Source organism: Amycolatopsis speibonae (assembly GCF_042647925.1).
Lineage (GTDB): Bacteria > Actinomycetota > Actinomycetes > Mycobacteriales > Pseudonocardiaceae > Amycolatopsis > Amycolatopsis speibonae.
Map to the genome: position 1 here is coordinate 1 of NZ_JBHRWK010000076.1, position 56659 is coordinate 56659.

49 protein-coding genes and 2 pseudogenes (1 of these 51 cut by a window edge) are annotated in these 56659 nt (G+C 68.0%); 12 read left to right on the forward strand and 39 right to left on the reverse strand.

The annotated features are described in order from the left end of the window. Window positions 1–312: 312 nt before the first annotated feature. Window positions 313–984 carry a GntR family transcriptional regulator gene (locus ACFOSH_RS36155; protein WP_378244830.1) on the reverse strand — a complete coding sequence of 224 codons (672 nt, stop codon included), beginning with the start codon at window positions 982–984 and terminating at the stop codon, window positions 313–315. 56 nt (window positions 985–1040) lie between these two features. Between ACFOSH_RS36155 and ACFOSH_RS36160 the strand changes: the two genes are divergently transcribed. Genes ACFOSH_RS36160 through ACFOSH_RS36170 form a run of 3 tightly spaced genes read left to right on the forward strand, consistent with a single transcriptional unit; the run spans window position 1041 to window position 6367 of the window. Then, complete coding sequence (locus ACFOSH_RS36160; RefSeq protein WP_378244832.1) at window positions 1041–2057, forward strand: proline racemase family protein; 1017 nt, start codon at window positions 1041–1043, stop codon at window positions 2055–2057. A 20-nt stretch (window positions 2058–2077) separates the two neighbouring features. Next, complete coding sequence (locus ACFOSH_RS36165; protein ID WP_378244834.1) at window positions 2078–3010, forward strand: ornithine cyclodeaminase family protein; 933 nt, start codon at window positions 2078–2080, stop codon at window positions 3008–3010. A 9-nt stretch (window positions 3011–3019) separates the two neighbouring features. Then, window positions 3020–6367, forward strand: a complete 3348-nt coding sequence (locus ACFOSH_RS36170) for a molybdopterin-dependent oxidoreductase (protein WP_378244836.1) — start codon at window positions 3020–3022, stop codon at window positions 6365–6367. Window positions 6368–6420: 53 nt separating this feature from the next. On the opposite strand, the gene ACFOSH_RS36175 is transcribed toward ACFOSH_RS36170, so the two are convergent. Then, window positions 6421–6906: an Lrp/AsnC family transcriptional regulator gene (locus tag ACFOSH_RS36175; RefSeq protein WP_378244838.1), complete on the reverse strand. Its 486-nt coding sequence runs from the start codon at window positions 6904–6906 to the stop codon at window positions 6421–6423. A gap of 90 nt (window positions 6907–6996) precedes the next feature. Between ACFOSH_RS36175 and ACFOSH_RS36180 the strand changes: the two genes are divergently transcribed. Continuing rightward, window positions 6997–8421 carry an amidase gene (locus ACFOSH_RS36180; RefSeq protein WP_378244840.1) on the forward strand — a complete coding sequence of 475 codons (1425 nt, stop codon included), beginning with the start codon at window positions 6997–6999 and terminating at the stop codon, window positions 8419–8421. A gap of 307 nt (window positions 8422–8728) precedes the next feature. Here the strand turns inward: ACFOSH_RS36180 and ACFOSH_RS36185 are convergent, their stop codons facing one another. After that, the gene (locus ACFOSH_RS36185) at window positions 8729–10354 is read right to left on the reverse strand and encodes a carboxylesterase/lipase family protein (protein ID WP_378244842.1); all 1626 of its coding nucleotides are present in this window, start codon (window positions 10352–10354) and stop codon (window positions 8729–8731) included. Between the two features lie 362 nt (window positions 10355–10716). Between ACFOSH_RS36185 and ACFOSH_RS36190 the strand changes: the two genes are divergently transcribed. Further along, the gene (locus ACFOSH_RS36190) at window positions 10717–11298 is read left to right on the forward strand and encodes a hypothetical protein (protein WP_378244844.1); all 582 of its coding nucleotides are present in this window, start codon (window positions 10717–10719) and stop codon (window positions 11296–11298) included. Between the two features lie 85 nt (window positions 11299–11383). On the opposite strand, the gene ACFOSH_RS36195 is transcribed toward ACFOSH_RS36190, so the two are convergent. The 4 genes from ACFOSH_RS36195 to ACFOSH_RS36210 form a co-directional block, all read right to left on the reverse strand. Continuing rightward, window positions 11384–12241: a hypothetical protein gene (locus ACFOSH_RS36195; RefSeq protein WP_378244846.1), complete on the reverse strand. Its 858-nt coding sequence runs from the start codon at window positions 12239–12241 to the stop codon at window positions 11384–11386. 306 nt (window positions 12242–12547) lie between these two features. Further along, on the reverse strand, window positions 12548–14725 hold the full coding sequence (locus tag ACFOSH_RS36200) for a xanthine dehydrogenase family protein molybdopterin-binding subunit (RefSeq protein WP_378244848.1): 2178 nt from the start codon (window positions 14723–14725) through the stop codon (window positions 12548–12550). Beyond that, window positions 14722–15684, reverse strand: coding sequence for an FAD binding domain-containing protein (locus ACFOSH_RS36205; RefSeq protein ID WP_378244850.1), 963 nt, complete (start codon window positions 15682–15684; stop codon window positions 14722–14724). Before ACFOSH_RS36205 ends, ACFOSH_RS36200 begins: the two co-directional genes overlap by 4 nt. After that, window positions 15671–16123 carry a (2Fe-2S)-binding protein gene (locus ACFOSH_RS36210; protein WP_378244852.1) on the reverse strand — a complete coding sequence of 151 codons (453 nt, stop codon included), beginning with the start codon at window positions 16121–16123 and terminating at the stop codon, window positions 15671–15673. Before ACFOSH_RS36210 ends, ACFOSH_RS36205 begins: the two co-directional genes overlap by 14 nt. A gap of 223 nt (window positions 16124–16346) precedes the next feature. On the opposite strand from ACFOSH_RS36210, the gene ACFOSH_RS36215 reads away from it, so the two are divergent. Then, entirely contained in the window at window positions 16347–16922 is a 576-nt protein-coding gene (locus ACFOSH_RS36215; protein WP_378244854.1) for a TetR/AcrR family transcriptional regulator, read from the forward strand. Between the two features lie 125 nt (window positions 16923–17047). Here ACFOSH_RS36215 and ACFOSH_RS36220 read toward each other — a convergent pair whose 3' ends face one another. The 12 genes from ACFOSH_RS36220 to ACFOSH_RS36275 all read right to left on the reverse strand — a co-directional run bounded on the left by ACFOSH_RS36220 (window position 17048) and on the right by ACFOSH_RS36275 (window position 31967). Further along, window positions 17048–18637, reverse strand: coding sequence for a carbamoyl phosphate synthase preATP-grasp domain-containing protein (locus ACFOSH_RS36220; RefSeq protein ID WP_378244856.1), 1590 nt, complete (start codon window positions 18635–18637; stop codon window positions 17048–17050). 16 nt (window positions 18638–18653) lie between these two features. Then, entirely contained in the window at window positions 18654–19982 is a 1329-nt protein-coding gene (locus tag ACFOSH_RS36225) for an MFS transporter (RefSeq protein ID WP_378244858.1), read from the reverse strand. Next, a complete protein-coding gene (locus tag ACFOSH_RS36230; protein ID WP_378244860.1) occupies window positions 19979–20797 on the reverse strand; it encodes an inositol monophosphatase family protein in 819 nt (272 codons plus the stop codon). The genes ACFOSH_RS36225 and ACFOSH_RS36230 overlap by 4 nt, the downstream gene beginning before the upstream one ends. After that, window positions 20794–21252, reverse strand: a complete 459-nt coding sequence (locus ACFOSH_RS36235; protein ID WP_378244862.1) for an NUDIX hydrolase — start codon at window positions 21250–21252, stop codon at window positions 20794–20796. The genes ACFOSH_RS36230 and ACFOSH_RS36235 overlap by 4 nt, the downstream gene beginning before the upstream one ends. After that, window positions 21249–22421: a DegT/DnrJ/EryC1/StrS family aminotransferase gene (locus ACFOSH_RS36240; RefSeq protein ID WP_378244864.1), complete on the reverse strand. Its 1173-nt coding sequence runs from the start codon at window positions 22419–22421 to the stop codon at window positions 21249–21251. The genes ACFOSH_RS36235 and ACFOSH_RS36240 overlap by 4 nt, the downstream gene beginning before the upstream one ends. A 44-nt stretch (window positions 22422–22465) precedes the next feature. Then, window positions 22466–23455, reverse strand: coding sequence for an NAD-dependent epimerase/dehydratase family protein (locus ACFOSH_RS36245; RefSeq protein WP_378244866.1), 990 nt, complete (start codon window positions 23453–23455; stop codon window positions 22466–22468). Further along, the gene (gene hypF, locus ACFOSH_RS36250; protein ID WP_378244868.1) at window positions 23452–25785 is read right to left on the reverse strand and encodes a carbamoyltransferase HypF; all 2334 of its coding nucleotides are present in this window, start codon (window positions 25783–25785) and stop codon (window positions 23452–23454) included. Before hypF ends, ACFOSH_RS36245 begins: the two co-directional genes overlap by 4 nt. A 12-nt stretch (window positions 25786–25797) precedes the next feature. After that, entirely contained in the window at window positions 25798–26823 is a 1026-nt protein-coding gene (gene hypE / locus ACFOSH_RS36255; RefSeq protein WP_378244870.1) for a hydrogenase expression/formation protein HypE, read from the reverse strand. Between the two features lie 52 nt (window positions 26824–26875). Beyond that, window positions 26876–27466: a cysteine hydrolase gene (locus tag ACFOSH_RS36260; protein WP_378244872.1), complete on the reverse strand. Its 591-nt coding sequence runs from the start codon at window positions 27464–27466 to the stop codon at window positions 26876–26878. A gap of 674 nt (window positions 27467–28140) precedes the next feature. After that, window positions 28141–28740 (reverse strand): TetR/AcrR family transcriptional regulator, encoded by a 600-nt coding sequence (locus tag ACFOSH_RS36265; RefSeq protein ID WP_378244874.1) that lies wholly within the window; start codon window positions 28738–28740, stop codon window positions 28141–28143. 398 nt (window positions 28741–29138) lie between these two features. Next, the gene (locus ACFOSH_RS36270) at window positions 29139–31292 is read right to left on the reverse strand and encodes a DUF6461 domain-containing protein (protein WP_378244876.1); all 2154 of its coding nucleotides are present in this window, start codon (window positions 31290–31292) and stop codon (window positions 29139–29141) included. A gap of 84 nt (window positions 31293–31376) precedes the next feature. After that, window positions 31377–31967: a cysteine hydrolase family protein gene (locus ACFOSH_RS36275; RefSeq protein ID WP_378244878.1), complete on the reverse strand. Its 591-nt coding sequence runs from the start codon at window positions 31965–31967 to the stop codon at window positions 31377–31379. 120 nt (window positions 31968–32087) lie between these two features. On the opposite strand from ACFOSH_RS36275, the gene ACFOSH_RS36280 reads away from it, so the two are divergent. Continuing rightward, complete coding sequence (locus ACFOSH_RS36280) at window positions 32088–33053, forward strand: GlxA family transcriptional regulator (protein WP_378244880.1); 966 nt, start codon at window positions 32088–32090, stop codon at window positions 33051–33053. Window positions 33054–33260: 207 nt separating this feature from the next. Next, window positions 33261–33425, forward strand: a complete 165-nt coding sequence (locus ACFOSH_RS36285; RefSeq protein ID WP_378244882.1) for a hypothetical protein — start codon at window positions 33261–33263, stop codon at window positions 33423–33425. A 55-nt stretch (window positions 33426–33480) separates the two neighbouring features. On the opposite strand, the gene ACFOSH_RS36290 is transcribed toward ACFOSH_RS36285, so the two are convergent. Beyond that, window positions 33481–33846, reverse strand: coding sequence for an ArsR/SmtB family transcription factor (locus tag ACFOSH_RS36290; protein WP_378244884.1), 366 nt, complete (start codon window positions 33844–33846; stop codon window positions 33481–33483). A 280-nt stretch (window positions 33847–34126) separates the two neighbouring features. Between ACFOSH_RS36290 and ACFOSH_RS36295 the strand changes: the two genes are divergently transcribed. Then, a complete protein-coding gene (locus ACFOSH_RS36295; protein WP_378244885.1) occupies window positions 34127–34807 on the forward strand; it encodes a hypothetical protein in 681 nt (226 codons plus the stop codon). A gap of 16 nt (window positions 34808–34823) precedes the next feature. Here ACFOSH_RS36295 and ACFOSH_RS36300 read toward each other — a convergent pair whose 3' ends face one another. The 9 genes and pseudogenes from ACFOSH_RS36300 to ACFOSH_RS36340 all read right to left on the reverse strand — a co-directional run. After that, window positions 34824–34973 carry a hypothetical protein gene (locus ACFOSH_RS36300; protein WP_378244887.1) on the reverse strand — a complete coding sequence of 50 codons (150 nt, stop codon included), beginning with the start codon at window positions 34971–34973 and terminating at the stop codon, window positions 34824–34826. Between the two features lie 206 nt (window positions 34974–35179). Beyond that, window positions 35180–35530: a beta/gamma crystallin domain-containing protein gene (locus ACFOSH_RS36305; RefSeq protein ID WP_378244889.1), complete on the reverse strand. Its 351-nt coding sequence runs from the start codon at window positions 35528–35530 to the stop codon at window positions 35180–35182. 182 nt (window positions 35531–35712) lie between these two features. Continuing rightward, the gene (gene map, locus ACFOSH_RS36310) at window positions 35713–36534 is read right to left on the reverse strand and encodes a type I methionyl aminopeptidase (RefSeq protein WP_378244891.1); all 822 of its coding nucleotides are present in this window, start codon (window positions 36532–36534) and stop codon (window positions 35713–35715) included. Between the two features lie 88 nt (window positions 36535–36622). Then, window positions 36623–37987: an aspartate aminotransferase family protein gene (locus ACFOSH_RS36315; RefSeq protein WP_378244893.1), complete on the reverse strand. Its 1365-nt coding sequence runs from the start codon at window positions 37985–37987 to the stop codon at window positions 36623–36625. Beyond that, window positions 37984–42048 carry a Pls/PosA family non-ribosomal peptide synthetase gene (locus ACFOSH_RS36320; RefSeq protein WP_378244895.1) on the reverse strand — a complete coding sequence of 1355 codons (4065 nt, stop codon included), beginning with the start codon at window positions 42046–42048 and terminating at the stop codon, window positions 37984–37986. The genes ACFOSH_RS36315 and ACFOSH_RS36320 overlap by 4 nt, the downstream gene beginning before the upstream one ends. After that, on the reverse strand, window positions 42045–43313 hold the full coding sequence (locus ACFOSH_RS36325) for an aspartate kinase (protein WP_378244897.1): 1269 nt from the start codon (window positions 43311–43313) through the stop codon (window positions 42045–42047). Before ACFOSH_RS36325 ends, ACFOSH_RS36320 begins: the two co-directional genes overlap by 4 nt. A 1332-nt stretch (window positions 43314–44645) precedes the next feature. Beyond that, a complete protein-coding gene (locus ACFOSH_RS36330) occupies window positions 44646–44861 on the reverse strand; it encodes a hypothetical protein (RefSeq protein WP_378244899.1) in 216 nt (71 codons plus the stop codon). A 21-nt stretch (window positions 44862–44882) separates the two neighbouring features. Further along, window positions 44883–45320 carry a lanthionine synthetase LanC family protein gene (locus tag ACFOSH_RS36335; RefSeq protein WP_378244901.1) on the reverse strand — a complete coding sequence of 146 codons (438 nt, stop codon included), beginning with the start codon at window positions 45318–45320 and terminating at the stop codon, window positions 44883–44885. Between the two features lie 157 nt (window positions 45321–45477). Then, a pseudogene (locus tag ACFOSH_RS36340) lies at window positions 45478–46731 on the reverse strand (protein kinase domain-containing protein); the annotation flags it as partial. 167 nt (window positions 46732–46898) lie between these two features. On the opposite strand from ACFOSH_RS36340, the gene ACFOSH_RS36345 reads away from it, so the two are divergent. Continuing rightward, on the forward strand, window positions 46899–47411 hold the full coding sequence (locus tag ACFOSH_RS36345; protein ID WP_378244903.1) for a helix-turn-helix transcriptional regulator: 513 nt from the start codon (window positions 46899–46901) through the stop codon (window positions 47409–47411). On the opposite strand, the gene ACFOSH_RS36350 is transcribed toward ACFOSH_RS36345, so the two are convergent. The 3 genes from ACFOSH_RS36350 to ACFOSH_RS36360 form a co-directional block, all read right to left on the reverse strand. Continuing rightward, window positions 47392–48213, reverse strand: coding sequence for a ribosome hibernation promotion factor (locus ACFOSH_RS36350; protein WP_378244905.1), 822 nt, complete (start codon window positions 48211–48213; stop codon window positions 47392–47394). The two genes, ACFOSH_RS36345 and ACFOSH_RS36350, sit on opposite strands and share 20 nt — an antisense overlap. 81 nt (window positions 48214–48294) lie before the next feature. Next, entirely contained in the window at window positions 48295–49200 is a 906-nt protein-coding gene (locus ACFOSH_RS36355) for a universal stress protein (RefSeq protein WP_378244907.1), read from the reverse strand. A gap of 81 nt (window positions 49201–49281) precedes the next feature. Continuing rightward, window positions 49282–49521: a hypothetical protein gene (locus ACFOSH_RS36360; RefSeq protein ID WP_378244909.1), complete on the reverse strand. Its 240-nt coding sequence runs from the start codon at window positions 49519–49521 to the stop codon at window positions 49282–49284. Window positions 49522–49686: 165 nt separating this feature from the next. On the opposite strand from ACFOSH_RS36360, the gene ACFOSH_RS36365 reads away from it, so the two are divergent. Next, window positions 49687–49920: an SHOCT domain-containing protein gene (locus ACFOSH_RS36365; RefSeq protein ID WP_378244911.1), complete on the forward strand. Its 234-nt coding sequence runs from the start codon at window positions 49687–49689 to the stop codon at window positions 49918–49920. A 17-nt stretch (window positions 49921–49937) separates the two neighbouring features. On the opposite strand, the gene ACFOSH_RS36370 is transcribed toward ACFOSH_RS36365, so the two are convergent. Then, window positions 49938–50924, reverse strand: a complete 987-nt coding sequence (locus tag ACFOSH_RS36370; RefSeq protein WP_378244913.1) for an Acg family FMN-binding oxidoreductase — start codon at window positions 50922–50924, stop codon at window positions 49938–49940. Between the two features lie 211 nt (window positions 50925–51135). Between ACFOSH_RS36370 and ACFOSH_RS36375 the strand changes: the two genes are divergently transcribed. Continuing rightward, entirely contained in the window at window positions 51136–51798 is a 663-nt protein-coding gene (locus tag ACFOSH_RS36375) for a response regulator transcription factor (RefSeq protein WP_378244915.1), read from the forward strand. Window positions 51799–51810: 12 nt separating this feature from the next. On the opposite strand, the gene ACFOSH_RS36380 is transcribed toward ACFOSH_RS36375, so the two are convergent. From ACFOSH_RS36380 to ACFOSH_RS36405, 6 genes and pseudogenes are all read right to left on the reverse strand, one after another. Continuing rightward, on the reverse strand, window positions 51811–53544 hold the full coding sequence (locus ACFOSH_RS36380) for a sensor histidine kinase (RefSeq protein ID WP_378244917.1): 1734 nt from the start codon (window positions 53542–53544) through the stop codon (window positions 51811–51813). Between the two features lie 152 nt (window positions 53545–53696). Continuing rightward, window positions 53697–54566, reverse strand: coding sequence for a nitroreductase (locus tag ACFOSH_RS36385; RefSeq protein WP_378244919.1), 870 nt, complete (start codon window positions 54564–54566; stop codon window positions 53697–53699). Window positions 54567–54777: 211 nt separating this feature from the next. Beyond that, window positions 54778–55551, reverse strand: coding sequence for a hypothetical protein (locus ACFOSH_RS36390; protein WP_378244921.1), 774 nt, complete (start codon window positions 55549–55551; stop codon window positions 54778–54780). After that, the gene (locus ACFOSH_RS36395) at window positions 55548–55670 is read right to left on the reverse strand and encodes a hypothetical protein (protein ID WP_378244923.1); all 123 of its coding nucleotides are present in this window, start codon (window positions 55668–55670) and stop codon (window positions 55548–55550) included. Before ACFOSH_RS36395 ends, ACFOSH_RS36390 begins: the two co-directional genes overlap by 4 nt. Window positions 55671–55813: 143 nt before the next feature. Beyond that, window positions 55814–55978: pseudogene (locus tag ACFOSH_RS45165) on the reverse strand (Acg family FMN-binding oxidoreductase); the annotation flags it as partial. A gap of 183 nt (window positions 55979–56161) precedes the next feature. Then, on the reverse strand, window positions 56162–56659 hold the 3' portion of the coding sequence (locus ACFOSH_RS36405; RefSeq protein WP_378244927.1) for a universal stress protein. It continues 402 nt past the right edge of the window; the window shows 498 of its 900 coding nt (coding positions 403–900); its start codon lies off the right edge, out of view; its stop codon occupies window positions 56162–56164.

Below are 56659 nucleotides of genomic sequence, written 5' to 3' on the forward strand. Positions count from 1 at the left end.
GGTTACAAGACCCCACACGAGGTCCACGCCGAGTATCTGAACCGACAGCTCGCAGCGTAAAATTAGCAACTAAGCAGCTGTCCGGAAAACACTGGGCCCCCCAAGGGAAGCGCCGACGGTGGTGACGCCGACAGCCGCCGCGGCCGCGAGTTTCCGCATCTTCATGAGTGCTCTCCTTTTCGAATCACGCTGGTGACAAGGGGGACGGCGACGCTTCCGGTCCGTCCACACAAGATCACTACCCGCGTCGAAAACCCCCGAATCAGCACCTGCCTCTCCGGCCAAGGGGGCATGGTCGAGCAGGCAGGATCGTCACTCGGCGGCCCAGATTCCCCGGACGTGTCCGATATGATGGCGCATCAAGTCTTCGGCGCCATCGGCGTCCTGGGCTTCGATCAAGTCGACGAGTTCCGAGTGCTCGCGCGCCGAGGGGATCAGTTGCCCGCGTTCGGCCAAGTCCTTGAGGCCGTAGATCCGTGATCGGGCGCGCAGCGTCCGCACGGCTTCGACGAGGTGCGCGTTACCGGACAGGTCGAGCAGCGTGAGATGGAATTCCATGTCCACGGTGACGTGGCCGATGAGGTCATGTTCGGCAGCAGCCCGCTCTATCCCGGCCGCGAGCTCGCGGAGCCGTTTCACGGTGTTCGCGCCGACGCCCGCCTCGGCGATGCGGCGCACGGTGGGTACCTCGATCAGGGCGCGCAGCTCGGTGAAGTTGTCGAGTTCTTGGTCGGTGGGCTCGGTCACTCGGAAACCTTTGTTGCGCACGGTCTCCATGAGCCCTTCCTTGACCAGATCGAGCATCGCCTCCCGCACCGGTGTCGCGGAGACGCCGAACTGCCCGGCCAAGGTGGGCGCGGAGTACACGACGCCCGGACGCATCTCGCCCGAGATCACGGCGCCACGGAGGGTTTCGATGACCTCGTCGCGCAAGTTGCGACGGCCACCGACCGGGGGAAGTCCCTTGAGCGAGTCCTCGGTCATCGAAATCCCTCCGTCGCGACTGTACAATGTCACATGTTACTTGAGCGGAGGTCGGTATGACGAGCGCTGGGCACTTCGCGGTGGACTACCACTGCGGTGGCGAACCGTTCAGGATCGTCACCCGGATACCGGAACCGGCCGCGCCGTCGGTCGCGGAAAAGCGGATCGCGGCAGCGACCGACCCCGAGGTCGACGGACTGCGTCAGCTGCTCTGTTCCGAGCCACGCGGGCACGCGGACATGTACGGCGGTTTCATCGTGGCGCCCGACGATCCAGGCGCCCACTTCGGCGTTCTCTTCTGGCACAAGGACGGCTTCTCCACCGCGTGCGGCCACGGCACGATGTGCCTCGGTACCTGGGCGGTGCAGACCGGCCTGGTGCCCGCCGACCCCAGCGGCGTCACCGACGTGGTGATCGACGTGCCGTCCGGGCGGGTGACCGCACGGGTCACCACCGTCGGATCCAAGGTCACCTCGGCGGACTTCCTCAGCGTCGCCAGCTATCTCCTTCACGACGAGGTCGTCGTGAAGACGTCGCGCGGCGACGCCCCTTGTGTGATCGCGTTCGGCGGGGCGATGTACGCCCAGGTGCCCGCGGCGGCCTTCGGTCTCGCCGTGGACAAGGCCTCACTGCCCGAACTGATCGGGCTGGGGCGGGAGATCAAGAAGCAGCTCAACGCCGGCTCGTACGCCGAGCACCCGCTCGACGCGAGACTCAGCGGAATCTACGGCGTGATCTTCTTCGACGAACTCGGCGACGAGGAAGACGGGAACGTCCACCAGCGCAACGTGACCGTTTTCGCCGATGGGCAGGTGGACCGCTCACCCTGCGGTTCGGGGACCGCTTCCCGTGTCGCGGCGCTGCACGCGTCCGGACGGCTGGCGACGCACAGCACGCTCGTCCATTCGTCGATCGTCGGTTCGACCTGGCACGCCCGGATTGCGAGCACGGCCGAGGTCTCCGGACGGGACGCGGTCCACCCCGTCGTGACGGGACGGGCGTTCCGCACCGGCTATCACCGGTTCGTGGTCGACCCCGACGACGACCTGGTGCCGGGCTTCGTACTGCGCTGACGAGAAAACAGGAGGTACTCATGGAGGTCGTCACCGTCGGCCCGGAGGAGATCCGTGCCGCCGTGCCCATGGCCGACGCGATCGACGCGGTGCGAAACGGGTTCCTCGCACTCCGGCGCGGCGAGTTCGAAATGCCGACGCGAACCGTGTTGCGCGATGGCGCGTTCCTCGTGATGTCGACGCACCACCGCCCGACCGCGTCGGCGATGATCAAGACCTTGAGCCTCAACTTCACCGACCGCGTACCGGCCATCGTCGGGACCGTCGTCTGGAGCGAACTCGGTCACGGACGTCATCTCGTCGCCGACGCCGCCGAGGTGACCCGCATCCGGACCGGCGCGATCGTCGGCGTCGCGACCGGCCTGCTCGCTCCGGCCGAGGCGAAGACCTGCACCCTCATCGGCGCCGGCGGGCAGGCGCCCGATCAGGTCCGCGCCGTGCATTCCGTGCGGCCGCTGACCGAGCTCAGGGTCGTCGACCACAGCCTCGGGCGCGCGGACGCGCTCGCGAAGTCCCTGGGCGCGGAGCTGGGTATCGACACCGTCGTCGCCGTCGCGGACGCGGACGAGGCGGTCCGTGGGGTGGACATCGTCTGCTGCGCGACCACGTCCACCACGCCGTTGTTCTCCCCCGCGTCGCTGACCGAACACGCCCACGTCAACGCCATCGGCGCCTTCCGCCCGACCATGCGGGAGCTCCCCGACGAACTGCTCGCCGAGGCGACCGTCGTGATCGACGAACGAGAAGCTGTCCTCGAAGAGTCCGGAGAAATCATCCACGCCATCGAGGCGGGAGCAATCACCGAGGACGACCTCATCGAACTCGGTGCGGCGCTGGCAGAGGGAACGGGAGAACGAGCCGGGCGGACAGTCTTCAAGAGCGTCGGGGTGGCCATGCAGGACTGGGCCATCGCCAGCCTGCTCGCTCAAAGCTGTCTCGACCAGGCGAAGTGAGGGGTAGCCATGGCGGACGTTCGAGGCTATTGCACCTTGTGCCGCTCACGATGCGGCGCGATCTACACCGTCGAGAACGGGATGATGACGGGCGTTCGCCCGGATCCCGCCCATCCGACAGGCGCCGCGATGTGCCCCAAGGGACGCGCCGCTCCCGAGCTGGTCCACTCCCCCGAGCGGTTGACGCGGCCACTGCGGCGGACAACCCCGAAGTCGGCCTCCGATCCACAATGGAAGGAGATCAGCTGGGAAGAGGCGCTCGCGGAGATCGCCGACAGGCTGGGCACCATCCGGGCCGAAAGCGGCGCCGAGTCCGTCGCGTTCTCCGTGACCTCACCGAGCGCGACGCCGATGTCCGACTCGATCGACTGGGTGGAGCGGTTCATCCGGCTGTTCGGCAGTCCGAACACGCTGTACAGCACCGAGATCTGCAACTGGCACAAGGATTTCGCCCACGCCTTCACCTTCGGCAGCAGCCTTCCGGGGCCCGACTACGCCAGGACCGACCTGGCGATCCTGTGGGGACACAATCCGGCGAAGTCATGGCTCGCGCAGTCCGCCGCGCTGGCCGAGGCCAAAGCGCGCGGCGCACGGCTCGTCGTCATCGATCCACGCCGGTCCACCGGCGCACTGCAGGCGGACGTCTGGCTGCGGGTCCGGCCAGGCACGGACGACGCCCTCGCCCTCGGTATCGCTCATCAGCTGTTGACCCGGCGAGGCCACGACGAGCGGTTCGTCCGGCGGTGGACCAACGGCCCGCTCCTGGTCCGCCAAGACACCGGCCGGTTCCTGCGGGCCGCTGACCTCGAACCGGATCTCGCGGGTTTCGTGGCGTGGAACGAGGCGACGGGCGCGGCCGAACCCGTCGACACGACCGCCCTGACCTCGCGGGCCGGCCAGTTCGCCCTGCACGGGACCAGGCGGATACCGACGAGCGATGGCATCGTCGAGTGCGTCCCGGCCTTCGCGCTGTACGCAAAAGCGTGCGCCGACTGGCCGCTCGACCGCACGGCCTCCGTCACGACGATCGATCCTGGCTCCCTTTCCGCGTTCGTCGAAGAACTCGTCAAGGCGGAGAGCGTTTCCTACGCCGCGTGGACCGGCATCGGGCAGCACGCGAACGCCACGCAGACCGAGCGGGCGATCGCCACGCTGTACGCCCTCACCGGCAGCTTCGACGCTCCTGGTGGCAACGTCGTGATCCCCAAGCAGCCGACGAACCCGGTCTCGTCACCGGACCGGCTCGATCCACGCCAACGAGCCAAAGCGCTGGGTCTGGACAACTTCCCGATCGGTCCGCCGTCGCAGGGCTGGATCAACGCACGCGACTTCTGCCAGGCCGCGATCAGCGGTGATCCGTACCGCGTCCGGGCTCTGGTCTCCTTCGGCGGCAACCTTCTTCTGTCCCAGCCCGATCCCAAGCGGACCGCGGCGGCGTTGCGCGAACTCGACTTCTCCGTTCACCTCGACCTCTTCGAGAACCCGACCTCCCGATTCGCCGACCTCCTGCTGCCCGTCAACACCCCGTGGGAGCACGAAGCCATCAGGGCGGGCTTCGAGATCACGCCGTCGGCGCAGGAACGGGTCCAGCTTCGGCCGCGCATGATCGAGCCGGTGGGCGAGTCCCGTTCGGACACCGAGTTCGTCTTCGACCTCGCGGCGCGCCTCGGTATGGCCGAAGAGTTCTTCGGCGGGCGGATCGAGGACGCCTGGAACCACCAGCTCGCACCGCTGGGGCTCACCGCGGGGCGGCTGCGCGACGAGGCGGGCGGGATCGATGTCCCCCTGCCTTCCGGATATCGGAAGTACGCCGAAGAACTCGACAGTGGCGTCACCGGTTTCGCCACCCCGACAGGTCTCGTCGAGCTGTACTCCGAACGTCTCGCCGAGCACGGGCAGTCGCCGGTCCCGGTCGCCCGCACACCGGAGGTGGACACGCGATACCCCCTGGTGCTGACCTGCGCGAAGAACGGCTACTTCTGTCACAGCCAGCACCACGGGATCTCGTCACTGCGGCGTCGGTCTCCTGAGCCGACCGTCGACGTCAGCGCCGAACTCGCGGACGAGCGCGGCATCGTCACCGGCCAAGAGGTCGAGATCGTGACGCAGGCGGCGAAAGTCACGATGCGCGCACGCATCGACCCCGCGCTGCATCCCGAGGTCGTCGTGGCCGAATACGGCTGGTGGCAACCGGCACCCGACCTCGCGCTGCCGGGTTCGAACCCGCTCGACGACGGCGGGGCGAACTACAACCTGCTGATCGGCGACGACATCCGGGACCCGATCAGCGGCTCGATCGCGCTCCGCTCCACAGCCTGCGACGTCCGGCCGGTCGGGCCGCCGCCGTGGAACACCGCGCGTGAGTTCCTTGTGGACAGTGCGGCTCTCGAAACGGACGAGATCCTCACGCTGCGTCTGCGCCCTGCCGACGACGGCGAACTGCCGGACTTCCGTCCCGGTCAGCACATCACGCTGGCCTCGGCGGACGAACCGCAAGTGACGCGAAGCTACTCTCTGACGACCGCCGCCCGCGACACCGGTCGCGCCGCCTACAGCGTCGCCATCCGGCGGCTGTCAGGCGGTCGGTTCTCCTCGACCGTCCACGAAGGCTTCCGGGCGGGGACCCGGGTGCTGGTGACGCCGCCGTCCGGTTCGTTTGCCGTACCGTCGGACCACCGGCAGCCGCTGGTGCTGATCGCCGCCGGCATCGGGATCACGCCGTTCCTCGGCCTCCTGGAGACACTCGCGAACGGCCCTGATCCGGCCCCGGAGATCGTCCTCCACTACGGGAACCGGAACGCCGGGAGCCACGCCTTCCGTGAACGGATCGCCAACCTGGCGAAGCGCCTTCGCACGGTGCAGGTCGTCAACCACTACAGCCGACCGGCCGAAGGCGACACCTACGACGTCCGGGGGCGGGTGTCGTCCGACAGCGTCGATGCGTCACTCATCCGTCGACGAGCGCGGTTCTACCTCTGTGGTCCCGAAGCCATGCTCGACGAGCTGACCTCCGGTCTGCTGGCCCGCCGCGTGCCTCGCGCGGACATCTTCACCGAGAAGTTCCACGCCGCGGCGGCGCCGGTCACCATCGCCGACGACGCGACGGCGACCGTGCGGTTCGCCCGATCCGGCCGCGAGGAGACTTGGCGCAAGGCCGACGGAACCCTTCTCCAGTTCGCGGAGAAGATCGGGCTGTCCCTCCCCAGCGGCTGCCGACTCGGCCAGTGCGAAAGCTGCGCGGTTTCCGTTCTCGAAGGCACTACCGCCCATCTCGTCACGCCGCCGGACGGCCTGCCCGACGATCAATGCCTCACCTGCCAGGCGGTCCCGACCTCCGATGTCACGCTCGACGCGTAGGGCTCGGTCCCGCAGTTCGGAGGTCAGCACGCTGCTACGTTTCAAGCCCTTCGTCACCAACCCGGTGTGCACCGAAACCGCGAGCCGTGACCACGGCGAATCGACGACGAACCGGTGCAGCGCCTCGATCGGCAGGCCGCGAGCGACGCCGGTTCGACCACCGCACGGATGTACATCGCCCCGCTTCGGCGCAGCGACTCCACCCGGCGCCGCGCTGTCGACTCCGAAACCCCGGCCAGCCTGGCGAGTTCCTCGTGGGTCCGCCTGCCGTCCTCGCGCAGCGCCCGCACCAGTGCTCGCTCGTCCGGGGTGAGCTCGTCCGGGGTGAGCTCGTCGCCGTCCGGCTGCCGAGACTGTGGCGTCAGCTGGGGAAGTTCGGCCAGCTCGGCCTGTCCGGTCAGCAGGTAGCAGAAGCTGGTCTCCGGACGGCGTGCCAAAGCGGTACCGGCCGTCCTGGCGAGCCCGGGTCGGCACCTGGCGCGCACCAGCCTCGGCACGCCGTACGGTGTCACCGCCATCACGGTGTCGAGTGGATCCATCCGCCAATAATGTGGCATTCCGTCAGATGTCGAGCAAATCTTGTCGACCACGGTCATCAGGGGTGAGGATTCGGCCATTCTCACGAGATATTGGAGGACGTGATCGAAGGCGAACTCTGCCGTCTTCCCGCACGGGAACTGGCGAAGCTGCTGCGCACCCGCGAGGTCAGCGCGAGGGAGGTGGTGACAGCCCATCTCGAGCGCGTCGAACGGGTCAATCGGGCTATCAACGCGATCGTCACGCTGACCGCCGACCAGGCCCTCGCCGACGCGGCGACGGCCGACGAGCGACTGGCCCGTGGCGAAGAAGTCGGTGCCCTGCACGGGATCCCGGTGGCGCACAAGGACAACCACGACGTTGCGGGCGTGCGCACCACCTACGGTTCGCCGCTGCTCGCGGACAACGTACCGGTCCACCATTCGCCCATCGTCGAACGGATGCGCGCCGCGGGCGCGATCACCCTCGGCAAGACGAACATCCCCGAATTCGGCGCGGGCTCGCACACGATGAACCCCGTCTTCGGCGCGACCCGGAATCCGTACCGGCCCACGCTGTCCGCGGGCGGCAGCAGCGGCGGTGCGGCCGCGGCACTCGCCGCGAGGCTGCATCCGCTCGCCGACGGCAACCACATGGGCGGCTCGCTGCGCAATCCCGCATCGTTCTGCAACGTGGTGGGGCTGCGCCCCTCCCCCGGCCGAGTCCCCGACGGGCCCGGCGGACTCCCCGCGTCCTGGCTCGCCGTGCACGGACCGATGGCCCGCACCGTCGGCGATGTCGCGCTCCTGCTGTCGGTGATCGCCGGTTACGACCCCGGCAGCCCGTTCAGCCTCCGGGAGCCGTCCGCCCCGTTCGCCGGACGGTTGGACACCGACCTCACCGGGCTGCGGGTGGCGTGGTCGCCCGATCTCGGCGGCCTCCCGGTCGATCCCGCGGTCAGCCGGGTGCTCGAACCGGCGGTGAAGGTGTTCCTCGACCTCGGCTGTGACGTCGAGGAAGCCACTCCGGACCTCTCGGGCGCCGACGAGGTCTTCCGGACCCTGCGCGCCCGGATCTTCCACCTGAACCTCGGCGCCCTGGCCGAATCCCATCCAGGGCGGATCAAGAAGACCCTCGCCGACGAGATCGCGTTCGGCGGCACGCTGACCGGCGCACGGGTGGCGGAGGCCAACGTCCGGCAGTCCCGGCTCGTGGCCTCGACGAGGGAGTTCTTCTCACGGTACGACCTCCTGCTGGCCCCGGTCAGCCAGCTCCCGCCGTTCCCGGTCGAGTGGGAGTACCCGCAGTACGTCGCCGGCCACGAGATGCGCGACTACATCGACTGGATGCGGTCGTCCTCGTGCATTTCGGTGACCCGGTGCCCGGCGATCTCCGTACCCGCGGGCTTCACTCCCGACGGCAGTCCGGTGGGCCTTCAACTCGTCGGCCCGCACCGCGGCGAGCTGAACCTGCTGCGGGCGGCCCACATGTTCGAGCAGGCCACCCGTTACGGGGAACGGCTTCCCGAACTCTCGTGAGTGGTACGGACGGTTCTAACCGTCCGTACCACTCACGAGGCCTGGACCTGCTCGGTTCCGGGTCCCTTGCCCGCTTGAGGTACGTGAAGGACTCCTTCACGTACTTGGGGAAGGCGTGAAGGTCGAGTTTCCTCGGCTGAGCCGAGGGAAGGGGTCCTTCACGCGCGGCCTGGGATCAGCCATGGCGGAATCCAGTAGGTATCTAAGACATCTTTGGTTCTATTAGGCCGAAAGGCAAAGTTGTCCTGGCAGGAGACATGCCACATTTGCCTTAGACCCAAAACCGTCCTTACCACTCACGACGCTTTCACGGGGTGCCGGCACTGAGCTGTTCCCAGAATTCGTCGCAGTGGTGCTGTCGAGGGATTTCCGTGGTGAGCTGACTGTCACCTGCGGCTTGGAGCGACATGATGACGGGATTGTCCTCGGTGTAGGGCTCCCAAAGGGGTGTGCCGTCCACAGTGGGATCGCCGGTTCGGGCGAACCCTGTCCACTGCGACACCAGCTGCTCGGACAGCACCTGCTGATTGGGATTGAGTTTCACGCCCTCCGGCAGCAGCAGGAGCCATTCAGCGATGTGGTAGGCGCCGTTCGGTTTGGTCGGGTCGAGGAAGAACTGTGGCGGGACGTCCGTGTCGTCCATCTGGTAGGCGTAGACCGGGATGTGCCGCGCCAGTCGTTCGTTGTTGAGCACGGAGGGGCAGACGGAGTTGGAGTCGGCCACGATGGTCCGGAAGGCGAGGAACGGGGCGGGCGCGGGGAATCGCTTCAGCGGATACGTCTTGCGGACAGCGGGCGCGTGCTTGCCGTACTGCTGGCGTACCAGCGTCTCGTAGTCCGCCGGAGTCGAGGCGGACGGCAGCTGGGTTTCGTCCCGGTCCACGCCGTGCATCAGGGACACGTCGTTGACGTGCCCGGTGGCGAAGGCCTCTCCTGGGGACATCGGCAGCGTCGTTCCGTTCACGATCGGCGCTATGGTGCCGTTGTCGGGCCCCCTCCCGTGGTCCGCCTGTTTGAGCAGGGTCGCCGCCGACGTGCTGCGCAGGCAGGCGGCGGCTTCGGCCGCGGTGCCGCAACCGACGGCGGCGGCGAACCGCGCCCCGGTGCGCTGCGCCTGTTCCTCGGTGGGCAGCTTCGCCTTGCAGTCCTGCGGCTGCCACACGGTGTCCACGCCGAGCAGTGAGTTGTACTCGCCGCTTTGGCTGATCCCGCGCTGGAACAACCCCGCCGAGGTCGGCGAGACGGTGTGGGCGCAGACGCTCGAACCGCCCGCGGAGGCGCCGTAGATCGTGACGTTGTGCGGGTCGCCGCCGAACCGCGAGATGTTGCGCTGCACCCAGCGCAACGCGGCTTGCTGGTCCTGCAGCCCGTAGTTGCCGGCGTGCTCACCGAACGCCTCGTGAGCCAGGAAACCGAAGATCCCGAGCCGGTAGTTGACCTCCACACTGATGACCTGGCCCGCCGTCACCAGACGGCTCGCGTCCTGCGGTTTCCACAGCAGGAACCCGCCCCCATGGATCTGCACCATCACCGCGAACGGCCCCGGCCCCGCCTTGGCGGGCACGCGGACGGTCAGGTTGAGGCAGTCCTCGTCATCCGAGCCCGGACCCGCGCCGGCAGGTTGCGCGCACTGGGTGCCTTCCTTGGTCGCGGCGAAGGTCTCGGTCCACGGAGCCGGCCTGCGCGGCGGTTTCCAGCGCAGCGCCCCGGTCGGTGGTGCGGCATAACGGATCCCTTGCCACGACTTGACATCGGCGCCGGCGACACCGCACACCGGCCCGTCGTCGGTCACCACCTTGGTGTTCGGCGAGCAGGCAGGTGCCGGTGGTCCCCCTCTGACCAGATCACTGGCCATGGACGCCGAACCGGCCATAGGCGTCAGCAGGACAACGACGGCCGCCACCGCGGCGGCCACCTTTCGGTCGAGTCTCATCCGTCCTCCTTCACCTCCGCACGCCTCCAAGAGGCCGGACGGAAGATTCGTGACACAACGAGTGACATCCACGTACCGAACAACGGTCTGCCGGCATGGGCACGGCAGCGACAGTGCCCCGATTCCCGGTTTTCCCGCGAGCACGAATCGATCCGTTCGTTCTCGCCGATCTCCAGTCTGGCCACCCTCCAGGAGGGCGCAACCTCCGTTCGGCGGCCTGGGGATTGTCAAAATCCCGGCCACGATGGTCTTTGATCAGGATCCGGACCGTTGCTTGCCGATGAGAACGCTCTCGCGACGCCTTGGTGTCGGCCGGCTGCGACGCTGTCCGAGGGTTCCCGCAGCGGGAGGAGAGCCGTCCCATGCCACCGCCGCCGCGGAAGCCGTCGCGACTGCCGCCGTCGAACGCCGCGGCGCTGGCTGCCTTGCGGGCGGGCGACAAGAAACCGCCGGTGGACCCGTCCCGGAGAGACTCGCAGGACAAGATCGGCAACGGTGCGGTGGCGGCGGGCCTGGTCAGAGGTCCGGGCACGGATCCGAAGTTCGCCGTGCTGAAGAAGGACATCGCGCACAAGAAGCACACGGTCGCCCGCTCCCACCCTCCGGCGGGCAAGGTAGCGACCTCGGCGCAGAACGCGTCCGTGCCGCCCAAGGACGACGAGGTGGCGCAAGGCAAGACGGCCAACGCCGAGAAGATGAACGACGCGAAGCCCAAGGACTTCGACAAGGAAGCGTTCGTCAAGGCCGTCGAAAAGGCCATCGCCGAAAAGGCGCCGAAGAACCTGGAACAGGCTGACGAGTTCGCCGAATCGGGGAAACCGGCCGAGGTCAAGGCCGAGGTGGCAGGCAAGGTCGGCGAGGGGAAGGCGGACTCGGCAGAGCACACCGACGAGGAAAAACGCGCCCTGGTGACGGCCACCCTGCAAAGGTCTTCGACACCATGAAGACCGACGTGGAGGGCATCCTCACCGGGCCTCGACAAACTCGTCGACGAACAGTTCACCAAGGGAGAGAAGGCCCGTGACGCGTTCACCGCCGAGCACCGGCCGCCTGGGGACTGGTCAAATGGGGCCAAGACAGCTGTTCGGTCTGCCCGACGAGGCGAATCAGATCTTCGTCGAAGCCCGCGACAACTACGTCAAGCAGATGCGGAAGGTCATCTCGGCCGTCGCGGACACGATCGGCCGTGAGCTGACGAGGGCGAAGCAACGCATCGCCAAGGGCCGCGACGAACTCCAGGCCGAGGTCAAGAAACCACCGAAAGACCTTCAGGCGCTGGGCAAGCAGGCGGCCGCCGGGTTCGCCGACAAGTTCGACGAACTGACCCAGTCGGTCGACGACAGTCCCGAGGGGCAGCAAAAGCGCCTGCGAAAAGGGCTGTCCGCGGCACTGTCCGCGGCCAAACGGGTCAAGCGCACCAGCCGGGTGATGGAGAAAGTGGTCGACCTTGAGCAGCTCCAGGCCCAGGATCACGGTGACGACCTCCGCCGACATCGTCTTGCCCGTTCCCGGATCGCCGGTGAACAACGCCTTCACCCCACCCGCCGTCATCTTGCGGGCGAAGGCCCAGGACTCCGCCACTCGGGGCCACGCGCGGAACGCCGACGCGATTTCCGTGAGCTGGCTCATCTGCGCGTCCGGCAGCACCAGATCGTCCGTCGTGCGGCGCGGGAGGATCGACCGCACCGCACCGCTCGTGCGGCCGCGGGTCACGATCGCTATCGCGGGCTCCACGTGCTCGGTGACGGGATGGCCGTTGCCGGACAACCGCGCGTCCGCGTCGGCGACGGCCGCCACCGCGCGGAGATCACCGCCGCTCATGCGGTAGCGGGCCGCCAGGTCCTCCAGTGCCTCCGAGGGCAGCAACGGGAACGCCGAGGACCACATCTCTCGGCGTTCCGGGGATCCCGGGCTGGGGATGGTCAGCTCCGCGTACGTGCGAGCGGTCAGCAGACCGTGCGGACGCGACGGGTTCAAGCCGGTCAGGCACAGCGGCACACTCGATCTCGTCAACATCTCGTCGAGCGGGGCCGTGCGCTCGTCCGCCCGGATCCACAGCACCGCGCCGAGGGCGGCCCGAGGCCCCAACCTCCGGCATCAGGCGGGCGGTCAATCGCCTCGAAGTGTCCCCTGTAGACAGTGATGGCCTCCTTCACCGTACTCGGGAAGGAGGCCATCACGGACCGGTAAGCGCTACGACTCCTCGAGTAGGTCCTCGATCTGGATGGGGATGTGCCGCACCCGGATGCCGGTCGCGTTGTGGACTGCGTTCGCGATGGCCGCCGCCATCCCGACGGTGCCGATCTCGCCCAGTCCCTTCGCGCCGACAGAATTGTGCAGCGTGTCCGGGTACTCGACGAAATGGACGTCGACCTCGGGGATGTCCGCGTTCACCGGGATCAGGTAGCTCGCGAAGTCACCGTTGGCGAATCGGCCGTTGGCCTCGATCTCGAGCCCCTCGTGCAGAGCCGCCGACACACCCCAGATCATGCCCCCGACGATCTGGCTGCGAGCGGCCGTCGGGTTGATGATCCGGCCCGCGTCGAACACGCCGAGCATGCGGGACACCCGGATCTCGCGCGTCCACTTGTGCACGCGGACTTCGCAGAACTGGGCACCGAAGGAGCTGAAGGAATGCTTCGTCAGCTCCTCGCCGGGAGCCGACGAACCGGTCACGGAGATCGACGGACGGTTCAGCGTCCGGAGCAGCTCACCAAAGCTCATCGTCCGGCCTTCGGCCAGCACCTGGCCGTCCGCGTAGGAGACGTCCATCCCTTCGAACGGCGCGCCCGGGGAGGACGCCAGTTTCAGCAGGTCGTCGATCGCCTTGGCGGCGGCGACCATGATGGCCGTGCCGGCGCTCGCGGTGGCTGTCGAGCCGCCGGACATACCGCCGGGCGGCAGTGTCGAATCGCCGAGCCGCGGCACCACCCGATCCGGCGAGATGTCCAGCGATTCCCCGCCGACCAGGGAAAGCACGGTCAGCAGGCCGGTTCCCGGATCCGCTCCGCTGGTCGCGACGATGGCCGTGTCGTCGGGAAGCAGCGTGATCTCGACCGTGGCCGGGAACCGCAGCGCGGGGAACATCGCGGTGGCTGTGCCGATGCCCACGAGCCAGTCACCGTCGGTCCGGCCCTGGGGCAAGCGGTCCGACCAGCCGAAGCGGGCCGCGCCGACGCGGAAGCATTCGTCGAGGTGTTTGCTCGACCACTGCAGATCCTTGCCGGGCGGCGCGTTCGAGTTGTTCCGCTGGCGCAACTCGATCGGGTCCATGCCCAGCGCGACCGCGAGCTCGTCGATGGCACTCTCCAGCGCGAACGACCCGGGTGCCTCGCCCGGTGCCCGCATGAACGTCGTCGGCGGGATGTTCAGCGGCACGATCTTCTGGCTGATGCCCAGGTTCCGGGTGGCGTACCACTCACGCGAGGTGCCGTGTGACGTCGGCTCGACGAACGACCGGTCGGCCGCTGTGCTGCACCAGGAGTCGTGACGCAGGGCGTTGAGCGTGCCGTCGTGGTCCGCGCCGAGGGCGACCTTCTGCACGGTCGCGGCACGGCCCGCGGTCGCGGTGAAGACCTGTTCCCGGCTGAGCGCGGCTTTCACCGGCCTGTCCAGGACCCTGGCCGCCGCGGCCGCCAGGAACGCCGGCGTGGACGTGCGGCCCTTGCCGCCGAAAGCCCCGCCCACGAAGGGATTCACCGCGTGCACTTCGGACGGTTTCGTGCCCAGCGCGTCCGCCAGCTCCGCCGCCTGGAGGTCGGATGCCTGGTTTCCGCTGTGGATCGTCAGGCCGTCCGGACCCCACACCGCGACCGCGGAATGCGGTTCCATCGCGGCGTGATTCTGGGTCGCGGTGGTGTACGTGGCCTCGACGACCACCGAACTCGCCGCCAAAGCGTCCTCAATGGACTCGACGTCGGGAGCGAGGACGGCGAGGGTCGACGGCGAACCGTCCCTCGCGGCGGGTGCGTCTTCGGCCGAAGCGAGGCCGTCCTGCAACGAGGTCAGCGCGGGCCGGGACCGATAGGAGACCTCGACCAGCATCGCCGCGTCACGGGCCTGTTCGTAGGTCTCGGCCACCACGAAGCCGATCGGCTGGCCGTAGTAGGCGACTTCCTTGTCCTGCAAAGGAACCCAGGTCTCACCCATGAACGCCGTGGACGGTGTGCGCAGCTCCAGCGGGTCGAAAGGCGAGTACACGCCGATCACGCCCGGAGCGCCCTTCGCCGCCGTGACGTCCATCGCCTCGATCTCGCCGTGGGCGATCGTACTGAGCACGACATAGCCGTGAACCAGTCCGGGGAAGGTGTGGTCCGCCCCGTATTCGGCCTGGCCGGTGACCTTCAGCGGCCCGTCCACCCGGCTGGTCATGAGCGGCTCCCCTCGGTCAGTTCGAGCAGTGCGCGGACGATGGTCCGGCGCAGCAAAGACGGTTTGAATCCGTTCCCGGACAAGGGGCGCGCGCCCTCGGTGGCCAGTGCCGCGGCGCTTTCGAAAGCGGCGACGGTCGCGGGCGCGCCACGCAAGGCCGCCTCGACCTCGGGCAGCCGCCACGGCACGGTCGCCACGCCACCCGCCGCGACCCTGGCGTCGACGATGCGTGAGTCCTCGACGTGCAGCGCGACCGCGGCCGAACACAGCGCGAACTCGTAGGACTGCCTGTCCCGCACCTTGACGTAGGTGGAGTTCGACGCCCAATCCAGCCGTGGGACCACGACCTCGGCGATCAGTTCACCGGGGCGCAGGTCGTTCTCCACCTCGGGGGTGTCGCCGGGCTGACGATAGAAATCGCCCAGTTCGACGGTCCGGGTTCCGGTCTCGCTGACCAGCCGGAGCCGCGCGTCGAGAGCGACCAGGGCGACGGCCACGTCACTGGCGTGCGTCGCGACGCACGAATCGCTGGTGCCCAGCACGGCGTGCATCCGGTTGGCGCCCGAGATCGCCGGGCAGCCGCTGCCCGGCACCCGCCGGTTGCACGGCATGGAGACGTCCCGGAAGTACGAGCAGCGCGTGCGCTGCATCAGGTTCCCGCCGATACTCGCCATGTTCCGGATCTGCTGGGACGCGCTGAGCAGCAACGCCCGGGAGATCGCCGGGTACACGCCCGGATGGCCGGCGATGTCGCCCATCCGCTCCAGCGCGCCGAGCCGCAGCCCGTCGGCGGTGTCGATGCCACGCAACGGCACCGCGTTGATGTCCAAGACCTGCTGCGGTGTCAGGACATTGAGTTTCATCAGGTCGACGAGCGTGGTCCCTCCCGCCAAGAACGTGCCTGGCGAGGAGACAGCGGCTTCGACGGTCTCGGGTGCGAGCAGCTCAAAGGGACGCATCGGCCCGCCTCGCCTGCTCGACCGCCGCGATGATGTTCGGGTACGCCGCGCATCGGCACAGGTTGCCGGACATGAACTCGCGGACGTCCTGGACATCTTGTTCGACGGCGGCGACCGCCGACATGATCTGCCCGGACGTGCAGAAACCGCACTGGAGGGCGTCCTGGTCGACGAACGCCTGCTGGACCGGATGCAGCCCGTCCGCCGTGGACAGGGCTTCGACCGTGGTCACCGGCTGCTTCACGGTGGCGGCCAGGGTGAGACAGGAGAGCACGGGCCGTCCGCCGACGTGCACCGTGCAGGCGCCGCACTGCCCCCGGTCGCAACCTTTCTTCGGGCCTGTCACGGCGAGCCGCTCCCGCAGCGTGTCCAGCAGCGTCACCCCGGGATCGACACTCAGGTGTTCCGTCCTGCCATTGACTTCGAGTGAGATGTCCACTGGATCTCTTTCCGCCGATCGCGTGGGCCGAGGGCCCGACGGCGTAGGTTGAGGTGGTGGGGAGTCTGTTCGAGTTTGAACCGGATATTCATCCGCTACGATTTTCAAGTTAGCGGAACGCAATCCGCTCCGCAATGTCGGTGCTCGCTGCTGGAGTCGCTCCAGGTCCCTGGGTTCGTCGGCTACATTCACCGGAGAACGGGATCGGCGGACAGGAGAGGCGATGACGACGGGATCGGTGAATCCCCGGCGTGCGGACACCCGGCGCAACCACGAGCGCATCCTCGCCACGGCGGCCAAGTCCTTGGCCGGGTCGGGCGAGGTCTCCTTCAACGCCATCGCGAAACAAGCCGAAGTCGGCGTCGGCACGGTGTACCGGCACTTCCCGACCCCGGAGGCCCTCATCCTGGCGGTCTACCAGCGCGAGGTGCGCCAGCTCGTCGACATCGTGCCCGCCCTGCTCGAAAAGTACCCGCCGGAGCAGGCCTTCCGAGTGTGGACCACCGATCATCTGGCGCACTACATGATGACCAAACGCGGCCTGGCCGACGCTCTGCGCGTCGCGACGAGCTCCCGTGGAGAGCTGCCCGCCGGAGCCTACGAGGCGATGGTCGGCGCGGTCTACACGCTGTTGAAGGCCAACGTCGATGCCGGAACTGTCCGTTCGGACCTGAAACCCGAGACCGTCCTGCGCGGTCTGGGCGGCCTGCTGTACCTCGACCCGAACGGCGAGTGGCGGCGCGACGTGGCGAGCCTCCTCGACCTGCTGTGGCGCGGGATGGCCAGGCCCGGTCCGTGAAGGCCTCCTTGCCTACGCTGAAGGTAGGGAAGGAGGCCTTCACGGACCTCCAGGCGACCGGAGTGCCGGAACGTCGTGGGGAGAGTCTCGTGAGTGGTAAGTCGCGTTAGAACGACACTTACCACTCACGACCACAGCTCTGCGATGTGCTCCTGCAGCGAGACGACACTCGCCTCGCCACGGTCGACGGCTTCGATCCCCTGCACCGCGGCGGCGAAACCCCGGACCGTGCCGAACCAGGGGATCCCGCACGCCGCCGCAGCGGCACGGATGCCCTGCTCGACGGCCAAGGTGTCGACGACCAGCACGATCTCACCGGTCATCACGATATCCACAATGGAGGGTTCGCTGACGATCGTGACAGGCACGCCGAAGTAGCGAAGGACCTTCCCGTTTCCTTCGGTGACAAGGATTTCGAAACCGCTGTCCGCCAGCGCCTTCACCGGGAAGATCATCGCCCGGTTGTCGCGACCGGCGAACGAGACGAACGCTCGGCCTTTGGTGGGCAACGGCCCGGACGCGGCGGCCCACGACTTGGCGTAAGCGATGCCGAAAGTCGAGTCGATGCCCATCACCTCGCCCTGCTTCACCGCGACAGCGGCGCCCGGAGGGAAGACGCCGCCGTCACCGACGGCAGGCAGGAGGCCCTCGGCGCGCAGATCGGCGATGCGGGCCCCGAGCGTCACCCGTGCGGCGGCCTGGGTCAGCGGCACACCGGTGGCCTTCGACACGAAGGGGACGGTGCGGCCGACCTGCGGATTCGCGTCCAGTACACAAAGGACACCCGACGCGAGCGCGTACCGGACGTTCAACGGTCCGCGCAGCCCGATGCTCTCGGCCAGGACGCGGGTGGACTCGCGGATCCGGGTGAGGTCGGCGCGGCCGAGAGTGATCGGCGGTAGCGCGCACGCCGCCTCGAACCACTCCATCACTCCGCCCAGGTACAATTCGTAGCCGTCGTAAAGAGCGTCGACCTCGATCGCGTCGCCCGGGAATCGGCCTGCTGGATCCGGCGGGAGCAATTCGGCGGCGTGGTCAAGGCTCAGCTCGGAACCGAGTTCGTCCAGTGTGCGGCCGATGGCCACCTTCGCGGCGAGCGTGCTGGACCTGACCACCCGAGGGTCGAATCCGGTCACGACCATCCGGCCGCCGCACGGGTCGACCGCGAATCCGACGGTGCAGCCGCCGGGGCCGGTACCGACCGCCCGGGCCACCTCGACGGCCACGTCACGCATCCGCCGATTCGGCGTCACGGCCGAAACGACCGCCACCTTGTCATCGCGGTCCCGCACGACTTCGAGCTCGTACTTCTTCCAGCCGGGTACGGCCGCCGTCCGTGTCACCTCGGCACCTGCGCGCCTGACGATGCGGGCGAGCTCCACACGGTTCTCGCCGAGAAGGATCGCGTCCATGCCGGTGCCGAGGAGTTCGACGCCATACCGGGCCAGCACACCGGACTCGTACAGGGCGACAGCGGTGTCGAGCGCGGCCTTCCCGCCGAGGGTGGGCAACAGGGCGTCCGGCCGTTCCCTGGCGATGACGTTCTCGATCGTGCCGGGATCGACCGGCTCCAGGTAGGTGGAATCAGCGAACGTCGGGTCGGTCGTCGCCGTCGACGAATTGCCGTCGACCACCGTGAGCCGCAGGCCCTCCGCCTTGAGCGCCCGGCACGCCGGGGCGGCGTGGCCGAGCAGGATCGGACCGGAACCGATCACCAGCACCGACCGTGGCTCAGGACGCCGCGGCATGGGTGTCGTCGGTGGCGGGCCAGCGCCTGCCCGCTTCCCAATAGGACTGGACCTCGTCGAGCGAGCGGCCCTTCGTTTCCGGCGCGACGAAGAACACGAAGATCCAGGCCAGCGCGGTGATGGCCAAGAGGACGAGGAAGGTGAGCAGGCCACCGATGGCGTTGAGTACATCGAGGAAGAACTGGGCCACGAACAGGTTCGTCGTGAGGTTCGTCAGGAGCATCACCGACGCTCCGGCGCCTCGGAGGTGATCCGGGAACCCTTCGGCCGCGAAGATCCACACCAGCGATCCGAAGCCTGAGTTGAAGCCGACGATGAAGGCGATGAGACCGAGAAAACCGACCACACCAGGAGAATGGGCGACGAACCCGATCACCAGCAGCGCGTGCCCCAGCCCCATCAAGGCGGTGCCGGTGAGCAGCACCGGCCGCCGTCCGAACCGGTCGATCGTCAGTGCGCAGACGAGCGCCGCGGCGGCACCGGCCAGCTGGACGAAACCGGGCAGGACGAGCAGTCCGAAGTCGTCGGTGTAGCCGATGTGCTGAAAGATCCGCGGGCTGAAGAAGACCATCGCGTTGATACCCGTCGCCTGAACGAAGAAGCCCAGCGTGACGACGAAGAACGTGAGTTTCCGATAGCGCGGACCGACTATGCCGCGTACGGCACCCGCCGGGCGTGAGACCGCCGAACCTGCCTCACGCTCCTGCCGGAGCTGTCGCCATCGGTTGGTTTCGGGGAGCCCCAGCAGCCACAGCGCGGCGGCGAGGGCGAGAACGCCGGGAATGGCGAGCATCAGCCGCCACTGGCCGCTGTCCGTGAGGAAGTAGCCGCCGAAGTAACCCATCGCTATCCCGACGGAGGTCGCCACCTGATAGAGGACCGCGATGCGCCCGCGAGCGCGCGTCGTGGCCGATTCGGCGATGAAGATCGGAGTGGTCACGATCGCGATGCCGATCGCGGTGCCCTGCCCGAACCGACCCGCGCCCAGCCACAGCGGGTTCCCCGCGGTGGCGGCCAGGCCGGTCGCCACCAGGTACAGGAGTGTCAAGCCGAGCAGGGTCCGGCGGCGGCCGAGGGTGTTGACGAGCCTGCTGCCCAGGAGGGCGCCGACGATCCAGCCCGCCGCCGTGGCGGCATACAGCGAACCCTGCTGTGTCGTCGTGAGTTCGAAGTGGTCGGTGACCAGCAGCAGCGCACCCGCCATCGCGGTCGCGTCGTATCCGCAGGTCAGGCCCAGGATCAGGGCGAAGAGGCTCACCTTGGTGTCCTGCCCGTGCCGGACGGCTCCGGGTGACGGCGAACCGCCCGTCACCCGGGAATCACCGTTCTCAGCGCGGTCATCACGGCGGGATGCACACTGGCCGAAGCCAGGCAGACTTCGAAGACCTGATCCGCCTTCGCGAGAGGGACGGAGAGATCCAACGGCTTGCCGTCGAGATCGGTGCAGACGGCGCCGCACTCCCCCAGTACGCACAGCGCGGCCGCGACATCCCAGATCCGGCAGCCGCGATGCACGAACGCCCCGTAGGCGCCGTCCGCCACCATGCAGAGGTCGAAGACACTGTTGCTCATGCGGACGCCGAGGCAGGCCGTCCCGAGCGCCGCGGCGATCCTGCCTTCGACGGCCATCAGGCCGGGCGGCCCCTTGTCCATTCCGAACGCCACCAACGACCTGTCGGGGCCGGTGTCCGGAAGCGGTCCGAGCGGATGTCCGTTCCGGGTGGCTCCCCGGCCGGACTCGGCGACGTACACGGTGTCGAACGCCGGCAACGCGAGGCCGCCCGCGAGGACACCCTCGGCGCCGACCGCCGCCATCATCACGCCGTAGAGCGGGCTGCCCGCGGCGTAATTGCTCGTGCCGTCCAACGGGTCCACGATCCAGGTGACCGCGCCGTCGCCCGGTGTCCCGCCGCTTTCCTCCTCAAGGATCGCGTGCCGCGGATACCTTTCCCCGATCCGCCCGGTCAGCATCGCTCCGATCGCCAGATCGGTCTCCGTCACGATCTGGTTCACGTCGGACGGCTTGACCGTCGCCTCGCCGACGCCCCTCATCCCGATGGCCACTTTGGACGCTTCGCGAAGACAGGTCTCGATGAACTCCGCGAAGCCGGGATCCGGCGCGGTCATGGCGCGACCTTGGCGTACTCCGCGATGATGGGCTGCTCCGGGGTGATCACGGTGTCCGGGATCTCGTCCAGCCCGAAGAAACGCCAGGTGCTGTTCTCCGCGGTGTCCAGGACGATGGTGGCGTCTTCCGGAAGCCGGGCCACATAGGCGGCGGTGATGTTGTAGATCTCGTCACCGTTCGGATAGCGGTAGTAGTACTCGGCTCCGGAAAAGAGCCCCAGCAGGTTCAGGTCGCCGATCTCCAGCCCGATCTCCTCCCTGACCTCCCGCCGCCCGGTCTCTTCGAACGACTCCCCCGGCTCCATGAGACCGCCGGGCAGCCCCCAGCCGCCGGTGTCGACCCGCTCCAGGAGCAGGACGCGGCCGTCCGGATCGGTGACCACGACCGAGGTTCCGGGAAGGATCAGCGGCCGGGTTCCGACCAGTTTCCGCAGGTCCGCCACGTAGTCGTTCACGATGCTTTACCGCCTGCTTTCTGTGCTGTCGCGTGTATTTCGCGAATGAGCTCGCAGATCTCGTCGACGATCCGCGCGGGCATGTGAGAGTAGAGCGGCAGCGTGATCATGCTCGAAGCCAGTTCCTCCGTCACGGACAGATCAGCGACGGCGGGCACGTTCCGGTAGGCGGTCTGCTGGTGCAATGCCGGGCTGAAGTACTTGCGAGTGCTGACGTTCTCCCGTCCCAGCCGCTCGGCCAGCGCGTCACGGTTCATCCCGAAACGGGCGGCGTCGACGCGGATCCCCAGGTCCTTGTACGAACTCGCGGCGCCCTCCGGAACCGTCTGGAACTCCAGGCCGGGCAGTCCCTCCAACCGGGAGCGATAACCCCCCGCCAGGGAGCGCCTGATATCGAGCCAGCGGGAGAACCGTTTGAGCGCGTGGACACCCATGAAACCGGAGACCTCCGTCATCCGGCCGTTGAGCCCGACGAACCGGCTGTCGTAGTCACCGGGATTGCCGTAATCGCGCGCCATCCTCAGCCGGGTGGCGAGCGCGGTGTCGTTCGTCGTGATCAGCCCGCCCTCGCCGGTGCTGAGGGTTTTGGTCGGGCTGAGGCTGAACACCTCGGCCACACCCTTGCCACCGACCATGGTCCCGTCGGGATATCGGCTGCCGAAGCCGTGCGCGGCGTCGATGATCAGCGGAATTCCCCGGGAGTCACACAGTTCTTGCAGTGACCCGGTGTCGCAGGGGACGCCGAAAGTGTGCACCGCCAACACGCCTGCCGCCTGCCCCACGAGCGGCGCGACCGCGGCCGGGTCGAGAGTCCAGGTGCGGGGATCCGCGTCGGCGAACCGGACCCGGTTCCCCGACCAGCGAACGGCGTGTCCCGAAGCCATGAAGGTGAAACTCGGGACGACGATGTCGCCGCTCAGCTCCAGGCAGCGGAACACGAGCATCAGCCCGGTCGTGCAGCTGCTGACCGCGACCGCGTGATCGACACCCAGGTACGCGCCCGCGGCTTCCTCGAATTCCCTTACGTACCGCCCGTTCGTGAGCATGCCCGACCGGAGGATCTCCTTGACGGCCAGCTCCATCTCGGCATCGGCTTCCACGGTCGGGCGGACCATGGGGACGAGCTCGGCGAAGCGTCTGGACCGGGTGTCGGTGCTGAGGTCGGTCATGGTCGGGCTCCTGAGGGTGGAGGACGGAAACGCGGAAGGCGTGCCTATGCCGAGACCGGGTCCACACGCTGGGCCACCGCGGTCAGGTAGTTGCTGTACCGAGAGGTGGCGAAGTCCGAGTACTTCCCTTCGCGCATGGCGTCCCGGATCTCCCGCACCGTGTCGATGACCCGGCGGCTCGGTGTGAAGCCCAGATCCCGGCGGATGGGGTCGAAATTCACCCGATAGTTCCGCGGGTCCGTGCGCTCTTCGAGGATCTCCATGCGGACACCGGCGATCTCCTCGGCGATCAGCTTGCCGACGGCGTCCATGCGGTAGTTCTCTTCGCCGAACCCGCAGTTGTAGATACTCGGGGCGGCATACCTGCCGTCCTGGAGTACCAGGTGGACCGCCGCGGCCGCGTCCTCGACGTGCAGGAAAGGCCGCCACTGGGTCCCGCCGTGCACGGTGACGCTGCCGTGCTCGACGGCGTTGGCCGTCATGATGTTGACCGCGAGATCGAACCTCATCCGCGGGGACAGTCCGTGGATGGTGGCGAAACGCAGCAGCCGGGGACGGAGTTCGTCGCCGGGCAGGGAAAGCAGATAGTGCTCGGACAGCACCTTGGATTCCGCGTAGACGGACTGGGGTGCCATGGGCGACCAGACATCCACCTCCGCGTCCGCCGTGAAGCCGTAGTTGCTGCAGGTGGACGCGAAGACCAGCGACCGCACTCCGGCCCGGCGGCAGGCTTCGGCGACGCGGATTGTGCCGAGGTAGTTGACCTCCCACGCGACGTCCGGGTCGACACCGCAGGCGGGATCGCCCACGATCGCCGCCAGATGCACGACCGCGTCCACACCGTCGAGCGCCTTATCCCAAGAGCCGGCCTCACGGACGTCGCCATCGATGTAAGTGACCCCGGACAGCGCGAGCTCCGGACCGCCGACCAGGCCGTTGTCGAGGACCACGACTTCCGATCCGGACTGACGGAGTCTCCGGGTCAGCACCGAGCCGATGTACCCTCGTCCCCCGGTGATCAGGTACTTCTTCATCGCGCGTTGTCTCCCAGCCTGGCGTCGGCCACCACGATCTGGCCGAGCGAAATGCCGCCGTCGTTGGTCGGCACCTGCTGATGGCAGTGCGGGTCGAATCCCGCTTTGTGTAGCTCCACCATGCAGTTGACCAGCAGGAACTCGTTCAGGAACACGCCACCGGAGAGCACCACTTGACGGGTTCCGGACTCGTGGAGCCCGTGACATCGGCCGACGACCATGTCAACCACGGCCGAATGGAAACGACGGCTCATCGTGGCGGCGTCCAGCCCCGCCGCGTGGTCCGCGGCGAGCGCCCGGATCACCGGCCGAGGATCGATTTCCTGGTCGTTCCCCCCGAATCGGTACCGCTCTCCCGCCTCGGCCATGGTGAAGTCGCGTTCGAGCAGCCCCTCCAGCTCGATCGGGCCCTGCGCTTCGTACTCGGCGCGTGTGGTGATGGCGAGCAGAGCGGCGACGCCGTCGAACAGCCGGCCCATGCTGGAGGCGGGCGGTGCGTTGATCCCGCGTCGCGCCATGGTGGCGAAGACATGCCGCTGCTGTTCGTCGAGGATCTTAAGCACTGGAAAGGCGTCGACCGCCGCGGAAGTCTCGCCGAACGCGTCCAGCGCCAGCGCGAAACCAGTCCTGATCGGTTCGGTGACCGCCTTGTCGCCGCCCAGGAGCGGTACGGTCCGCAGGTGCGCGACGCGGCGGGCTTCGCGATAGTCGCCGAGAAGGAACTCGCCACCCCAAATGGTGCCGTCGTCGCCGTATCCGGTGCCGTCGAAGATGACCCCGATGGCCTGGCCGCGAAGCCTGTTCTCCACCATACAAGAGGCCATGTGCGCGTGGTGATGCTGGACCGGGACGACCTGGTCGAAGGCTTCACCCTGTTCCTGGAAAGCGAACCGGGTCGCGCGGAACTGAGGGTGCAGGTCCACGGCGGCGTGACGCGGCTGAAGGTCGTGGAGGCCGGCGAGATGACCGACGGCGGCTCGATGCGCCCCGAAGGTCTCATCGTTCTTGATGTCGCCGATGTGCTGACTGACGTAGACCCGTGAGCCGCTGCTCAACGCGACAGTCGTCTTGAGTTCGGCGCCGTAGGCCACCAGCGGAGCCAGGTCGGTGCCGACCTCCACGGGATACGGCGCATAACCGCGGGACCGGCGGATGAAGCCGACCAGCGGTTCGGCGAGGTCCGGGTGCTCGGAATAGCGGACGATCGAGTCGTCGACCCGGACTTCGATGTCGCGGTCGTTGTAGAGGATCAGATCGGCGACGCCGAAGAGCTGTGCCAGCGCGTCCTCGTTGCGGTACACGATCGGGTAGCCGGAAATGTTGCCGCTGGTCATGACCAGGGTGTCCAGGCCGGGGTGGTCGACAAGAAGGTGGTGGACCGGCGCGGACGGGAGCATGATGCCGAGATTGGGATTGCGTGGGGCGATCTGCTCGGGCAACGCCAGGGATCGCTTGCGCAGCAACACGATCGGCCGGGCAGGCGAGAGCAGCAGATCAGCCTCGGCGGGACGGACCTGGGCGAAGCCTTCGACCGTGTCCAGATCGCGCGCCATCACCGCGAACGGCTTGGAGTCCCGCCGTTTACGGGTCCGGAGCCGAGCGACCGCCTCGCCGTCGCGGGCGTTGACCGCGAGGTGGAACCCGCCGACGCTCTTGACCGCGACGATCCCGCCCGAGGAGAGCGCGGCCGTGGCGGCGGCGAGCGCTTCCTCCCCCGCCGCCGTCTCGCCGCCGGAGTCCGCCAGCAACAGCCGCGGACCGCAGTCGGGGCATGCGTTCGGCTGGGCGTGATAACGACGGTCCAGCGGATCCTCGTATTCGAGGGCGCACGGGCGGCACATGGTGAAGCCGGCCATCGTGGTCACCGCCCGGTCATAGGGCAGCTCACGGATGATCGAGTACCGTGGACCGCAGTTGGTGCAGTTGATGAACGGGTAGCGGTACCGGCGGTCGGCCGGGTCACGCAACTCGGCGCGGCAGTCGGCGCAGACGTAGGAGTCGGCGGGGACGATCGTGGTCCGGACGCCGTTGTGCCTGCTCTCCCGGATGGTGAACCCGTCCGGCTTCGGCACGACCTCGGGCAGGTCGTCCACCTCGACCGCCGTGACCCGGGCCTGGGGCGGCGCCTCCGTGCTGAGGCCTTCGGTGAAGCGGCGCACCTCCTCCGGGCGGCCGGTGACCTCGATCAGCACTCCCTCGGGATCGTTGAGCACCCAGCCGGTCAGGTCGCATTTCAACGCCAGCTTGTAGACGAACGGCCGGTACCCCACGCCCTGGACCACGCCGGCCACACGGATGCTTCGCCGGACACTCGAATCACTACTCGGCATCTCGTCACCCCCTCAGCACAGACGCGGCAGTTCGGCGCCCTCGAGTTCCTCGACCACGGAGTCCCGCCCGCCCTCGTCACGCATCAGGACGAGCGGCTCCGGATCCTCCGTCACCTCGCCGATCGTCGTCGCCTCGACGCCGTACTTGTGCGAGCGGAGCACGGCCAGCACGTCCTGCTCCGCCGCCGGATCGACGAACAGGCACAGACACCCCTCGTTCGCGGCGTGAATCGCGTTGATCCCCAACATGTCGGTGGCCATCACGGTCTCGAACTGGATGGGCAGCCTCTGCTGCTCGAACCTGACGGTGTGCCCGGACGCCCTCGCGTACTCGTGCAGGACAGCGGCCAGCCCGCCGCGGGTGACGTCCCGGACCGAGTGCACAGCGCCCTCGCCGACAGTCGTCAGCAGGGTGTCCATGAGCCCGTTGAGCGGTGCGCAGTCGCTGAGCACGCGCTGCTCGAAGCCGAGACCCTCGCGGATCGAGAGCAGGTGCACCGTGTGATTGCCGATCGGTCCACTGAGGACCACCCGGTCACCGGGTCGCACGTCGCGCATCCGCAGCGGTTCGCGCTCGAAGACGCCGATGCCCGCGGTGTTGAGGTAGATCTGGTCGACCTCACCCTTCCGGACCACTTTGGTGTCACCACAGACGATCTGGACGCCCGCTTCGATGGCCGTTTCGCGGATCGAGGTGCACACCTGGTGGAGGCGGGCCATCGGCAGCCCGGTCTCCAGGATCATCCCGAGCGTCAGGTAGAGCGGCCGCGCACCGACGACGGCGAGGTCGTTCACCGTGCCACAGACCGAGATCTTGCCGATGTCCCCATTGCCGAAGAACGGCGGATCCGCCACGAACGAGTCCGTGGTCATCGCGATCCGCCCGGCGGGAACGGACAGCATCGCGCTGTCCTCCATCTCGCCGATGTACGCCTCGCCGAGTGTCTCGACGACAAAGGAGATCAACTCACCGCTGAGCTTGGCTCCGCTTCCGTGGTCGAGAACGACCTCGTCGAGGCCGGTCACCGAGCTTGCCATCGGGCGTCCTACCTTTCTTCGGGCGAGGGGCCGGAAGTCCTCCGGAAAGGGCTCAGGGAAGGGTCTTGACGACCATTCGGGGGAGTTCGCCCTTGGTGTCCAGGGTTTCCAGAATGTCCTTCGAGTCCGCGACCGTGGCGCAATACCCGGCGAGCCAGCTCAGGGAACGGTCGCGATCCTCGGTTTTGTCGGAGACGACGCATTCGGCGGGGACCCAGACGTTGTAGCCGCGGAAGAACGCGTCGGCGGCGGTGGTCTGGACGCAGATCTGGGTCTGCAGACCGGTGACCACGACGGTCTCGACGCCCGCTTCCTGAAGCAGTTCGTGCATCTTCGTCTCGTAGAAGCCGCTGTCCTTGTTCTTCTCCACGACGACGTCACCGTCGGCGAGGAACGCGGGAAGGATCGCCGCGCCCTCGGTCTCGCGTTGCAGGGGCAGGGTGCCGTCCGCCCTGCGGTTCGCGTTCGGGTCGTCGGGCAGGTTGATCAGCTGCAGGTGGTAGACCGTGTGGCCCCGGCGGCGCATCTCGTCCAGGAAGGCGATGTAGTGCGGCTGCGCGTCGGCCATCACCGCGGTGCGCTCGGGAGTCAGGTAGACCACGTCACCCTGGAGGTCGTTGGTGAGGACGGCGATTTTTCCCATGACAGCTCCTTGCCTAGAGGAATGACCGATGGAGAAACCACGCATGGAATCATGCGAAAGCGAGCAGAGAGGCCATCGCAAAGGAGTACCCCTGAATGACCGATGGTCGAACAACGAATCCCGACAGAAAGGACTCGCTCCCCCGACGCCCCCTCTTATTTCCGAATTCCCACCCAGACCGTCCGGCGACCAGAAGTCGCCGACACCTTTTGTTTACTCAGTGAATCTCACCCTGTCAAGACCCCGTTTCGGCCCGAAAAGATCAAATACTCGTCTCGCTCTGAATTCCACAGAATTCAGCTCTTCGGGATACGGATACGCGCTCCGACGGCGACCGGCTCACAGGCCTGACAGGTCCGAAATCCGCAGCATGACAAAGGGATCCCGTCCACCGGAATGTCCGCGCGATCGACCGGAGGGCGAGGGTGGACCCCTCTCGCCGACTGCGAAACCACGCGTGCCCCGCACCGTCCCTGGGCCACTTGCGACGATTGCCTACAACGAATGGATCACTGATTTTTTCGTCTCCACCATCGCGACAACGCCCGATGATCTCGATCGACAAGATCGTCCGGCTTCCATCGCGGGCGCACGAAGAAGGCGCGCTACGACATACGCACTCGCTCTGAAATGGTTTTCTGTCGCGGTTTCGAAAAGGGCCGCGAATACGGCATTCAGCTGTACGAGGGCTCGCGGACGCGCAAGTAGTCCAAGTAAAGGTCCATTGCCGCTTCGAGATGATCCGCGGATCCGGTGGACATCAGGATCGTCACGCCGCCCTGGATCGAGGCGATCAACGCGGCCGAGGCGCGGACCGGGTCGATGTCGCGAGTGATCGACCCGTTCGCCCGCATGCTCGCGATCCCCGCCTGGACCTGCCGTTGCCACTGTTCGAGCAGCCGCCTGGTCACCGCTTGCGCGGCCGGGGTGTGCCTGCCGATCTCGGTGATCAGCACCCCGAGCGGGCAGTACACGCCCTGCTGCCGGTAGCGCTCGACCACGACGTCACGCCACTGGCCCCACGCCTCCCACGAGGTCAACTGCCCGAGGTACGGCTGCTGGTCCTCGATCACCTGGCCTGCCTCCCATTCGGCCACGGCCATCAGCAGCTGTTCCTTGCCCTCCGGGAAGTAGTGGAAGAGCTGACTCTTGCCCGTTCCGCTCCGACGGCAGATGTCGTCGAGGGTCGCCGCTCCCACGCCGCGCTCGCGGATCTCGTCGGCCGCGGCGTCGATGATCCGCTGCCGCGTCGCGGCGCCTTTCTTCGTGAGCATCAGGACCTCCCGGATTTGCTTACCGTCCGCCGCCAAGGTAGGTCCAGGAAAATGTACCCGCAGGTACAGTCCTGGCCAGGGCTGTACCTGCGGGTGCGCGACGGGACGCCGCCGCTTTGGGTGCCTGAGGTACGTGAAGGACCCCTTCATTGCGCTAGGCGCAATGAAGGGGTCCTTCACGTACCTGGGGAAGGTATGAAGGTCGAGTTTCTTCGGCTGAGCCGAGGGAAGGGGGCCTTCACGCGCGGCCTTCGTGACTGCTGGTGCGCATGGGGCGAACGTGGCGATCCGGAAGTCCGTGAAGGCCTCCTTCCCTACCTTCAGGGTAGGCAAGGAGGCCTTCACGGGCCGGGCCCGGGAGGCGAGCCGCAGCCAGAGTCCAGTAGGCACGACCCGAATCACTCACGACTGCCGCGGGCCACCTGTCGCACGTGTTCCAGCAGGCGCTCGCCGGTCGGCCCGGCCGCGTACCGCATCGCCGACAGCGAGCTGATCGCGGCGGCCAGCGGGTCCGGATTGGTGGCGTTGTGGATCGCCTGCCACAACCAGGCGTGCTCCCGATCCGCTCGCAGTTGCGATCGCCTGGCCAGGTATTCCGCCTCGGGACCCAGGCGACGCTCCGCGAGTGTGGCGGCGACGACCGGCTCTCCGTCGGCACCGGTGTGCTCGGCGACCGCCGATGCCGCCCGCCAGGCCAAGTCCCGCAACGTTTCCTCGGGCACGAAGGCCAGCCGATCGGTTTCGGCGTCCATGGGCCCGCGCCCGGGGAACGCCCGCGAACCGTCGGGGTTCCGCACCTCGGGGTACAGCTCGGGCAGGTGCGGCAGGATGCGGTAGGCGACGTCCTCCTCGTTCATCCGCTGGATGTCTTCCTTCCGCAGCCGGCATCCGCTGTAGCGCTCGACCGCGACGAGGCCCTTTCCCAGACTGTCACGGTAACTGTCGAGGTCGAGACCGGACAGGGCTTCGTTCACCTCGGGGTCCTCGATCTCCTCCGTGTGTCCGAGCTCGAACGAGGTTAGGACCTTCCCCTTGTCGGCGAAGGAAAGGCGGCCTGCCGTGTTGATGTTCCAGAACAGGCTCCCCGTCCGGCCCGCCCGTGACACCGATTCCAGCACCCGCGGGTACGAACCCTGCAAGCCGTTGAACTCGACCGCCAGTACCCCGCCCTCGACGGCCAGCACGGAAACCCACGGGTCGAGGTCCGAATCGTCGAAGAGTTCCTCAGCGGACTCCGGTTCGGCCGGATCCGCGCCGAAGCCACGGAGAACCTCGGCGAGAGAGGCGCCCCTGACCATCGTGACCGTCGACCCGTCGCCGAGCACGCTCTCGTTGATCCACCGGTGGGCGGCCTCGGGTGGCGGCTCGATTTCGGGGGCAGGTTCACCTCGGACCACGTGGCCGAGCCGGTCACTGTGCTTGTACACGATCTCCGGGCCCGCCGGAGCCTGCCACAGCATCAGTTCGTAGCGCTCACGCTCCTCGCCGTCCCGGCCGATCGCGTGCACCCGGACCCGGAAATCACCCGGCCACGGCGGCGTTCGAGAACGATGTGGTGCGAGCTCGCTCAGCGCGGCATCGCCCCGCTCGGCCCGCCACGAGATCTCGACGACCTCGTCCCACCAGTCGAGTTCCACTTCCTCCGGTGGTCGTTCAAGGACCCTCAACGAGACTCCCAGCTGACCTTCGCCGAGCCCGGTCCGCACGGCGATCCCGCCGGGGACCACGGCGGCAAGGCCATTCCCGCTGAAGTCGGACTCACCGATGACAGGGCGCTCGGCCAGGGTGAACCGGTGCTCGCGCACCTCGGCCGAACACGACGCCGAAACCGGCAGGACGTATTCGGCCCGCCGTTTCTCCAGCAGCGCGGTCGCATACGCGGGCGACATCGGAATCTCGCTCAACAGAGCCGAAACAGCGCCCAAGGCCACACCGACGACCGCCGCGGCCCTCCCCGCGGCCAGCGGAGCGTCCACGCGCCGCAGAACCGGCGCGGCGACCGCGACGGCCAAGGCGAGATGCGCCGCCCCGTGTGCCGCGGCCAGTTCCTCCTCCCCGGCGAGTTCCGGAGCGGCCGCCAGCAACGGAGTCACGGCTTCGTGCCCGGCCAGCTCCGCGACCAGCCTCACGATCAGGTCGGAGATCTGCGGCCGCAGCTGATCGAGCAGACGCACCGCGATGACCGTCTCCGGGTTCGGCCCTCCGATCACCCCGAAACCGAAGGCCCGCGGGGTCGCTTCCGGTCCCGGAACCACCGCCGCGAGGTCGTCCGACGCGGCGATCGCCAGCCCGTCCAAGGTCAGTTCGAGTGCGCCGAGCAGCCGTTCGGAAACCGATTCGCCGAGCGAGCGCAGCCCGCTCAACGTCACCGATTCACCGGAGCCCGCCGTCCGCCTGCCCGCGACGAGACCGAACACGTCCGGCGTCACCTCCGGGGCGCCCAGCCTGCCGAGCGCCGCCGCAGGCCCACGCGGGATCCGCCCGCGCAACAACGGAACCAGTTCCGTGACCACCGGCACGAGCGCGTCCGCCAGCCCCTCCGGTACCTCCACGTGTCTCTCCATCCCGGGCCTCCCACCCTTCGACGACGCGGGCAGGCTAGCGGGCCCCACCGACGATTTCGTGCCCGGCAGGCCCTAGCCGAGGTCCGCCGTGGAAGCGACGACGACGGCGTACAGATCACCGATCGTGGCGAGGGCGGCGCGGTGCTGTTCCGCGGCGGTCACCGGTCCGGCGACGGACGGGAGGGCGCGCGTGGCGCAGGCAGCGGCCACCACGGTCGGGGTGTTTCCGCGCAGGAACGCGCCTTCCGCGGTGAACGTGACGCACATGTGGGTCATGAACCCGGCCACGACGACGTTCTGATGCCCGGCGGCGTCGACCAGCTCTCCCAGCCCGGTACCGACGAACGAGTTCGGCGCGGTCTTCACCACGATCTGCTCGTCCGGGGCGGGGGCGACGCGTTCGTGGATCCGGCCGACCTCCTGCTCGAGGTCGTACGGGCTGCCCTCGCCGCCGTCGTGCTTGACATGAATGACCGTCGCGCCCTCGGCCCGGGCGCGTGCCAGCAAGGTGGCTGCCTCGTCGAGCGCCGCCTCCCAGCCGTCGAGTTCCATCACGCCGTGCGTGTACGTGTTCTGGTAGTCGACGAGGATCACCGTCGCGTCCGAGAGCGCCGCGGGGGTCGTCGGCAGGGTGCTGATTTCGCGGAGAGTGGTGCTGGTCATCGTGTTTCCTTCGCTTTCCGTGGGGACGGTTACCATGATGGCTGACCCGATTCGATATCGAGATACGGATTCGGGTCAGCTGTGGTCGAGATCGGCCGACATCCGTGAGAAGAGAGATCGATGAGCGCTCCGAGTGTGGCCGTCCTGGCGTTCGAGGGGATCAGCCCGTTCCATCTCGCCGTGCCATCGCTGGTGTGGGGACCGGAGTCCCCGGCGGGAGACATGGAGCCGTGGCCGATCACGGTCGTCGCCGCGGATCCGGGCCTCCTGACCACGAGCGCCGGTTACGCGATCGACGTCCCCGCAGGCCTCGGCGCGCTCGCCGAGGCGGACATCCTCGTCGTGCCGTGGTGGTCCGCCCCGGACACGCCGACGCCCTTCGCCGTGTCCTCCGCGTTGCGTACCGCGCACGAACGCGGAGCGCTCGTCGTCGGGCTCTGCTTGGGCGTCTTCGCTCTCGCGGACGCAGGCATCCTCGACGGGCGGGCAGCGACCACTCATTGGAAGTGGGTCGAAACGTTCCGAAGGCGCTTCCCCGAAGTGGAGCTACGTCCCGAAGAGCTGTACGTCGACGAAGGCGACGTCGTGACCGGCGCCGGGGCGACAGCCGGAATCGACACCTGCCTTCACCTGCTGGCCCGCACAGCCGGTCAGGTCGTCGCCAACCGCGTCGCCCGCCGGATCGTCGCGGCGCCCCACCGCCCCGGCGGTCAAGCCCAGTTCATCGAGTTTCCCGTGCCGTCACCGGACGAGGATCCCCTCACCCAGGTGATGAGCTGGGCGCAGACCCATCTGGACATACCGCACAGCATCGACAGGCTCGCCACACAGGCGCATATGAGCCGGAGCACCTTCACCCGCTCCTTCCGCGCCAGGACCGGGACCACCGTCCACAACTGGCTTGTCGCTCAGCGGCTCGCGCGAGCCCGGCACCTTCTCGAAACGACCGCACTCGGCGTCGACGCCGTCGCCGCACAGTCCGGATTCGGCACTCCCGCGCGGCTCCGCGAGCACTTCGCCGCCGCGCTGGGCACCACGCCGACCCGCTACCGGGTCGAGTTCGCCGGCCCGGCGTCGCGCGTCTGACCAGCCACGGGTTCAGGACGTCATCCGCCCGGGCGAAGGGAAATCCTTTTCCCGCTCACGAACGAAAACCGGAATCGTCTTTCCACAAAATCGACGCCTTGCTTTTCACGTGAGTGAATAGCTCACCCTCGAGGGTGAGCTCTATCGAGTGCAATACCCGGCGGGACTGGATCGAACAACCACCCCGAGGCAAGATGACCGGGCACGATGACTGTCACTACGGAGGACCATGTGGAGCTGTGCGGGACCCCGATCTTCGACTCGCTGGTCGAGGAGACGAGGAGGGCGGCCGCCGGGCACGACGCGCTCCCCCAGGGCGGCAAGGAAAGTTCCGAAGTGACCGAGCATCACGGGGATGCGGGCCAGGAATGAAATGACAATCGCACGCCCCGAATCCGCAAATGGCCGGAATGGTCCGAATGATTCCCTAATCCGTTTCCGATGAACGCGTTTCATCGGAAACATTGGCGGAATTCTGCAGATCGTCGAGCAATTCCATCTGGCCGGTTATGACACTGGTCAGAATCCCGCGCGCGACAGCGAGGAGTTCGGCGACCGACGGACTGGTCAAGGAATAGGACACGGTCGTGCCGTCCTTGTGCGGCACCACCAGCTTGGCCCTGCGCAGTACCGCGAGCTGCTGGGACAGGTTGGCCGGCTCGATACCCAGATCGGCGAGCATCTCCGAGACGCGGTGGTCGCGTTCGCTGAGCAGCTCGAGCACGCGGATCCGGACAGGATGGCCCAGCGTTTTGAAGAACTCCGCCTTCACCTGATACAGGGGTCTGCTCATCGATGTCCCTCCGCCGCGCGGAGAACGATCGGTACGGCCGTCCACATGACCCCGATCGTGCCCGACCACGCGGCCCGCCGAACAACACCCCGCGCGAAACCGTCAGGACCACACCCGATCAGGGCACAACCTGCGATTTCTTCAACCCCAGCACACACCCTTAAATTGCATACTTATGCAAATTTGCACACCCAGAGAAGGTGAGAACACCTGTGAGTCACGGCATGCGGGATTACGCGAGCCTCTTGTCGACGTCCCGGCCTGCCATGAGGAGCGGACGGTGACGACACGCCGCTCCGTCTCCTCGGCGGCCACCCGGGCACACCTGGTGCTCGCCGCGCACGCGGCGGAGCTGGCAGATCTGGCCGCGAACGCCGCCCGCGCGGACACAGCGGCAGACCAGGACGCGCAAGACCACGCCGGCCTGATCGGGATCGCGCAGCAGATCCTCGAGGCGGCCGTGGTCGCCGCGAGGGCCGACGGGAAGACCTGGCAGGAGATCTCGTGCTCGCTGGACGGGGCGACGCCACAGTCCGCGCGAACCCGGTACTGGCCGTCGATCGCGCGGTTCCGCGCGGACTCCTTCCCTTCTCAGGACGCACGCCGCGAAGTCGTGCCGGGAAACACGGGACAGACGTCCTTCCGGCTCCGCCGGGTGCTGGTCCCCGAACCGCAGCCCGAAGCTCCCGCCGAGTCCGACACGGGGTCGGCTCCTCCGCAGACAGGGCATCTCGCCCTCGTCACGATCCCTTCGGAGCAGGGCGACACCGGGATGGAGCACGCACCGGCGGCAGCGGATACCCGGGTGAAGATCGCGGAAAGGCTGGTCGCCGCCTACGAACGGATCGCGACCAACGACAGGCAGCCCCCGCAGTGGATCCTCGACGGCCTCGCCCACGCCCGTCGCACGGCCGCGGAACTCCGCGCCCACACCGAAACCCTGGGCAAACCGGCCGAGTGACCTCGGCGAACGGACGCTACGCCGAGGTCACGAGACCGGCTTCGCGGTCGAGGTCGTGCTCGTCTTCCGCCTGTGCCCGCGACACCATCTTCGCGACCAGGTCGAAGATCGGCGTCGCCTCCTGCGGGAAGGTCACACTCTGCTGATTCGCGCTCTCGGCGATCATGGACTAATGCTCCTCAAGGGTGACGGCTACTGCGACCGTTCACTCTAACGGCCGCGCCGTGGTGACGGGCCGTATTCAGTGTATTCGCTGGCACTCGGCGGTACCGACGCAGGTCGTGACCCTTCGGACCGACTTCAGATCGAGCACACCGATAGCCGGACGGTGTCACACCGTCCGGCTATCGGATGTCACAGCTCAGGGGGCTGTCACCAGATGCGCACCTCGTACACGCGGACGGTGCCGGAGAAGCCCACGCCCTGCCAGTAGCCGAGCGTCGACGACTCGTACCGGCCGTTGCGCTCGTAGTTGACGGTCACCTTGTTGTTGCCCGAGAAGACGTTGTAGACACCGCCGATGTTCGTGCCGGTGACACCACCGTTCGCGAAGCACTTGTTGGTGCCCATCCCGTTTCCGAACGAGATGTCCAGCTTCACGAAGTCGTCCCTGTTGCCGCAGGCGACCTCGCCGATGGCGAAGGCGGAGCTCGCCGGAACCGCGATGAACAGGCCGAGAACGGCCGCGCCGACCACCGAAAGCCTCTTGAGACTCTTCCGCATTGTGGCTGGATTTCCTTCCTCGCAGGGATGATCGCCCGTTCACTCGCTGGGCACGAACGAGCCTATCCACGCGGGAACGGCGAGGAACGAAAAGCAGGCGACGCTGCCTGTTGCGCACCCCGACACTGACCGAAAAGGCAGGAAGGTGCCGGGGATCACTCGTCCGGCGTGCGCGGAAGGACTCAAGAATCCTTTGTAGACAGACGGCCGGACCCTGCCCGCACGGCAGGGTTTTCCTGCTCGCGCCGGGTGAGCACGAGGGGACCGTCCACCGTGATGGCCACCGTGTGCTCGGAGTGGGCCGTACGCGAACCGTCGGCCGAGCGGATCGTCCAGCCGTCGTCGTCGAAGACGATCCGGTCGGTCGTGCGGGCGAACCAGGGTTCGAGCGCGAGGGTCAGCCCCGGCTGCAGCTTGAGGCCGCGGCCGGCTTTGCCCTTGTTGGGTACGTGGAGTTCCTCGTGCATGGTGCGGCCGATACCGTGGCCGCCGAATTCGGTGTTGACCGGATAACCGTGATCACGGGCGACCGCCCCGATGGCCGCCGAGATATCACCCAAACGGTTACCGGGACGAGCCGCTTCGATCGCCGCTTCCAGCGCCTCCTCGGTGGCACGGACGATCCGCAGGTCTTCCTCCGCCGCCGTCCCGACGATGACCGTACGCGCGGAGTCGGCCGCCCAGCCGTCGATCTTGACCGCGAAGTCCGCGGTGAGCAGGTCGCCGTCGCGCAGCGTGTAGTCGTGGGGAAGACCGTGCAGGACGGCGTCGTTGACCGCCAGGCAGATCACGTTGCGGAACGGCCCCTTGCCGAAGGACGGCGCATAGTCCCAGTAACACGACTCCGCACCGCGCCGTTCGATCATCCCGCGCGCGTGGCGTTCCAGGTCCATGAGGTTGACGCCCACATCGGCCATCTCACCGACCTCGGTGAGCACTTCAGCGACGAAACGCCCGGTCACGTGCATGCGCTGGATCTCGTCGGGCGTCTTCAGTTCGATCACGGATACCTCACATCCAAGGTTGGTATTATTATACCAGCACCCTAGCATGCGCCGGTATAATAATACCAACCGTCCGCTCTCGTTACCCCTACCGGGAAGCGGCGCAGCGCTCGACGGCGTCGAGCAGGATCGTGCACGCGATTTCGATCTCTTCCGCGGTCACGGTGAGCGGGGGCATCAGGCGGATCACGCCGTCGGCGCGGCCGCCGAGTTCGACGATCAGCCCCTGTCTCAGCGCGTACGCCTGGATCGCGCGGGCATACCCGCTCGCCGGGCGGCCGTCACGGGGATCGGCCAGTTCGATCCCCCACATCAGGCCGAGGCCGCGGACCTCACGGACCCACGGGTGACCGCGCAGCGTGCCGAGCCGTCGTTCGAGCTGACGCCCGCGATGCCGGACGTTGCCCAGCACGTCGTCGCGCCGGACGACGTGGACGGCCGCGGCACCCGCCGCGAACGCGGCCTGGTTGCCCCGGAACGTGCCCGTGTGCGCACCGGGCGCCCAACCGTCCAGGCGCTCGTCGTAAAGGATCACCGCCACCGGCAATCCCATTCCGCTCAAGGCCTTCGAGGCGACGATCACGTCGGGCTCGATGTCGTAGTTCTCGAACGCGAACCAGGTCCCGGTGCGACCGCAGCCGGTCTGCACCTCGTCGACCACGAGCGGGATGTCCAGCTCCGCGGTCAGCGCGCGGACACGCCGCACGAAATCGCGGTCGGCCGGGATGACCCCGCCTTCGCCCTGCACCATTTCCAGGATCACCGCGGCCGGCAGCGGAATGCCGCCGTTGGGATCGCGCAGGGAGCGCTCCAGCAAGCCCACGCAGTTGGTTTCGCAGGTGTCCGGCGAGAGTCCCACCGGGCAGCGGGCACAGTAGGAGTACGGGAAGAAATGCACACCGGGCACGCCGTTGGCGATCGGCCGTTTCTGGTCGACGAGACCGGTCAACGCCATGGCGGCGTGGCTCGAGCCGTGGAACCCGCCCTGGAACGACACCAGATCACCGCGTCCTGTCGCGGTCTTGCACAGCTTGATCGCGGCGTCCACGGCGTTGGCCCCGCCCGGCCCGCAGAAGTGCATCCGTGTCCGCGAGCGCATTCCCGGTGGCAGCATGGACAGCTGGGCGTCGATGAACTCGCGTTTGGCGGGCGTCGGGAAGTCCAGGCCGTGCGTGAGCACGTGCAGCTGCTCCGTGGCCGCCTGCACCAGCTCGGGATGGTTGTGGCCGAGGGAAAGCACACCCGCGCCCGCCAGGAAGTCGATGAAGACGTTCCCGTCCATGTCCCAGAGATAGCTGCCCTCGCCGCCCGCGATCGCGATCGGCAGGTTGCGTGGGTAGGCCCGCGCGCTGGATTCCCACTGCTGCTGGTGTTCGAGGAACTCGGCCGAGCGAGGACCGGGCAGGTCGCCTTGGACCCGGGGCGCCGGTTTCGCTGTCTGGGTGTGGGTCATGGCAGCCTCCTTGCCGCGGTGATGATTTCCGCCGTGTCGAGCTCGACCGCCGGATTGGCCTGCCAGCGGGTTCGTGCCGGGGCCGTGGTGCCCTTCATCAGGAACGCGTCCGCTTCGACGATCGCGCCCTCCGCCATCGTCACTCCATAGTGGACGAAGCCGCCGGTGCCGATCGTGCAGGCCGGGCCGATGGCGATGTGGTCGGATTTGAACGTACCGTCCTCGAGCGAATGCGCCTGCAGGACGGTGTGCAGGTTGAGCGTGCAGTCGTCGCCGATGCTCACCAACGACCGTTCCGGGATGGCGCATCCGTCGTCGAAGATCCGGCGTCCCATCCGGACGCCGAGGCAGCGCCAGAGGAACGACTTGAACGGCGTCCCGTTGAACAACGCGAGATAGCGGGCTGGGCTGAGCTTCCAGTACCGCTCGTGCCGCCAGAAGATCGGATCGTAGATCGAGCAGAACCGCGGTCGCAGCGCCCGGAAACCCTGCACGGCGAGTTCGGCCAGCATGAAGAACGCAACGGAGAACAGCAGCGAGGCCACGATGCCGCCCCCGACGGCGAGCGCGCCGACCCTGTCGTGCGCGAAACTGGCCGCCGTCCCGATGAGGGTGATCCCGAGCAGGTGGAGCCAGTGCACCAGCATGTAGACGAAGATGGTCCCGATGTTGTGCCGGTTCTTCGCGATCAGACTCCGGCGCAGGCCGTCTCCGGTGCTGAGGTGCTCGAACCCGGTGTCACGTCGAACGTTCCGGGGGATCTCGAACGCCGGTGACCCCAGCAGGCCGACGTTCTCCCGGACCGGCCCGTCCAGCGGAACGAGGACCTTGGTGGCCAGAAGGACGTTCCGGCCGACTCGCGAGTCCGGGGGAAACGCGATCTCGTTGCCCAGGAACGCCTGTGGCGCGATGGCGGTCCGGCGCAGCCGGAACGACGAGGCGGAGAAGTCCGCGTTGAGCATCGAAAGACCGTCCGACACCATCGTCCCGGTGCCGACTGTGCTGAGGAACGGCGTCTCGTGCTTGACCTCGACCCCGAAATTGGAGCCGGTCTGCTGGATCTTCGACAGGTCGTACCCCAGCGCGCGCAGGTAGTACACGATGTAGCTGCTGTCGCCGAACAGGTAGGTGTACGAACGCAGGTTCGTCAGCCGGGCGATCAGCCGTTGCATCCCGAAGTGCGCGCCGTACAGTGGATAGATCCGGTCCGGCTGGAGAAACAGGTTGAGCAGACGCGGGACCGTGAGGACGACCGCCAGCCCGGCGAGTAAACCCCCGAAGTACAGCAGGGCCGAACCGGCGATCTGGTCGCGGTAGAAGGCCCAGCTGGTGAAGTCCGCCGTCGCCGTGAACAGGCGATCGACGACCACGTCCCCGCCGCCCAGTGTCGCGGGAAGCGTCACCAGCAGCATGAGCAGCAAGCTGGACACGCAGAAGGCGAACGGCCTGAACCTGCCGCGCGCCACCGTTCCCAGTGCCCGGTAGTCCACTGTGGAAAGACGGGCGGGCGAGCCGTGCCAGGACTCGCCGTCGGGCACGGTCTGTCCGGTGTTCAAGGACGACGAGTGGCCGAGCTGCGCGTCGTCCCCGATCGCGGTATCGATGTCGAGCACGGTCATCTCACCGACGAAGGCGTGATCGCCGAGGGTGACCCTGCCGGTCTGGATCCGGCCCGCCCTGGCGCGGTAGCAGGAGAAGAAGACGTCCTTCCGGATGACGGCCCCGGCGCCGACGCTGAGCAGGTCGGTACAGACCGGCGGGTTCCGGGACAGGATCACCGCACCCTTGCCGATGTCCGCGCCGAGCGACCGCAGGTACCAGGAGTACAACGGGGTACCGGTGAACAGCATCAGCGGACTGAACCTGACCAGTGTCTTGACCGTCCAGAAGCGCAGATAGCCAGGGCCCCACAGCGGGATCTCCCCCGGTTTCCACCGCCCGACCAGCGTCCACTTCGCCAAGATCGGTACCACCGAGAGAACGACGAACACGACGAGTCCGAGTCCGACGGCGCGCGCGTAGATGTCGACGACCCCGGTCGTCGCGGTGATCCAGGCGAAGCCCGTGTCCAGGATCCAGCCCGAACCCGCGGCATAGGCGAGGAAGACGAGCAGCTGGAACACTCCACAGAGGACATAGGCGCCGGTGGACGCCCGACGCGGCTCCTCTGCGCGAGCGACAGCGCCCAGGGGCGAAGCGTGTACCAGGTCGGCCAGCCCGCGAACGGTGGGGTTCAGGTACACGTCCCTCGCCGACAACGACGCGACCTCGCCGCGCTCCCGGACCACGCCACAGAACTTGGCCAGCAACAAGGAGTCGGCGCCGTAGTCGTCGAAGAAGTGTCCCGTCACCGAGATCCGCTCGATGCCGAGGACACCGCCCAGGGCCTCCGCCAGGTGGCGTTCGGTCTCGTTGGCCGGCGCCACGTAGTCGACGTCGCTTCCCCCTCTTCGCGGGTTGCTCGGCGCCGGGAGGTTCTTGCGGTCCGCTTTGCCAGCCGGGGTCAGGGGGATGTGTTCGAGCTGTTCGAGGTAAGCGGGCACCATGTAGCCCGGCAGCAGTTCCCCCAAGTGACGCCGTAGTTCCCCGGCGTCGATGGCCGCCCGGTCCCGGCGCAGGCTGTAGTAGGCGACCAGTTCGGTCGTGCCTGCCTCCGGGTGGTGGGTCTCGACCACCGCTTGGGCGATTCCGGGTATCTGCAGCAGGACCGATTCGATCTCCGTGAGCTCGACGCGGTACCCGCGGATCTTCACCTGTGTGTCGGCACGGCCGTGGTACTCGATCTCCCCGTCCGGGGTGATCCGGCCCAGGTCGCCGGTGCGGTAGATGCGCCGGGACGGGTTGTGCCCGATGTCGAGGAAGTCCGGGATGAACGCGCGTTCGGTGAGGTCGGGCCGGTTCAGGTAACCCCCGGCGAGCCCGATCCCGGCGATGCCGATCTCCCCCAGTTCACCGGCGGCCAGCGCCCTCGGCTCGTCCGGATCGAGGATGACGACCGAATAGGTCGGAAGGGGCACCCCGATGGTCACCGGCCTGTCCGGCCTCAGCACCGACCAAGTCGCGGTGACGGTGGCCTCGGTCGGGCCGTAGACGTTGAGGAATCGCCGGTCCGGGTGGTACCAGCGGCGGACGAGATCCTCGGGACACGCCTCGCCGGACACCAGGAGGAACCGCAGCAACGGCAGGTCCTCGTCGAGGCTGGCCAGCAGGGTCGGGACGCAACACAGCGCGGTGACCCGGCGGTCCCTCAGGAATTCGAGGAGCTCGTGACCGACGAGGCTGGTCCCGCCGGGTTTCGGCACGAGCGTCGCGCCGCACAGCAACGGCACCCAGATCTCCTCGACCGAGAAGTCGAAAGCGATCGTCATGCCTTGGTAGATCCGGTCGGTGCCCTGGATGCCGTAGACGTCGGCGGCGACGCTGGCGAAGTTGCAGATGGCGGCGTGGTCGATCGTCACGCCCTTCGGCCGACCTGTCGAGCCGGACGTGTAGACGACATAACAGAGTTCGTCCGCCGGAGTGCCCTTCTCGGCCGCGCTGAGCCGCTCACCCGACAGTGCGGCGATCCGTCCCGAGTCCTCGTCGACGCAGACCAGATCGACGCTGCCCGGTTCGAAACGGTCGCGCAGACCGGAGGTCGACAGCACCAGCCGGACCCCGGCGTCGCGGACGATGTAGCCCAGCCTGTCGTCGGGAAAGCCCGCGTCCAGCGGCACATACGCCGCGTTGACCTTGAGCACGGCCAGCATCGCGACGTAGGGATGAACCGGTTCGTCGAACAGCAGCCCGATCCGATCGCCGGGCCGCACACCGTGCGCCCGGAGGTGACGGGCGAGGCGATTCGCCCGCTCGTCCAGACCGGCGAAGGTGAGCTTCGTGCCCCCGGCGTCCACGGCGAGGCGATCACCGAGGCCGTCTGCGCGCAGCCGGTCGCAGAGCCGTTCGTACAGCTGCTCGAGCCGGTCGCCGACGCGCCACCGGACCCGCTGTTCGTGGCCGTCGCACGTCAGGACCAGCCCGTCGGTGGTGAACAGGCCCGACGGCTGTCCGTACGGGCTCATGTCCGGTCCTCCGCCAGGCCGAACGACTCGTGCAGGGCGCGGACGGTCGTGTCGACGGCGTCTGCGGGGATCACGGCGGTGATCCGCGACTGTGAGGTGGTCATCGCCGGCACCGTGACCCGGTGGTCGGCGAGCACCCGGAGCAGCTCGGGCAGGAAGCCGGGTGGATCGAGCAACGCCGTGCCGACGACCGAAACCGAGCCGAGTTCTTCGAAAACCGTGGAACGGGCGTCCAGCTCCATCGCGAGTTCGGTGATCGGCGGGCCGAGCGGCTCCGAACCCCGGACGGTGAACCGCAGTTCGCCGGGATCGGGCCAGCTCAGGTTCTCCGGTTTCACCCCACAGCCGGCGAGCATCGTGAGCACGCGGGCGTAGTGGTCCGGGCTGGAGGCCGAAACCTCGACCCTGACCAGCCGCACGTCACGTTCATGAGCGATGCCGATGACGCGGGGAGCGCCCTCCAGCGACGGCTCTCCCGCCGTGACGATGGTGGACGGGCCGGGGTCCGAGGAATGCGTCACCCGCACGGCCACCCCGTGACGGCGCGCGAGCTCGACCGATCTGGGATGCAGCACACGAGCGCCGAGTCCGGCGAGCTCCACCATGGCGTCGTAGGAGATCGTCCGGACCGGCCGGGTGTCCGCCACGATCCGGGGATCGGCCGTGCGGACACCGTGGACGTCGGTGCAGATCTCGCATTCGGAACCGCCGAGCGCCGCCGCGATGGCCACCGCCGTGGTGTCGGAACCGCCTCTGCCCAGGGTCAGCAGTTCCCCGTTGGCGTCCCGTCCCTGGAACCCCGCGACCACGACGACCTGCACGTCACGCAGCCGCGCGATGATCTTCTCCGGATCGACCCGCACGATGGTTCCCGCTCCAGGGTCGCCGCTCACCTCGATCCCCGCCTGGTCGCCGGACAGCGAAACGGCCTCGACCCCGCGTTCGGCCAGCGCCATGGCGAGCACCGACGCGGAGACCTGTTCGCCCGTCGCCATCAACTGGTCGAGTTCCCGTGGAGCCGGTGGCTCGGCGAACTCCCCGGCCAACGCGATCAGCCGGTCAGTGGTGTCCCCCATCGCCGACACGACCAGGACCACCCGCTCCCCCGCTTCGACGAGCGCGGCCACCTCGGCGGCCACGTCGCTCACCAAACCGGGTGTGGCCAGCGATGATCCACCGTATTTTCGTATGACCAGTCCCTCGTTTCGCGCCTTCCGTAAAGGCGGGTCCAAAGTGACATCGAGATCTTGGAAAGAATTCACCATTTTCCTTAATAGATCGCCGTTATGGCCGGATTTTCGTTCGGATAACGAGCCGTACTCGAATCAATCCACCACGAATACACGTATTCAAGGCGGGGTCTACTGCAGCTACCGGCGGAAGCGCTTGTCGAACAACGCTTCCCGACGGCGGGACTCGGCGTCGCGTAGCCGGGACGACAGCATTGGAAAGTAGTGCGAGAAACTTTGAACGGGTACCTCCATCCGTACGAAAGGCCGGATCCGGGTTCGCAGGCCATAAGTTGACGACAATGCGCAAGGGCATACGTACGAACAGCCCACTTCGATGGAATTAGGTCAGACGAATGAAGCATTCCGATCGACTTCGAAAATCGACAGAACGGCCGAACAGAAAGGCGGAACGGATTTCATGACCCCCCGACTTCTACGAGATCACGCAGGTGAGTGACGACCGGGAGCAACCCGCCAAAGCGACCATGGTGCACTCGACGGCCGAAACCCTGCATTTTCCCGACGGTCAGAGTCGAGTCACCAAGTTTTCGATCCACCTGGCATGCGGTGCCCACCACGCGTCCGGGTGGCCGAATCCCATAATGCGGATAGAGTTGCACCCCTGCCACTATCGGCCCATATCACGACGACGCCCGACTCGCGTCGACGACCTGGCCGACATTTTGTTCCAGCCCGTCCGGTCAGTGGCTCGCAAACCACCCCGAAACCCGGTTCGGCGATCACAAACACCCTCAATGGGACTTATCGAGAGATAAGGCACAAGCGGCACGTCGAGCCGGCCGAGTCACGAATCCGGTGGGACCAGTGAACGAATTCGCCTAAGGCGGTGGATTTCCGACGCCGCCGTCGCATGGTGCCCCATTTCGGCAGACCGCGGGCCCGCACGGCGACCGCCGAAACCGAGCAGGACCGCCGACGTGGTCAGCGGCCCGGTCGCCACTCCCGCTCGTGACGGCGCCGGGCGCCGTCCAGCAGGTCGCGCAGCACGACTCGGCGTGACGAGGTCATGGCCGGGGGTCTCCTCGTGATGGGAAACCCGCCGGAGGCGGAGTCGTGGTCACGCCTCCGGCGGGTTCGTCTAGGGCAATGCGGAACGTCGAGTCACCGAACCCCAGATGCCCCCGATGTGGCATTGGGGACACTCACGTCCCCAATGCCACATCGGGGGCATCTCAACGGCACGTCACGGTTGCTCTACCCCTCAAACCGTCCTCGCCACTCACGACCCGCCCGACGGTCGGCTTCAGACCGGGGTCCTGCCGTAGCAGCCGACGGCGACGTCCAGGTAGGACGAGCCTGCTCCCGGCGCGGGCAGGGCCTCGACAAGGGGAACGACCATCTCGTTCACCTCCGTACGTCACGAGTTCCGGAGCGCTCCGGCGACATGCCGTCACGCCAGGTCGACGGGTCGGGGTGGAAGAGCCGCCGTCCGCCGAACCTCAGGCGGGCGAGGAAAGCGAGCTGGCCGGAGATTCCCGCGCCATAGCCACTGGTGACGTCCTTGCCGCCCTCGTCCGGCAGCACGGCCCGGCCGTTCCGGTAGATCCGCCGGGCCCACATGAGCTGCGCGATCGACTCCGCTCAGACCCGGTAGGTCGGATCGCCGGTCGCGCCCGCCAGGTCGAGCAGGAAGTCACCGTTGCCGGGAAGTCCGTGACAGTAGGCGGTTCCGGCCCAATGCCGGGTCGCCATCACCGCACGCGCGGCGCCGATCGCAGCTTCGAGGTACCGATCGTCGCCGGTTTCGGAGTGGAGACGGCACAGGAAGGTGCCGATTCCGGCGGATCCGTTGCACCACCACACCGGCGCCCGCGACGCCCCAGGGCAGTCCGGCCAGTACATGGCCCCGGCGTCGACGCTCGACGCGGCGAGCAGCGTGTCACCGCAGCGCCGGGCGGCATCGGCGAAGTCCTCGCGTCCGGCGGCTCCGGCCGCGGCGAGCAGGAAAGCGCCGATCCCGGCCACACCATGGGCGAAGCCGTACGACCGGTACCCGGCGAGGTCCGAATCGAACGACATCGGGATCGTCCATAACAGACCGTCCGGTCCCGGATCCGCGGCAGCCAGTACGGCTTCGGCGCAGCGAACCGCACGTCGTTCCAGCTCCCGCGTCACCGGTTTCGCTTGCCAGGTAGAGAAAACACGTGCCCAGCCCCGAGAGACCGTGAGTCAGGTCGGGGTTCGGCCAGGCCATGATGAGACTTTTGGCCAGCCGGAGCGCCCGTTCGACGAGATCGGGACGACCCAGTGCCCGGCCGGCGTCGTGCAGCGCCCACGCCGTCCCGGAGAAACCGAAGTACAGGCCGGGAAGGCGATGGTGCTGACCGTCGAGATGCCGGAGGATCCGGGGCAGCACGATGTCGTACAGCCTTTCGACGTGCAGACCGTTCCTGCTGAGCCTCGCCAGCACGGCGAGGGTGCCCGCCAGCCCGTGCTGGACGGAGCAGGGTTCGTTCAGCACCCCGAACCCTGTTTCCGGCCAGGGCCTCGGCGCGGATTCGGCCGCGGCTGTCTCGACCAGATAACCGAGTGCGCCTTCGACGAGTTCGTCCCACTGCTCCGGGGACCAGAGCAATTCCCTCGACCTGGTGAGCGCCGGCGCCGGGCTTTCGGTCAGCTCGATGACCTCCCCCAGGCTCATCCGCTCGGCCGGTTCGGTGCGGACGAGCCCCTTGATCACGCGGCTCAGCGTCCGCGACAACGGCCGGGTCAGCGGCGGGGCGAGCCATTCGGCCACTCTCTCCTCCAGCGGGCGTGCTTCCGGCAGATCCTCGGCGAAGTCGGGATTCACCTGGGCGATCTGATGCAGGAGCGTGGCTCCGAGGCTGAAAAGGTCCGCGGTCGGATCCGGATCCGCGCGGGCGAACTGCTCCGGCGCGCTCAGCCCCGGCGTTCCGCTGCCGGCACCCAGCACCAGCCACTCGGACGGGTGCCCGGCGCGGACGGCGGCGAGTTCGAGGTCGATCAGCCGGACGGACCCGTCCGGCATGGTCAGCAGGTTGTTCGGCGTGAAGTCACGGACGATCACGCCTCGTTCGTGCAGGCCACGCAGCAACCGCGCGAGCTTTCCGGCCAGCGCGGCGCATCCGGCCGTGTCGAGCTGACCGTCGCCGGTGCGCAGGATGGCGTCGACCCGGTCACGGAGACGCTCGCCGTCCAGGTATTCCTCGACCAGGAAGACGTGCTCCTGCTGCTCGAACAGGTCTACGTACTCCGGGACCAGGCCGACACCGGCGAGATGACGCAACACGAGTCCTTCATGCCGCAGGTAGTCACGCGCGTCGAGGCCTTCGCGGTCGGTGCCGACGTGGGGCCGCGCCTCCTTGACGATCACCTCGCGGCCGGTTTCCCGGTCCAGCGCGCGGTAGACGCCGCCCTTGTTGGCGTGGCGGACCACCTGGGTGACCTCGTACCGGTCCCGCAGCAGCACCGACGTCGCCGGGGCGGTGTCCTCGCGGCCGAACGGGTCCGCCGCACGCCGAGGTCCATCGCGCTTGGGTCAGTGCCGCCCGCGGCGATGTCCGCGGCGCCGCGGACATCGCGCTCGGCGCCGCTGCGCTGGCCCGGGACGCAGGACTTCCGTGCATGGAGGCTGTCGTGCTGTACGAAGCCGCGCGGTTCGGCGCGGCAAAACAGGTGGAGAAACGCCTGGACGCGCTCGCGGAGACTGTCGAAGGCGACCTGGCCCGCGTCTACCGGGACGCGGCCGCCGCGCTGGCGGCAGGCGACGAACCCGGCCTCCTGGCCGCGGCGGACGCGTTCGCCGAACTGCCCGCTCCCCTGCTCGCCGCCGAGATGCTGACGGCCGCCGGCCGGGTGGCCCAGGCCGCGGGACATTCGCGACGAGCGGGCGCCGCCCTCGCGAGAGCACGCGAACTGGCGCGATGTTGCCCGACCGCACGGACCCCGGAACTCGACGATGTCGAAGGCACCCAGCAGCTCACTCCGAGGGAACGCGAGATCGCCCGGCTGGCCGCGGGCCAGGCGACGAGTCCGGAGATCGCACGCAGGCTGCGGCTGTCCGTCCGGACGGTCGACAACCATCTGGCCCATGTGTACGACAAGCTCGGTAACTCGAGCAGGATCGAACTCACCGCGTTGTTCCGGTGAGCTGGACGTCCGGGGCGATCAGGCCGTAATGGCCGTCGTACCGGTGATAGAGCAAGCTCCCCCGGCTCGACCCGGCATCGACGAAGAAGAGGAACGGTGAGCCGAGCAGGCCGAGCCGATCCACCGCTTCGGCCGTCGTCAGGACGGGCGCCGATTGCCGGCTGACGGTCACCGCGAGCCGGAACGGGCTGAGCCGGTGTGGCCCCGGCGGCGTCGACTGCGCCAGCCGGTGCAAGGTGGGGCCGGCGTGATAAAGGACGCTGTCCTGCCCCGTCCCCGATTCCGTGAACAGGTGGAAGTCGTAGTCGAGGAGGTGCATCTCGAAGAACGCGTCGTCCACAGTGGAGCGGGCAAGCGAGTAGGACTTGCGCCGGACGATCTCGCGTTCGTCCTCCGGGATGGGGAACCACGACATGGGCGGGCCGGGTGGCGAATCGTGGCGCCATTCGCCGGGTTCGGCGCCCGGACGACCGCGCCTGGACTGCCAGTGGAGCGCGCTCCGCTCCAGTTGACACCGCAGCTTCGCTTCCAGGAGGTAGATCGCCTCTTCGGCGGTCGGAGCGGCCACCTGGGCTCGCAGCCGCCTCCCGCTCACGTCGAGGTTCGCCTGGGCGACCACGGGCTGGTCCACGGCGGGATTCCCGTGCCTGCTCAGCCGGACCGACGCGGCGAGCACGGGACGGTGGGCGAGGCCGAAGAGCCGTTTCACCTTCCGCCCGGCTCGTTCGGCGAGGGCGGGCGGAAGGTCGCCGCGCACCGTCACTTGCACGTCCGGTGTCATCCTGATCCCGGTCGTCCGCATGCGATTGGTCCTTTCCGAAGCTTTCACCACCTCATCGGGCACCCTGGGGGCAGCCCGGATCAGTGGCGTTCTCGATCTGTTTCATGTCCGGTCTCCCTTCGCTGAAAGGGGTTTCTGCTGCCGGATACCGAACGCGGGAACCGCACCCGGACGGACGACAGCGACCGGGCACGGCGCCTGCCCTGGCGAGTCCTGACCGGCCGAGCCGAGCAGGAGCCCGCCGAAACCACTGTGGCCACGGGTCCCGACCACGATCAGCCCGGCGCGCTCGCCGTATTCCAGCAAGACCCGTCCGGGGCGGCCCCGGACGACAAGGCACTCCGGCACGACCTGAGGGAAGTCCGCGGCGACGTGGTCGATGTGCTTCTTCAGCGACCGCAGGTACAGCTCGCGCGCGACGGCCGAATCGCTCGATTCGACTTCGGGCCAGGTCTTGAGCACCGTTACCGGCACACCGAGCGTCGATGCCTCCTGGAACGCGAACCGCACCGCCGCGGCGGAACCTCCCCAGTCGTCCACACCGACCAGCACCGGCCCCGATCTCGTCCGATCACCTCGGACCACGACGACCGGGCAGTGACCGTGGACCGCGAGCGCGAGTCCCGACGATCCCAGCAGCAACCGGCCCGCACCGCCGAGTCCACGTGAACCCACCACCACCACCGCGGCCCGCCACGACTCGTCGACCATCAGGGCGCGTGGATCCCCGGACCTGGCCCCGGCTTCGATCTCCAGCGACGGCGCCGACGTCCGCGCGACTTCGGCCGCGGCCTCCAGCCTTCTGGCACCTGTCGCCCACATCGCCTCGCGCACCTCCGCGGCGGTGACCTCCAGGTTCGGGTAGTCGTGGCCCGGTGGGACACAGGCGTGGACCAGCCGCAGCGGCCGCTCGCTCCGGACCGCCTCGCCCGCCGCCCAGCGCACCGCCCGCAACGCGGATTCGGAGCCGTCGACCCCCGTCACAACGGGTTCACGCTTTCCCACCATCGCCACCGCCTTCCCGTCATCAAGATCCGTCGGTGAACCGGTCAGCCGCTCTCCCGTGCCGAAACACCACCATCGCCCGCATCAGCGTTCTCCTTGCACTACGGTCGAAATTCCCCTCGACGCCCGCGAGACCGCGAACGCGACCAGCGCCACCGAAGCGGCCATCGCGACGGCGCCGGTGAACAGCAGCACGAAGCCCGCGATGAGCACGAGCAGGCCGACGACGACGTAGTGCGGAATCGCCGGCAACCACTTCACCAGCCACAACCAGCGTGACAGACCGGGGTCGAACCTGGCTTCGACACGAACTGCCTGGTTCACGACGCCTCCTCAGCGCGGAGCGGACAGCTCGACGATCCGGGTTTCCCGGCCACGTAACCAGGAACGAAGGACCCTGCGAGGCGGGTCCTCCGGCCCTCCTCGGCGTCACAGCTCGCAAGAACCCTGGGAATCGCCGGTTCCGCAACCGACCGAAAGGACCCAGTGATGCACTACGGCCCCTCTTACGGCAGCAGCGGCTGGATCGGTGTCGTCCTGATGCTCGCCATCGCGGTCATCGTCGTCGCCGGACTCGTCACCATCGCCGTGATCCTGCTGCGCCGGTACGCGCGCCCCGCGTCCGGCCACGACGAAGCCCTGCGAATCCTCGACGAACGCTTCGCCCGCGGCGAGATCGACAAGGCCGAGTACGAAGAACGCCGCGCCGCGATCCGGAGCTGAGCCGACCGGAGTCCGGCTCAGAAGCCGCGTCCGAGTACTTCGTCGACCGCGCGACGAGGGCTGGTCGGCACCGCACCGGACGGGTAACCGAACCGCATGAGCGCCTGCGGGAAACCGGCCAGTTCGAGGTCCTCGCACAATGCGGACCGCACCTCGGGCAGGTGCAACGGCTGGGTGAGCACCGAGCCGACGAGACCTCCGTCGACCGCGTCCAGCCAGGTGGTCTGCAACGCGTGACCCGCCGTCAGGTGGTCGTGCCGGGTGTCGTCGAGGGTCAGGAACACGAGCAGTGTCTCTTCGGCCAGCCTGTGCATCAGGACCGCGCTGTCCGGCAGCGCCGTCGACGGCCGGACCAAACCCGCCCACGGCAGCGATCCCGGCGGGAGCGCCGTGGCGGCGAGACCCACACCGTGCCGATGGGAGATCTCGTCCCGGATCGTCCACAGGGCGAGCTCACGCTGATACCCGTGGTCGTGCTGATGGGCCTCCGCCGCGAACTCGAGCAGCTCGGCGATCCGCGTCAGTTCCAGTTCGTCGCGGATCGGCCTGGCCTCGACGCCCGCCGAGGCCGCGGTCATCACCAGCTCACCGAGCCGCTGATGTGAGACCGGCCGCCCGGAAAAGCGCCTTCGGTAGCTACGCCTTCGCTCGATGGCCGAGTACCGGTGCAGTTCGTCCGCGGACGGCAACGCCCGTTCACCCGGTGCGACAGAGGCGACCACTTCCGGGCGGTCCGATTCGGGGAAGGCCACCGTGTCGGGCTCGTATCCGAGCACGTGGACGGCGATCTCCAGGTTCGCGAGCGCGGCACCGCAGGAGATCACGCGGTCGCGGCCCAGCGGATCGTGTTCCGGCAGGGTCAGGTCCCGGCGCTCGACCAGCAGCAGCCGGTCGCGATCGAACTCCAGGATCCACGGCTGCGTGTTGTGCACCGAAGGCGCCCGCAGCAAAGTCCGTGCCAGCACCTCCGTCTCCGCCGTCGACCAGGATTCTCGTCGCTCCATCTTCCGCCTCCGCACTAGCGCCATGCCGGGATCCCACCGTGCGGCAAAACGGGGACCGTGCGCAGGTACGGAGGACTCCGATCGCCGGGACCTAAGCCCCGGCGCTGTCCGCTCAGGGACCAAAGCCCTTCCCCGGCAGGACGTCCAGACCGCTGTGCCATCCCGCACGCCGGAGTACGTTCGGCCAAGACCCGGCGGAGGAGGACGAGCCATGACGACCAAGGTGTTCCTGGTCGACGACCACGAGATCGTCAGGCGGGGGCTCTTCGATCTGCTCGGCGGTGAGCCGGACATCGAAATCTCCGGTGAAGCCGCGTCGGTCTCGGAGGCCCTCACCCGGATCCCCGCGAGTGACACCGACATCGCGGTGCTGGACGTCCGGCTCCCGGACGGCACCGGCATCGAACTGTGCCGTGAACTGCTTTCCGTCCAGCCGGATCTGCGTTGTCTGATGCTCACGTCCTACGCCGACGACGAAGCCCTCTTCACCGCGATCATGGCGGGCGCGTCCGGATTCGTCCTGAAGCAGGTCCTCGGCAACGAGCTCGTCTCGGCGATCAGGACCATCGCCGACGGCGGCTCTTTACTCGACAGCCGCACCACCGCCGCGCTGATGAACCGCATCCGCCGCGAGAACGACCGCGACGACCCGATCGCCGGGCTGTCCGAGCAGGAGAGAGCGGTCTTCGAACTCATCGGTGAAGGGCTCACGAACCGGGAGATCGGCGACCGGCTCTTCCTGGCGGAAAAGACCATCAAGAACTACGTCTCGCGGATCCTCGGCAAACTCGGCATCCAGCGCCGGACGCAAGCCGCCGTACTGGCGACCGAGCTCAAGAAGGAAGACCGGATCCCGCTGTTCGGCGACCGCTAGGCGCTGTGACAACTAGGCACTGTGGGACAACGGGACCCGCCACACGATCCTCGTTCCGCCGCCCTCCCTGCCGGTGAACTCGGCGCGGCCCCCGCATCGCTCGGCTCGCTGCGAAAGATTGTCGAGCCCACTGCGCCTGCCGGCCGCCGGGAGGCCCACACCGTTGTCGCTGACCTCGATGGCGAGTTCGCTGTCGGCCTCGACGGTCACGGAGATCTCGGTCGCGCCGGAATGCCGGATGGCGTTGCTCAGCGCCTCACGGACGACGGCTTCGGCGTGCTCGTACAACTCGGCCGGGACAAGGGTGTCCACTGCGCCGGCTATCCGGACCGACGGTGTCACGGCCGGAGCCGTCGTCAGTTCGGTGACGACGTCGAGCAGCCGTCGGCGCAGGCTGGTCGTCTCGTCGGCACCCACGGTGTGCAGGTCGAAGATCGACGTCCTGATCTCGCGGACGGTCCGGTCGAGTTGCTCGACGGCCTGGGTGACCCGGTTGCGGGCGAAGTCGTCCGGCACCCGGGGCAGAACGCTCTGCAGGCTCATGCCGGTGGCGAAAAGCCGTTGGATGACGTGATCGTGAAGGTCCTGTGCGATCCGGTCGCGGTCGGCGAGTACGTCCAGCAACCGCTGATTGCGTTGCTTCTCGGCGAATTCGAGCGCCACCGCGGCCTGATCACCGAACGAGGACAACATCGGGAGCTGGTCGGCCTTGAACTGCTGCGTGCCCTTCTCCCGGCTGGCGACCAGTACACCGCCGACACCCGCCGTGCTGGTCAGCGGCGCCACCACGCCGGGACCGGCAAGCGGACTGTCGGCCGAGGTGAAGACCGTGCCGAGGTCGGCGATGAGGCAGCTCTGCCCGCCGGCGAAGACCTCGTCGAGCAACGGATGCTCGCCCGAGATCGACTTCCCCTGCAGGGCACCGTGCCGTTCGCCGGAGATCGCGGTCACCGTCAACGGTCGCGTGCCCTTCGCTCCTTCTTCGGCCAGCAGGATCATCACCTCGTCGGCTGCGGCCAGTTCCCGCACGCTCCTGACGATCAGGCCCAGCGTGTCGATCACCGAAGCACCACCGAGCAGCTCACCGTTGACCTTCGCCACCGCCTCGAGCCAGCGTTCCCTCGTCCGGGAGCGTTCGAAAAGCCGGGCGTTGTCGATAGCCACGCCCGCGGCGGCGGCCAGCGCCTGCAGCACGACCTCGTCGTCCGCGGTGAATTCGGCCGCTCCGCGCTTCTCGGTCAGGTACAGGTTCCCGAACACCTCGTTCCGCACACGGACCGGAACCCCGACGAAGCTGTGCATGGGCGGATGGTTGGCGGGAAAACCGACCGAGGCCGGATGCGCCGACAGATCCGGGACCCGGACCGGATGCGGCTCTTCGATGAGCAGACCGAGAAGGCCTCTGCCCTCGGGCAGGTGCCCCATCGTCGCCCGGACGTCCGGCTCGATGCCCACGTACACGAACTGCGAGAGCCCGTCCTCGTCGCCGACGACGCCCAGAGCGCCGTACTGGGCGTCGACCAGCTCCACGGCGGCCTGGACGATGCGCTGCAAGGTCGAATCGAGTTCGAGCCCGGTCCCCACCGCGAGAACCGCGTCGAGCAGCCCTTGCAGCCGGTCACGGGTCTTGACGATCTCCGAGAGCCGCTCCTGGACCTCGTGCAGCAACTCGTCCAGCCGGAGCCCGGTCAACACCGCCGCGCTGGGCGGCGGCAGGTTGCCAGCCGGTCGCGGCTCGGCCGACATCGCCGTCTCCTTCCCGATGGGGATGACGACTTGTTCATCGTCAGGACCGGCCTCAGCGTTCCACTCAGCGGACCCGCTGCCAAGACATGACACGGCCTCCGCTCAGGGACGACCCGGCCGGACGCAACGGCTTCGGCCGAAATACACCCGAGTCACCCAGCCGGATAGCCCAAACGCATGATCAAGCCCGGCGCACCGGGAAGGGCCAGCTCGGCGATCAACCGACTTCTGATCCGTGGCACGCGAAGTGGGCGTGTCAATGTCGAGGCCGCGAGCCCGCTTTCGACCGCCGCGAGCCAAAGCGACTCCATCGCCACACCGGTCGACACCACCTCGGGCCTGCCTTCGGTGGCGGCGCAGAAGACCACCAGGGTCTCCTTTTTCAACCTGTCGGCCAGCTTCACGCCTGCGGGGATCAGCGGCCCGCTCCGTACCACCTCGGCCCAGGGCGACCAGGCCTCGGCGCTGGGCGAGTACCGCACGTCCGCTCTTCGAATGTGCCAGGCATCGGTCCACACCTTCAGTTCCGGCTCGTTCCGAACCGACTCGGCGGCCGCTTCGAGCAGATTCGCCAGAGGCCGAAGCTCTCCGGGGTGCACGACCCGGCAGAGCACGTCACCGGACGCCCGCCGGACGATCCGGGCCATCAGATCCGGCGCCACCGGCACGCGCGAGAACTCGGCGTCGTGGCTGGTCCGTCGCGAAATGGCGGAATAGCCGTGCAAATCGTGGGCGGAGGGCGGGGATCGCCTGGTGACGGCCACGACACCGGCCAGCGGCGCCTCCGCCTCCGTCGCCACGCTGACCCGTGCGTCCCAGCCGAGAACGCGGACACCCAGGACGAGATTGGCCAGCACCGCACCGCAGGAGATCAACTGGTCACGCCGGTCCGACGGCGACGATGGCCGGGCCGGGTCGACGTGCTCCATCACCTCCGCACGGCGCTCTGGAAGCGCGAGGGACCAGGGCCGTCCCCGACGCGTCGACGGCGCGCTCACCGCGGCTCTGGCGAGCACCTCCATCTCGCCGGCCGACCATTGCCCACGCAGCGTGCCCTTCGGCTCTCGCATGCGGCGACTCCCTGTTTCCGGAAGATCAGACGATCGAAACCGAACCGACGAGGAGGGTTGTGCAGCTTCCCGTCGCCAAGACAGCACCGTCGCCCACCTTGACCATCGCAGCGCGACACCGCGGAAGAGTGCTGCGCCATGACGTCGTTCCCTTCTCTCGGTGTCATCCAGGCAGGTTCACGATGACCAGGAGCTGAGGTGTGCCCGGCACCCCGGCGGTGCCCGCGAGCGAGCCACGGCGCGCGGGGGCGTCGAACGGCGCGGCGACGGTCCTGCAGTGCAGGCCGTGTTCCGTGGCCTCGAGCCGGAGCCACTGCGCCGTCGCGCCCGCCCGGACAATCTGATGCCTGGTCTCCTCCATCGTGGTGACCACGAAGACGTTTCCCGGCGAATCGTCGTCGGCCGGGTCCAGATCGCGGCGGATCCGCCCGCCCACCGAAGGCAGCTCGAACGCGCGGTCCGCGGACAACACGGCGACCCGCACGCCGTCGCCCTGGTGATCCCGCGAGAGCTCCTCGCACCAGGTGTCCAGCGAGCCGGGCACCGGCAACGATGCCCGGCCGGCCATCGCGCCGTACCGGGCGAAGTCCCGGTTACCGGGCCTCGACCGCGAGGACGCCTTGAGCATGGCGACGCGATCCGGGACGTTCGGCACGGCGCTCAGGTCGATCGACGGCAGCCAGCCGAGCAATCTCATCGCCACGTCGAGATGCGTCAGCACCGCGCCACAGGCGAGGAGACGGGTCCGGCCGCAATGGTCGCGCAACCACCTCGTCTCGTCGAAACGTTCGTACAACTCGACTTGGTCCCCCTGGATCTCCAAGGCCCAGTTGTCGCCGAGCCGGCGGCGCGGGGCGAGGCGAGCGGCTTGGACGAGGATCCGCTTCTCCTCCGTCGACCAGACATGGGCCCCGATCATGGTGTCGATCACCGTCATGACGTCTTCTCGTCGACGACCGCCGCAAGCGGGCACCGCGGCGTCGGGACGCCCGGATAGTCGAAACCGAGCCGGACAAGGGTTTGCGGGTACTGGCTGCCACCGATCAGCTCACGCAACCCCGCCATGGTCGCGGAAAGCAGGACCCGTTGCATGGCCCTTCCCGCGCGGCGCCGGGTCTCCGGCCGGTGATCCGCGAACGGGCGCCGATTGCTGTATCGGCGCGGAATGGCAGCCGCGATTCCCCGCCGCCGGGCCGATACCTGCCGTCGGGATCGCACACCAGCAGCACCCGGTCCTCGTCGAGATGGACCTCGACGACATCGGCTCCCACCCTGAAGAACCAAGGCTGGATGTTGTGCGGAGACGGTGCCCGCACCGCTGCCTTCAGCGCCGTGGTGAGCACCGGGAAATCGGTGAGGATCATCCTGCGCTCCTAGCCGGTCGATGGGCGTTTTTCCAGCCTGGCGCGGCGGTCGGTCGCAGGGCTGTGTGGCGTGACCTCGCGACGGTGAACGTCCCGTTTCCTTCACCGCCCGCCCTTGAGCGTCCACTCGGGACAGTTCGGCGGCCGTCAGTTCCGCGGGCGCCGTCCGTGCACCGGCAGCGGTCACCGGGTTTGCCTCGTCCGGACCACCATCACCGGGCATTCGGCGTGATGGGCCAGTGCCTGGCTGGTCGAGCCGAGCAGGAGACCGGTGAACCCGCCGCGGCCGCGGCTGCCCACGACCACGAGCTGTGCTTTGGCGCTCCATTCCAGCAGGACCTGCCGTGGCCGGTCGCGGACGAGCGAGCGTTCCACCGCGACGTCGGGGTACTTCTCCTGCAGGCCCGCCAGGCGTTGCGCGAGCAGTCTGCGTTCGTCCTCCTCGATGGACTCCCACTGTGTGACCAGCCGCGCCATGCCGTAGACGTCGTCATAGGTGACGTCCGACCAGGCGTGCACCGCCACCAGCGGCGCGTTCCGGCGTGAGGCTTCCTCGAACGCCGCCTCCAAGGCCTGGTCGCTCAACGGGCTCCCGTCGACCCCGACGACCACCGGCCCGCTGTCGGGGTAGTTCGTCGTGCCCTTCTTGCCCCGGAGCACGACCACGGGGCAGTGCGCGTG

What these genes read in the sequence shown, in the direction of transcription:
- ACFOSH_RS36325 (WP_378244897.1), bottom strand. Translation starts at nt 43,313, where the DNA reads ATGGTGAATTCTTTCCAAGATCTCGATGTCACTTTGGACCCGCCTTTA.
- ACFOSH_RS36300 (WP_378244887.1), bottom strand. Translation starts at nt 34,973, where the DNA reads ATGATCGCCGAGAGCGCGAATCAGCAGAGTGTGACCTTCCCGCAGGAG.
- ACFOSH_RS36305 (WP_378244889.1), bottom strand. Translation starts at nt 35,530, where the DNA reads ATGCGGAAGAGTCTCAAGAGGCTTTCGGTGGTCGGCGCGGCCGTTCTC.
- ACFOSH_RS36330 (WP_378244899.1), bottom strand. Translation starts at nt 44,861, where the DNA reads ATGTGGGCCCGGCGGATCTACCGGAACGGCCGGGCCGTGCTGCCGGAC.
- ACFOSH_RS36215 (WP_378244854.1), top strand. Translation starts at nt 16,347, where the DNA reads ATGACGACGGGATCGGTGAATCCCCGGCGTGCGGACACCCGGCGCAAC.
- ACFOSH_RS36155 (WP_378244830.1), bottom strand. Translation starts at nt 984, where the DNA reads ATGACCGAGGACTCGCTCAAGGGACTTCCCCCGGTCGGTGGCCGTCGC.
- ACFOSH_RS36355 (WP_378244907.1), bottom strand. Translation starts at nt 49,200, where the DNA reads ATGGTGGGAAAGCGTGAACCCGTTGTGACGGGGGTCGACGGCTCCGAA.
- ACFOSH_RS36175 (WP_378244838.1), bottom strand. Translation starts at nt 6,906, where the DNA reads ATGGATCCACTCGACACCGTGATGGCGGTGACACCGTACGGCGTGCCG.
- ACFOSH_RS36320 (WP_378244895.1), bottom strand. Translation starts at nt 42,048, where the DNA reads ATGAGCCCGTACGGACAGCCGTCGGGCCTGTTCACCACCGACGGGCTG.
- ACFOSH_RS36275 (WP_378244878.1), bottom strand. Translation starts at nt 31,967, where the DNA reads ATGACCAGCACCACTCTCCGCGAAATCAGCACCCTGCCGACGACCCCC.
- ACFOSH_RS36350 (WP_378244905.1), bottom strand. Translation starts at nt 48,213, where the DNA reads ATGCGGACGACCGGGATCAGGATGACACCGGACGTGCAAGTGACGGTG.
- ACFOSH_RS36380 (WP_378244917.1), bottom strand. Translation starts at nt 53,544, where the DNA reads ATGTCGGCCGAGCCGCGACCGGCTGGCAACCTGCCGCCGCCCAGCGCG.
- ACFOSH_RS36365 (WP_378244911.1), top strand. Translation starts at nt 49,687, where the DNA reads ATGCACTACGGCCCCTCTTACGGCAGCAGCGGCTGGATCGGTGTCGTC.
- ACFOSH_RS36230 (WP_378244860.1), bottom strand. Translation starts at nt 20,797, where the DNA reads ATGACCGCGCCGGATCCCGGCTTCGCGGAGTTCATCGAGACCTGTCTT.
- hypF (WP_378244868.1), bottom strand. Translation starts at nt 25,785, where the DNA reads ATGCCGAGTAGTGATTCGAGTGTCCGGCGAAGCATCCGTGTGGCCGGC.
- ACFOSH_RS36185 (WP_378244842.1), bottom strand. Translation starts at nt 10,354, where the DNA reads ATGAGACTCGACCGAAAGGTGGCCGCCGCGGTGGCGGCCGTCGTTGTC.
- ACFOSH_RS36260 (WP_378244872.1), bottom strand. Translation starts at nt 27,466, where the DNA reads ATGGGAAAAATCGCCGTCCTCACCAACGACCTCCAGGGTGACGTGGTC.
- ACFOSH_RS36160 (WP_378244832.1), top strand. Translation starts at nt 1,041, where the DNA reads ATGACGAGCGCTGGGCACTTCGCGGTGGACTACCACTGCGGTGGCGAA.
- ACFOSH_RS36200 (WP_378244848.1), bottom strand. Translation starts at nt 14,725, where the DNA reads ATGACCAGCCGGGTGGACGGGCCGCTGAAGGTCACCGGCCAGGCCGAA.
- ACFOSH_RS36370 (WP_378244913.1), bottom strand. Translation starts at nt 50,924, where the DNA reads ATGGAGCGACGAGAATCCTGGTCGACGGCGGAGACGGAGGTGCTGGCA.
- ACFOSH_RS36205 (WP_378244850.1), bottom strand. Translation starts at nt 15,684, where the DNA reads ATGCGTCCCTTTGAGCTGCTCGCACCCGAGACCGTCGAAGCCGCTGTC.
- ACFOSH_RS36375 (WP_378244915.1), top strand. Translation starts at nt 51,136, where the DNA reads ATGACGACCAAGGTGTTCCTGGTCGACGACCACGAGATCGTCAGGCGG.
- ACFOSH_RS36265 (WP_378244874.1), bottom strand. Translation starts at nt 28,740, where the DNA reads ATGCTCACGAAGAAAGGCGCCGCGACGCGGCAGCGGATCATCGACGCC.
- ACFOSH_RS36195 (WP_378244846.1), bottom strand. Translation starts at nt 12,241, where the DNA reads ATGTGGTCCTCGGCGTTCCCGTTGCTGCCCTCGGAGGCACTGGAGGAC.
- ACFOSH_RS36385 (WP_378244919.1), bottom strand. Translation starts at nt 54,566, where the DNA reads ATGGAGGTGCTCGCCAGAGCCGCGGTGAGCGCGCCGTCGACGCGTCGG.
- ACFOSH_RS36245 (WP_378244866.1), bottom strand. Translation starts at nt 23,455, where the DNA reads ATGAAGAAGTACCTGATCACCGGGGGACGAGGGTACATCGGCTCGGTG.
- ACFOSH_RS36190 (WP_378244844.1), top strand. Translation starts at nt 10,717, where the DNA reads ATGCCACCGCCGCCGCGGAAGCCGTCGCGACTGCCGCCGTCGAACGCC.
- ACFOSH_RS36315 (WP_378244893.1), bottom strand. Translation starts at nt 37,987, where the DNA reads ATGACCCACACCCAGACAGCGAAACCGGCGCCCCGGGTCCAAGGCGAC.
- ACFOSH_RS36335 (WP_378244901.1), bottom strand. Translation starts at nt 45,320, where the DNA reads ATGTCGTTCGATTCGGACCTCGCCGGGTACCGGTCGTACGGCTTCGCC.
- hypE (WP_378244870.1), bottom strand. Translation starts at nt 26,823, where the DNA reads ATGGCAAGCTCGGTGACCGGCCTCGACGAGGTCGTTCTCGACCACGGA.
- ACFOSH_RS36240 (WP_378244864.1), bottom strand. Translation starts at nt 22,421, where the DNA reads ATGACCGACCTCAGCACCGACACCCGGTCCAGACGCTTCGCCGAGCTC.
- ACFOSH_RS36280 (WP_378244880.1), top strand. Translation starts at nt 32,088, where the DNA reads ATGAGCGCTCCGAGTGTGGCCGTCCTGGCGTTCGAGGGGATCAGCCCG.
- ACFOSH_RS36290 (WP_378244884.1), bottom strand. Translation starts at nt 33,846, where the DNA reads ATGAGCAGACCCCTGTATCAGGTGAAGGCGGAGTTCTTCAAAACGCTG.
- ACFOSH_RS36170 (WP_378244836.1), top strand. Translation starts at nt 3,020, where the DNA reads ATGGCGGACGTTCGAGGCTATTGCACCTTGTGCCGCTCACGATGCGGC.
- ACFOSH_RS36285 (WP_378244882.1), top strand. Translation starts at nt 33,261, where the DNA reads ATGACTGTCACTACGGAGGACCATGTGGAGCTGTGCGGGACCCCGATC.
- ACFOSH_RS36165 (WP_378244834.1), top strand. Translation starts at nt 2,078, where the DNA reads ATGGAGGTCGTCACCGTCGGCCCGGAGGAGATCCGTGCCGCCGTGCCC.
- ACFOSH_RS36390 (WP_378244921.1), bottom strand. Translation starts at nt 55,551, where the DNA reads ATGACGGTGATCGACACCATGATCGGGGCCCATGTCTGGTCGACGGAG.